49 protein-coding genes and 1 pseudogene are annotated in these 47785 nt (G+C 66.7%); 19 read left to right on the forward strand and 31 right to left on the reverse strand.

Annotation, left to right across the window (positions count from 1 at the left end; translation table 11 throughout):
* From AQY21_RS28035 to scpA, 5 genes and pseudogenes are all read right to left on the reverse strand, one after another.
* Window positions 1-238 (reverse strand): annotated as a pseudogene (locus AQY21_RS28035) (transposase); the annotation flags it as partial.
* 49 nt (window positions 239-287) lie between these two features.
* Complete coding sequence (locus AQY21_RS19560) at window positions 288-1604, reverse strand: homoserine dehydrogenase (protein WP_058099279.1); 1317 nt, start codon at window positions 1602-1604, stop codon at window positions 288-290.
* A gap of 65 nt (window positions 1605-1669) precedes the next feature.
* Window positions 1670-2203: a hypothetical protein gene (locus AQY21_RS19565; RefSeq protein ID WP_058099280.1), complete on the reverse strand. Its 534-nt coding sequence runs from the start codon at window positions 2201-2203 to the stop codon at window positions 1670-1672.
* 304 nt (window positions 2204-2507) lie between these two features.
* Window positions 2508-2993, reverse strand: coding sequence for a GNAT family N-acetyltransferase (locus AQY21_RS19575; RefSeq protein WP_058099321.1), 486 nt, complete (start codon window positions 2991-2993; stop codon window positions 2508-2510).
* 107 nt (window positions 2994-3100) lie between these two features.
* On the reverse strand, window positions 3101-5245 hold the full coding sequence (gene scpA, locus AQY21_RS19580) for a methylmalonyl-CoA mutase (RefSeq protein WP_058099282.1): 2145 nt from the start codon (window positions 5243-5245) through the stop codon (window positions 3101-3103).
* Between the two features lie 57 nt (window positions 5246-5302).
* Between scpA and AQY21_RS19585 the strand changes: the two genes are divergently transcribed.
* Both AQY21_RS19585 and AQY21_RS19590 read left to right on the forward strand, forming a co-directional pair.
* Window positions 5303-5827, forward strand: a complete 525-nt coding sequence (locus tag AQY21_RS19585; RefSeq protein ID WP_058099283.1) for a DUF4174 domain-containing protein — start codon at window positions 5303-5305, stop codon at window positions 5825-5827.
* Between the two features lie 168 nt (window positions 5828-5995).
* The gene (locus tag AQY21_RS19590; protein ID WP_058099284.1) at window positions 5996-6181 is read left to right on the forward strand and encodes a hypothetical protein; all 186 of its coding nucleotides are present in this window, start codon (window positions 5996-5998) and stop codon (window positions 6179-6181) included.
* On the opposite strand, the gene AQY21_RS19595 is transcribed toward AQY21_RS19590, so the two are convergent.
* From AQY21_RS19595 to AQY21_RS19625, 8 genes are all read right to left on the reverse strand, one after another.
* Window positions 6147-6809, reverse strand: a complete 663-nt coding sequence (locus AQY21_RS19595; RefSeq protein ID WP_058099285.1) for a hypothetical protein — start codon at window positions 6807-6809, stop codon at window positions 6147-6149. The two genes, AQY21_RS19590 and AQY21_RS19595, sit on opposite strands and share 35 nt — an antisense overlap.
* 49 nt (window positions 6810-6858) lie before the next feature.
* Entirely contained in the window at window positions 6859-8916 is a 2058-nt protein-coding gene (locus AQY21_RS19600; protein WP_058099286.1) for an acetyl/propionyl/methylcrotonyl-CoA carboxylase subunit alpha, read from the reverse strand.
* 117 nt (window positions 8917-9033) lie between these two features.
* Window positions 9034-9246, reverse strand: coding sequence for a hypothetical protein (locus AQY21_RS19605; RefSeq protein ID WP_058099287.1), 213 nt, complete (start codon window positions 9244-9246; stop codon window positions 9034-9036).
* 66 nt (window positions 9247-9312) lie between these two features.
* The gene (locus tag AQY21_RS19610) at window positions 9313-9558 is read right to left on the reverse strand and encodes a hypothetical protein (RefSeq protein ID WP_011749921.1); all 246 of its coding nucleotides are present in this window, start codon (window positions 9556-9558) and stop codon (window positions 9313-9315) included.
* Window positions 9559-9703: 145 nt separating this feature from the next.
* A complete protein-coding gene (locus tag AQY21_RS19615) occupies window positions 9704-10117 on the reverse strand; it encodes a hypothetical protein (protein ID WP_058099288.1) in 414 nt (137 codons plus the stop codon).
* 93 nt (window positions 10118-10210) lie between these two features.
* Window positions 10211-10342 (reverse strand): hypothetical protein, encoded by a 132-nt coding sequence (locus AQY21_RS30040; protein WP_255374814.1) that lies wholly within the window; start codon window positions 10340-10342, stop codon window positions 10211-10213.
* A 184-nt stretch (window positions 10343-10526) separates the two neighbouring features.
* The gene (locus AQY21_RS19620) at window positions 10527-11180 is read right to left on the reverse strand and encodes a DUF6497 family protein (protein WP_058099289.1); all 654 of its coding nucleotides are present in this window, start codon (window positions 11178-11180) and stop codon (window positions 10527-10529) included.
* Window positions 11181-11204: 24 nt separating this feature from the next.
* The gene (locus AQY21_RS19625; protein ID WP_058099290.1) at window positions 11205-12737 is read right to left on the reverse strand and encodes an acyl-CoA carboxylase subunit beta; all 1533 of its coding nucleotides are present in this window, start codon (window positions 12735-12737) and stop codon (window positions 11205-11207) included.
* A 158-nt stretch (window positions 12738-12895) separates the two neighbouring features.
* Here AQY21_RS19625 and alr point away from each other — a divergent pair, with 158 nt between their 5' ends.
* The 6 genes from alr to AQY21_RS19655 all read left to right on the forward strand — a co-directional run bounded on the left by alr (window position 12896) and on the right by AQY21_RS19655 (window position 18078).
* Window positions 12896-13915: an alanine racemase gene (gene alr / locus AQY21_RS19630; protein WP_058099291.1), complete on the forward strand. Its 1020-nt coding sequence runs from the start codon at window positions 12896-12898 to the stop codon at window positions 13913-13915.
* Window positions 13912-14670: an ABC transporter permease gene (locus AQY21_RS19635; RefSeq protein ID WP_058099292.1), complete on the forward strand. Its 759-nt coding sequence runs from the start codon at window positions 13912-13914 to the stop codon at window positions 14668-14670. Before alr ends, AQY21_RS19635 begins: the two co-directional genes overlap by 4 nt.
* Entirely contained in the window at window positions 14670-15407 is a 738-nt protein-coding gene (locus tag AQY21_RS19640; protein ID WP_058099293.1) for an ABC transporter ATP-binding protein, read from the forward strand. The genes AQY21_RS19635 and AQY21_RS19640 overlap by 1 nt, the downstream gene beginning before the upstream one ends.
* A 115-nt stretch (window positions 15408-15522) precedes the next feature.
* Complete coding sequence (locus AQY21_RS19645; protein WP_058099294.1) at window positions 15523-16635, forward strand: PhoH family protein; 1113 nt, start codon at window positions 15523-15525, stop codon at window positions 16633-16635.
* Complete coding sequence (gene ybeY / locus AQY21_RS19650; RefSeq protein ID WP_082658187.1) at window positions 16628-17152, forward strand: rRNA maturation RNase YbeY; 525 nt, start codon at window positions 16628-16630, stop codon at window positions 17150-17152. The genes AQY21_RS19645 and ybeY overlap by 8 nt, the downstream gene beginning before the upstream one ends.
* On the forward strand, window positions 17149-18078 hold the full coding sequence (locus AQY21_RS19655; RefSeq protein ID WP_058099295.1) for a CBS domain-containing protein: 930 nt from the start codon (window positions 17149-17151) through the stop codon (window positions 18076-18078). The genes ybeY and AQY21_RS19655 overlap by 4 nt, the downstream gene beginning before the upstream one ends.
* 6 nt (window positions 18079-18084) lie before the next feature.
* On the opposite strand, the gene AQY21_RS19660 is transcribed toward AQY21_RS19655, so the two are convergent.
* The 3 genes from AQY21_RS19660 to AQY21_RS19670 form a co-directional block, all read right to left on the reverse strand.
* Entirely contained in the window at window positions 18085-18894 is an 810-nt protein-coding gene (locus tag AQY21_RS19660; RefSeq protein WP_058099296.1) for a GNAT family N-acetyltransferase, read from the reverse strand.
* Window positions 18895-19120: 226 nt separating this feature from the next.
* Window positions 19121-20680, reverse strand: a complete 1560-nt coding sequence (gene guaA / locus AQY21_RS19665; protein ID WP_058099297.1) for a glutamine-hydrolyzing GMP synthase — start codon at window positions 20678-20680, stop codon at window positions 19121-19123.
* Between the two features lie 190 nt (window positions 20681-20870).
* Window positions 20871-21482, reverse strand: coding sequence for a thiamine phosphate synthase (locus AQY21_RS19670; protein ID WP_058099298.1), 612 nt, complete (start codon window positions 21480-21482; stop codon window positions 20871-20873).
* A gap of 74 nt (window positions 21483-21556) precedes the next feature.
* Between AQY21_RS19670 and AQY21_RS19675 the strand changes: the two genes are divergently transcribed.
* The 4 genes from AQY21_RS19675 (at window position 21557) to miaB (ending at window position 26417) form a co-directional block, all read left to right on the forward strand.
* Window positions 21557-22297 carry an RNA methyltransferase gene (locus AQY21_RS19675; protein WP_058099299.1) on the forward strand — a complete coding sequence of 247 codons (741 nt, stop codon included), beginning with the start codon at window positions 21557-21559 and terminating at the stop codon, window positions 22295-22297.
* Between the two features lie 55 nt (window positions 22298-22352).
* A complete protein-coding gene (gene ctaA, locus AQY21_RS19680) occupies window positions 22353-23498 on the forward strand; it encodes a heme A synthase (protein ID WP_058099300.1) in 1146 nt (381 codons plus the stop codon).
* Entirely contained in the window at window positions 23495-24967 is a 1473-nt protein-coding gene (locus AQY21_RS19685) for a carboxypeptidase M32 (RefSeq protein WP_058099301.1), read from the forward strand. Before ctaA ends, AQY21_RS19685 begins: the two co-directional genes overlap by 4 nt.
* 112 nt (window positions 24968-25079) lie before the next feature.
* On the forward strand, window positions 25080-26417 hold the full coding sequence (gene miaB, locus AQY21_RS19690) for a tRNA (N6-isopentenyl adenosine(37)-C2)-methylthiotransferase MiaB (RefSeq protein ID WP_058099302.1): 1338 nt from the start codon (window positions 25080-25082) through the stop codon (window positions 26415-26417).
* A 46-nt stretch (window positions 26418-26463) separates the two neighbouring features.
* Here miaB and AQY21_RS19695 read toward each other — a convergent pair whose 3' ends face one another.
* From AQY21_RS19695 to secG, 11 genes are all read right to left on the reverse strand, one after another.
* Entirely contained in the window at window positions 26464-27795 is a 1332-nt protein-coding gene (locus tag AQY21_RS19695; RefSeq protein WP_058099303.1) for a glutamine synthetase family protein, read from the reverse strand.
* A 3-nt stretch (window positions 27796-27798) separates the two neighbouring features.
* The gene (locus AQY21_RS19700; protein ID WP_058099304.1) at window positions 27799-28626 is read right to left on the reverse strand and encodes an ABC transporter permease; all 828 of its coding nucleotides are present in this window, start codon (window positions 28624-28626) and stop codon (window positions 27799-27801) included.
* Window positions 28623-29501, reverse strand: coding sequence for an ABC transporter permease (locus tag AQY21_RS19705; protein ID WP_058099305.1), 879 nt, complete (start codon window positions 29499-29501; stop codon window positions 28623-28625). The genes AQY21_RS19700 and AQY21_RS19705 overlap by 4 nt, the downstream gene beginning before the upstream one ends.
* Window positions 29502-29548: 47 nt before the next feature.
* Entirely contained in the window at window positions 29549-30271 is a 723-nt protein-coding gene (locus tag AQY21_RS19710) for a transporter substrate-binding domain-containing protein (RefSeq protein WP_058099306.1), read from the reverse strand.
* Between the two features lie 23 nt (window positions 30272-30294).
* On the reverse strand, window positions 30295-31116 hold the full coding sequence (locus AQY21_RS19715) for an ABC transporter ATP-binding protein (protein ID WP_058099307.1): 822 nt from the start codon (window positions 31114-31116) through the stop codon (window positions 30295-30297).
* A 124-nt stretch (window positions 31117-31240) separates the two neighbouring features.
* A complete protein-coding gene (locus AQY21_RS19720) occupies window positions 31241-31702 on the reverse strand; it encodes a TerB family tellurite resistance protein (RefSeq protein WP_058099308.1) in 462 nt (153 codons plus the stop codon).
* Between the two features lie 52 nt (window positions 31703-31754).
* Entirely contained in the window at window positions 31755-32051 is a 297-nt protein-coding gene (locus AQY21_RS19725) for a DUF1330 domain-containing protein (protein ID WP_058099309.1), read from the reverse strand.
* Between the two features lie 70 nt (window positions 32052-32121).
* On the reverse strand, window positions 32122-33030 hold the full coding sequence (gene ppk2 / locus AQY21_RS19730; protein ID WP_058099310.1) for a polyphosphate kinase 2: 909 nt from the start codon (window positions 33028-33030) through the stop codon (window positions 32122-32124).
* A gap of 61 nt (window positions 33031-33091) precedes the next feature.
* Window positions 33092-33547, reverse strand: coding sequence for a hypothetical protein (locus tag AQY21_RS19735; protein ID WP_058099311.1), 456 nt, complete (start codon window positions 33545-33547; stop codon window positions 33092-33094).
* A gap of 47 nt (window positions 33548-33594) precedes the next feature.
* Entirely contained in the window at window positions 33595-35238 is a 1644-nt protein-coding gene (locus AQY21_RS19740) for a CTP synthase (RefSeq protein WP_058099312.1), read from the reverse strand.
* 146 nt (window positions 35239-35384) lie between these two features.
* Window positions 35385-35918, reverse strand: coding sequence for a preprotein translocase subunit SecG (gene secG, locus AQY21_RS19745; RefSeq protein ID WP_152988284.1), 534 nt, complete (start codon window positions 35916-35918; stop codon window positions 35385-35387).
* 54 nt (window positions 35919-35972) lie between these two features.
* On the opposite strand from secG, the gene AQY21_RS19750 reads away from it, so the two are divergent.
* Complete coding sequence (locus AQY21_RS19750) at window positions 35973-37406, forward strand: cobyric acid synthase (RefSeq protein WP_058099313.1); 1434 nt, start codon at window positions 35973-35975, stop codon at window positions 37404-37406.
* Here AQY21_RS19750 and AQY21_RS19755 read toward each other — a convergent pair.
* The 4 genes from AQY21_RS19755 to gltX form a co-directional block, all read right to left on the reverse strand.
* Complete coding sequence (locus AQY21_RS19755) at window positions 37403-38056, reverse strand: SDR family oxidoreductase (RefSeq protein ID WP_058099324.1); 654 nt, start codon at window positions 38054-38056, stop codon at window positions 37403-37405. The genes AQY21_RS19750 and AQY21_RS19755 overlap by 4 nt on opposite strands.
* 226 nt (window positions 38057-38282) lie before the next feature.
* Complete coding sequence (locus AQY21_RS19760; RefSeq protein ID WP_082658188.1) at window positions 38283-38663, reverse strand: DUF1284 domain-containing protein; 381 nt, start codon at window positions 38661-38663, stop codon at window positions 38283-38285.
* Between the two features lie 68 nt (window positions 38664-38731).
* Complete coding sequence (gene gltA / locus AQY21_RS19765; protein ID WP_058099314.1) at window positions 38732-40024, reverse strand: citrate synthase; 1293 nt, start codon at window positions 40022-40024, stop codon at window positions 38732-38734.
* A 54-nt stretch (window positions 40025-40078) separates the two neighbouring features.
* Window positions 40079-41485 carry a glutamate--tRNA ligase gene (gltX, locus tag AQY21_RS19770; protein ID WP_058099315.1) on the reverse strand — a complete coding sequence of 469 codons (1407 nt, stop codon included), beginning with the start codon at window positions 41483-41485 and terminating at the stop codon, window positions 40079-40081.
* A 122-nt stretch (window positions 41486-41607) separates the two neighbouring features.
* On the opposite strand from gltX, the gene AQY21_RS19775 reads away from it, so the two are divergent.
* The 6 genes from AQY21_RS19775 to AQY21_RS19800 all read left to right on the forward strand — a co-directional run.
* Entirely contained in the window at window positions 41608-43791 is a 2184-nt protein-coding gene (locus AQY21_RS19775; protein ID WP_369807810.1) for a ComEC/Rec2 family competence protein, read from the forward strand.
* Window positions 43792-43828: 37 nt separating this feature from the next.
* Window positions 43829-44398 (forward strand): heme NO-binding domain-containing protein, encoded by a 570-nt coding sequence (locus tag AQY21_RS19780; protein WP_058099317.1) that lies wholly within the window; start codon window positions 43829-43831, stop codon window positions 44396-44398.
* Complete coding sequence (locus AQY21_RS19785; protein ID WP_058099318.1) at window positions 44395-45375, forward strand: diguanylate cyclase; 981 nt, start codon at window positions 44395-44397, stop codon at window positions 45373-45375. Before AQY21_RS19780 ends, AQY21_RS19785 begins: the two co-directional genes overlap by 4 nt.
* Before the next feature lie 31 nt (window positions 45376-45406).
* Window positions 45407-45787 carry a hypothetical protein gene (locus AQY21_RS19790; protein WP_152988285.1) on the forward strand — a complete coding sequence of 127 codons (381 nt, stop codon included), beginning with the start codon at window positions 45407-45409 and terminating at the stop codon, window positions 45785-45787.
* A gap of 320 nt (window positions 45788-46107) precedes the next feature.
* Window positions 46108-46983 (forward strand): hypothetical protein, encoded by an 876-nt coding sequence (locus tag AQY21_RS19795; RefSeq protein ID WP_058099320.1) that lies wholly within the window; start codon window positions 46108-46110, stop codon window positions 46981-46983.
* Between the two features lie 588 nt (window positions 46984-47571).
* On the forward strand, window positions 47572-47785 hold a 214-nt coding region (locus tag AQY21_RS19800; RefSeq protein ID WP_203416577.1), incomplete at its 3' end, for a transposase.

A 47785-nucleotide genomic window follows, 5' to 3' on the forward strand; every position in this document is an offset into this window, starting at 1 on the left:
AGCGCGGCACCAATAAAATGATGAAGTTGGTCATAACCAATCCCGGGCGAACGCATCGCCATGGGCTGCACGCTCTTGCGATCGCCAGGACCAATCAGCCCCTCAACGTAAGCCGGACACATCCGCGCCCGGCGACGGTTGCCCAATGTTGCCACAAAGGGACGAAGCCACTCCGTCAGATCGTCCCGCCAATCATCCGCCATCGCCAGCCTCCACAAGCTGGCACTCCGTGAATCACCGCAAGTGACCCTTGGGAATCCTGAAAATGCACTTCCGCCAAAGTAGTGCTATACTTCTTCGATCCGCAACTCGACCGGCTCACCGGCGATGACTCCGGTGCGGGGCAGGGCCTCGATGGCGTGGTCTATGGCCTCGGGCGTGGTCTTGTGGGTGACGATCAGCACCGGCGCGACGCCCTCGCTGCGGGAATGGCCGTATTGCCGCATCCGGTCGATCGAAATGCCGGCATCGCCCAGCACGGTCGCCACCTTGGCCAGCGCCCCCGGCTTGTCGGTCAGTTGCAGGCGGATGTAATAGGCCGCCGGCACCGCAGTCCGCGCCGGCTGCGGCGAAGCCAGCGTCGCCGCCGGCTGGCCGAAACTCGGCATGCGCACGCCGCGCGCGATCTCGACCACGTCGGACATCACCGCGCTGGCAGTCGGACCTTCGCCGGCGCCGGCGCCGCGCAGCACGATCTGGCCGACCGAGTCGCCTTCGATCACCACCATGTTGGTGCCACCCTGCAACTGCCCCAGGGGGCTGTCGGCGGGCACCAGACAGGGCGACATGCGCTGCTCCAGTCCGCGCCCGGTCATCTGCGCCACGCCCAAGAGCTTGATGCGATAGCCCATATCGGCGGCCCGGCGGATATCGTCGATGCTGACCCGCTCGATGCCCTCGATCTCGACCGTGTCGAAGCTCGGCTTCGTGCCGAAGGCGATGGCGGCCAGGATCGCCAGCTTGTGGCTGGCATCGATGCCGCCAACGTCCAGCGTCGGATCGGCCTCCAGGTAACCCAGCTGCCGCGCCTCCTCGAACACCGTCTCATAGGGCAGGCCGGCGCTTTCCATCCGGGTCAGAATATAGTTGCAGGTGCCGTTCATCACCCCCATGACGCGGCGGATCTCGTTGCCCGAAAGCGACTCGGTCATCGCCTTGATGACCGGGATGCCGCCCGCAACGGCCGCCTCGAAGCGGATCACCCGGCCATTAGCCTCGGCCAGTTCCGCCAGTTCCTGGCCGTGGATGGCGAGCAGCGCCTTGTTGGCCGTCACCACGTCCTTGCCGGCGCGCAGCGCGGCGGTCACCGCCTCGCGGGCGATGCCCTCGTCGCCGCCGATCAGCTCGACCAGGACATCCACATCCTCGCGCAGCGCCAGGGCGCGGGCGTCGTCTTCCCAAGCATAGCCGGACAGGTCCACATCGCGGTTCTTCATCCGGTCGCGGGCGCTGACGGCGGTGATGGCGATGGGCCGGCCGGCGCGCAGGCCCAGCAGGGCGGCATGTTTCTGGATGATCTTGACGGTGCCGGTGCCGACCGTCCCGAGACCAGCGATGCCGAGACGAAGCGGAGAGGCGTTTTGCCCCTGGTTCTGGGCGGACATATGAAACTCTTATCTATGGACGATGCGGTGTTAGCGGATGGCGCGGCACGTTGCAACGCGCATGCTCAAGCCTCGTCGTCGCCCGCCCAATAGCCCTGCACCCCGGTCGCCCGCATCACCCGCAGCACCCGGGTGCCGATCTCGACCGTCTCCTCGCGGATACGATCCAGATCGGCGATGGCCAGCGGATGGCGCTGAACCTCGCCCTTGGTGTTGACGAAGGCCGGATGCCAGCGCGCCTTGTCCTCCGTCGGTCGCCAGGAGGCATGGCAAAGCAGGTTGCGGTGCAATCGGATCTCATAGAGCCGGTCGGTGATCCGGTTGCGGTCGCGCAACCCGGGATAGCGGCGCATGGCGGCATCGAGAAGCTCGATCAGCGTGCCCATGGAATCATCGGCGATCGAGACCATGCGGGTCAGCCAGCTTTGCAGCTCTTCCTCGGTCAGGTCGTCGGCCAGGCGCGCGCGGTCGAGCGCATAGATGGTGCGCTTGATGATTTCCTCGAGCCAGCCGAAATTCGCCACGCATTGCCCCAGCGCGGCGGCAAAATCCGGCGGCAGGGTGTAATGCGTCTCGGGCGGCGCGCCTATCCTTGCCATGAGGCACCGATGCAGGCGACGGGATACAGGCCATGGCACAGGCTCGCGCGCCACCGCCCGCCGAATGCCGCCCGCCAGGGATCGAGCGGCGCGCTCCGGCGCAGCGGGATCGCATCGGGCGGCAACGGCGCTATCGTCTCTCGGGAGCCATGCGCCCCGCGGGAGCGGTTCAGGAAAATGTTTGCCCGGCCGAATCTCGCCTTGCCTGCGATGCCGGTGATCTGCCCGCCCCTGCCGTCGTTCATCCTGTCCCCGCGCTTCCGGGGACGAGTTTTCCATGGCACCCGGCGGTAGGCAAGCCGGGTCAGAGGATCTTTTGCAGCAACACCAGGTCCAGCCAGCGGCCGAACTTGCGTCCTGCCTGCGGCAAGCGCCCGACCGCCACATAGCCGATGGCGCGGTGAAAGGCGATGCCGGCGGCGTTTTCGCCCGAAACGGCGGCGATCATGCTGTGCGCGCCACGGGCGCGGGCATGGTCCTCGATCGCCGTCATCAGCGCCCGGCCCAATCCGCGGCCACGGGCGGCGGGAGACAGGATCACGGTATGCTCCATGCAATGGGCATAGCCATTGCCGCCGCGGAACTGGTCATAGCTCGCCAGCCCCAGCACTGCGCCGGCTCGCTCGGCGACCAGGAATGCCCGCCCCGCCGCCCGGCGCGCGGCGATCATCCGCGCCAGCCCCTCGGCGGTCTTCTCCTCGCTGGAGAAGGTGATCGCGGTCTCGCGGATCAGCGGGTTCCAGAAGCCGAGGATCGCCGGAATATCCCCGTCGCCCGCAGGACGCAGCATCATTCTCCCGCCTTTCTCCGCGGCGCCGGCCCTTCGAAACGGCCCGGCTTCTTCGTTGCCCAAATACCCATGCGGCCGCGACGCTGGGCGCCCCGGCCGCACCCCTGTCACGCCGCCCGCGCCGCGCGGATCAGGCTCAGGATGTCGCGCGCGGCCGAGGGAATATTGGTCCCCGGCCCGAAGATCGCCTTCACCCCGGCCTTCTTCAGGAAGTCGTAATCCTGCTGCGGGATGACGCCGCCGCAGATCACGATGATGTCGCCGGCGCCCTGGTCCTTCAGCGCCGCGATCAGCTTGGGCGCCAGGGTCTTGTGCCCGGCGGCCTGCGAGGAAATCCCCACCACATGCACGTCGTTGTCGATGGCGTCCTGTGCGGCTTCCTCGGGGGTCTGGAACAGCGGCCCCACATCGACGTCGAAGCCGATATCGGCAAAGGCGGTGGCGATCACCTTGGCACCGCGGTCATGGCCGTCCTGGCCCATCTTGACCACCAGCATGCGCGGGCGGCGGCCCTCTTCCTCGGCGAAGGTCTCGACGTCGCGCTGGATCTGCGCGAAATCGTCGTCGCCCTCATAGGCGGCGCCATAGACGCCGGCCAGGGTCTTGACCTCGGCCCGGTGGCGGCCGAATTCCTTCTCCATCGCCATGCTGATCTCTCCCACGCTGGCCCGGGCGCGCGCGGCCTCGACCGCCGCCTCGAGCAGGTTGCCGCCTTCCTTCGCCCGACGCGTCAACTCGTCCAGCGCCGCCTGGCATTGCGCTTCGTCCCGCGTCGCGCGGATCCGGTTCAGCCGCGCGATCTGGGCCTCGCGCACCTTCATGTTGTCGATGTCGAGGATGTCGATCGGGTCTTCCTTCGCCAGGCGATACTTGTTCACCCCGACGATGACCTCCTCGCCGCGGTCGATCATGGCCTGGCGGCGAGCGGCGCTTTCCTCGATGCGCAGCTTGGGCATGCCCGAGGCGACGGCCTTGGTCATGCCGCCCATGGCCTCGACCTCCTCGATCAGCGCCCAGGCCTTTTCGGCCAGTTCATGGGTCAGGCTCTCGACGTAATAGCTGCCGGCCAGCGGATCGACGACATGGGTAATGCCGGTCTCCTCTTGCAGGATCAGCTGAGTGTTGCGGGCGATCCGGGCGCTGAACTCGGTCGGCAGCGCGATGGCTTCGTCCAGCGCGTTGGTATGCAGCGATTGCGTGCCGCCAAGCGCCGCCGCCATCGCCTCGTAGGCGGTGCGCACCACGTTGTTGTAGGGGTCCTGTTCCTGCAAGCTGACGCCCGAGGTCTGGCAATGCGTGCGCAGCATCAAGGAGCCCGGCTTCTTCGGGTTGAACTCCTTCATGATGCGCGTCCACAGCAGCCGCGCCGCGCGCAGCTTGGCCGCCTCCATGAAGAAATTCATGCCGATGGCAAAGAAGAAGGACAGCCGCCCGGCGAACTGGTCCACGTCCATGCCGGCCTTCAGCGCCGCCCGGACATATTCGCGCCCGTCGGCCAGGGTATAGGCCAGCTCCTGCACCAGGTTCGCCCCGGCCTCCTGCATGTGATAGCCGGAGATCGAGATCGAGTTGAACCTGGGCATCTCGTTCGAGGTGTATTCGATGATGTCCGCGATGATCCGCATCGAGGGCTCGGGCGGATAGATATAGGTGTTGCGGACCATGAACTCCTTGAGGATGTCGTTCTGGATGGTGCCCGACAGCACGGCGCGGGAATGGCCCTGTTCCTCGCCGGTGACAATGAAATTGGCCAGGACCGGGATCACCGCGCCGTTCATGGTCATGGACACGGAAACTTTATCCAGCGGGATGCCGTCGAACAGGATCTTCATGTCCTCGACGCTGTCGATGGCGACGCCCGCCTTGCCGACATCGCCCTCGACGCGCGAATGGTCGCTGTCATAGCCGCGATGCGTGGCCAGGTCGAAGGCGACCGAGACGCCCTGCTGCCCGGCGGCCAGCGCCTTGCGATAGAAGGCGTTCGATTCCTCGGCGGTGGAAAACCCCGCATATTGCCGGATGGTCCAGGGCCGGCCGGCATACATGGTGGCGCGCGGGCCGCGGGTATAGGGCTCGATCCCGGGCAGGCTGCCCAGATGCGGCAGGCCCTTGACGTCCTCCTCGGTATAGAGCGGCTTGACCTCGATTCCTTCGAGCGTGTGCCAGGTCAGGCTGTCGGGTTCGGCGCCTTTCAGCTCCTTGCTGGCGAGCCGGCGCCATTCTTCCAGAGCGGCTTTCGTGCTTTCGGTCATCTTGCATCCTTTCCCATGGCCCCTCGGCTCTTATATGAAGAGAGAGTAGAGGGGGCGATGAAACTGAAACGGTTGATTTTGCTGGCGATGGTGCCGCTTGTGGCGGCGATGGGGCCCAAGCCCGAAGGCGAGGCGGACGGCCATCGCCCGTATGTCCGCGGCGAAGTGCCCGCCGCGCGCAGCGAAGGCACGGCCGCGCCGGGCGGAACGCCCGCACACGAGCTGACCGTGCTGCCGGCGGCCGAGGCCGATCCGGCGGAGTTCATGTGGCAGGCACGGCCGGTGGTGATCTTTGCCAATACAGCCGCCGATCCGGCCTTCATCGAGCAACTGGCCGCCTTGCAGCGCGATCCCGCGCCGCTGATCGCCCGCGACGTGGTGGTGGTCACCGATACCGACCCTGCGGCGGCGAGCATCTGGCGCCGGCAATTGCGCCCCGAGGGCTTCTCGCTGGTGCTGATGGACAAGGACGGCCAGGTCAAGCAGCGCAAGCCCGTGCCCTGGTCGGTGCGCGAGATCACCCGCGCCATCGACAAGTTTCCGTTGCGCTTGCAGGAAATCGGACGTGCCGGCCTGCCGTGACGCTGTGCCGTGCATGACGGGGCCGGGCGCGCGTTGCGCGGGGCGACATGATATGCGTTGTGCGACGGAACACGGCGCAGGCAGCACGACGGGATATTGCGAAAATCGCAATTCGTGACTACCTTTGTGGCACAGGCGGTTTTCTGTCCGCCATGAAAGGAGCGGCTCATGAGCAAGTCGAATCTGCTGCGCAAGCGCGACACGCGGCCCGAACCCAAGCCGCGCCCCGAGCCTGTGCCGGTGAACGACAGCTTCGTCGCCCGGCTGGCCAAGGCCCGCACGGCCAATGAAATGACCAGTCTGATCGGCTTGAAACCCATCAAAGGCCGCTCCGGTCCGAAGATCGCTTATTAAGCCGCGCCCGCAGTTCGGCCAGTTCCGCGGGCAGGCTGGACGCGATCCGGTCCAGCCGCTCGCGCGCATCGCTTTCATACAGTTCCAGAATCGTCGCATCGCCGCCATGCAGGCTGGCGAGCAGGATGCGAATCGCCTCATACCCGGCTTCCCGCGCCACCTCGCTGAGTTCCAGATAGTCGAGGAACATCTCGGCCGCCCGGTCGCGATTGCGGCGCGCCAGCCTGGGCAGCTCCGTCTCGAAAGAGCGCATCAGCGCGATCTGCCGGTAATAGGTGACGACCGGGTCGATGACCAGCGCGGGCAGGATATGCACCTCGGTAATCAGGGCTGAAAAGATGCGGTCGTTGGAATTGTCCGGCAGCATCTGGATGAAGCCCTCGTCGCGGATGCGCCGGACGGTGTCGGGGATCTCCCTGATGTCGAGGCGCTGGTTTTCCAGGCTGACGACATGGGCGCGGATCTCGGCCAGCAGCGCGCGCTGCATGTCCGCCACCCGCTCGGCGCGCAGCTTGGCGTCGCGCCGGCGGTTCTGGAGGGCGACGACCCACCAACCCGTGGCGATGAACAGCCCGGCGATCAACGCCTGCTGTGCATGGGGGCTGAGATAATCGTCGAAAGGCGGCATGATCCCCGATCCCTGTGCCGGGTGCTGGCGCGCGCCCGGCGGTTGCCCGTCACTCGAACTCGATGATCACGTCATCGACCTTGAGGCTTTCGCCTGGCTTGGCATTGACGGATTTCACCACGGACTTCTTCTCGGCGCGCAGGATGTTTTCCATCTTCATCGCCTCGACGGTGGCCAGCGCCTGGCCCTCCTGCACCTCGTCCCCGGCCTCGACATTGATCCTGACCACCAGGCCCGGCATCGGGCAGAGCAGGAATTTCGAGGTGTCGGGCGGCAACTTCTCGGGCATCAGCCGCGCCAACTCGGCGGCGCGCGGGCGGCGGATATAGGTTTTCAGGTCCGCGCCCCGCACCCGCAGCCGGAAGCCCGAGGGCAGGCGGTCGACCTTCATCACCAGCGGCGCGCCATCGACGGTCAGCCGCGCCAGAGATTGCCCGGGCAGCCAGTCACTTTCGACGCGCAGTTTCCGGCCGTCGATCTCGACCGTCGAGCCCTGCTTGTCGGCGGTGATGCGCACCGGGATTTCCTTGCCGGCGGTGAACACGACCCAATGCTCGCCGACATGGCGCTCATGGTTGTCCAGCCGGCCCGAGATGCGGGTGCGCCGGATTTCCGCCACGCGATGCATGGCCGCGGCCGAGGCGGCGATGCGGGTGATCTCGGCCTCCGGCAGGGTCGCGCCCAGGAAGCCGTCGGGATATTCCTCGGCGATGAAGGCGGTCGAGATGTCGCCCGAAACGAATTTCGGGTGGTCCATCACCGCCGAGAGGAAGGGCAGGTTGTGGCCGATGCCCTCGACCTCGAACTCGTCCAGCGCCAGGCGCATCTGCTCGATGGCCGCCTCGCGGGTCGGCGCCCAGGTGCAGAGCTTGGCGATCATCGGGTCGTAATACATGCTGATCTCGCCGCCCTCATAGACGCCGGTATCGTTGCGTACCCCGGTCGCGGCCGCGGGCGGATGGTCGCCGGGATGGGCGGGCACCCAGGTATCCGCAGCCTGCATCGGTCCGGCGGCGGTCTCGGCCGGCGGGCGATAGCGGGTCAGCCGGCCGATCGAGGGCAGGAAGTTGCGATAGGGATCCTCGGCGTAAAGCCGGCTTTCGATGGCCCAGCCGTTGATCTTCAGATCCGCTTGCGCGAAGGGCAGGGGCTCGCCGGCCGCGACGCGGATCATCTGCTCGACCAGGTCGATGCCGGTGATCAACTCGGTCACCGGATGCTCGACCTGCAAGCGGGTGTTCATTTCCAGGAAATAGAAATTCTTCTGCGCATCGACGATGAACTCCACCGTGCCGGCCGAGGTGTAGCCCACTGCCTTGGCCAGCGCCACGGCCTGCTCGCCCATGGCCTTGCGGGTCGCCTCGTCCAGGAAGGGCGAAGGCGCCTCCTCGATCACCTTCTGGTTGCGGCGCTGGATCGAGCATTCGCGCTCATGCACATAGACGCAATTGCCGTGCTTGTCGGCCAGAACCTGGATCTCGATATGCCGGGGCTGGGTGACGAATTTCTCGATGAAGATCCGGTCGTCGCCGAAGCTGTTCGCCGCCTCGTTCTTGGAGGATTCGAAGCCCTCGCGCGCCTCCTGCTCGGTCCAGGCGATGCGCATGCCCTTGCCGCCGCCGCCGGCGGATGCCTTGATCATCACCGGAAAGCCGATTTCCTTCGAGATCTTCACGGCTTCGTCGGCATCGGCGATCAGGCCCATATAGCCGGGAACCGTGCTGACCCCGGCCTCCTGCGCCAGTTTCTTCGAGGTGATCTTGTCGCCCATCGCCTCGATGGCGGGCGAGGGTGGGCCGATGAAGGTGACGCCTTCCTTCTCCAGCGCCTCGGCGAATTTCATGTTCTCGGACAGGAAGCCATAGCCGGGATGCACCGCCTCGGCGCCGGTCTGGCGGATCGCCTCCATGATCCTGTCGATCACGATATAAGATTGGTTGGCCGGGGGCGGGCCGATATGCACGGCCTCGTCCGCCATCTTGACATGCAGCGCATTGCGGTCGGCGTCGGAATAGACGGCGACGGTCTGGATGCCCATCTTCTTGGCGGTCTTGATGACCCGGCAGGCGATCTCGCCCCGGTTGGCGATCAGGATTTTCTTGAACATGTTTCTTTCCCTTGGGGCAGATCCCGAACGTGAAAAAGCCGTCCCGGCACGAGACCGGAACGGCTGGAAAAAAGCCTGGGCGGCGCGCCGGGGCGTGCCGTCAGCTTGGCGAAGGTGTTATTGGCACAGACGCACGTCGTCGCACAGCGCACCGGCGACAGCGCCGATCGCCGCGCCCTTGGCGACGTCGTGGCCGCCCAGATGGGCAGCGGTGGCGCCGACACCGGCACCGATGATGCCGCGGTCCATGTCGGTTGGATTGATGCCTTGGGTGCAGCCGGCCAGGCCAAACAGGCCCAGCCCAAGCACGAGAGCGAGTTTCTTGGACATCTCGTTTGCTCCGGGATGCGGGCGGCAGCGCGGGCCGTCAGTCCTGCGCCTTCCGCCCTGTTGAAATCAGTAGCGGCGCTGGCAGACGCCGGCGTCGTCGCAAAGCGCGCCGCCAGCCGCGCCGATGAGCGCGCCCGTGGCCACGTCACCGTCGATGATCTTTGCCACCGCCGCACCGGCGAGCGCACCGCCAGCCGCGCGCTGCGCGTCGGGGGAAAGGGTCGAGCCGCCGCCATAGCCCTGTTCGCAGGCGGCAAGGCCGGCGACCAGCAGGACCGCGCCGGAAAGACGGAGGATGACGGATTTTTGCATAGCTTTTTGCCTGTATTATGGACCCGCTTCCGGGCCGTTGGTGATAGAGGTGCGCACAATATTGCACGCGCCATTTCGGGAAGAAACTGACAACGGTGTGAAAAGACGTCACTACGCGGCAATCCGCCCATCCCCTGGCCGGTCATCAGCGTTCGTCCTCGTCGTCCCAGTCCTCGTCGTCCCAATCGGCATCGTCCCAGTCGAACTCCGGGGCGTCCTCGGCGAAAAGCTCGGGAAAGCTGACCTCGGCGCGTTTCATGTCAACGCGCAGAAGCTGGTCGTAATCGGTGGGATCAAGCTTGCCGACCGCGATCACCTCGCGGCCAAGCAGCCAGGACAACCGTCCGGCGTCGAGATTGCCGCGCGGAAAGGGCTCCTCGCCGAAATGCTCGATCAAGGCCGCCAGAAAGGCGGTATCGGCGCGGCGGTCGGCCGGCTTGCGGTCGCGATAGCGCTCGCGCCGGACCAGCGGCGTTGCGCCCTTCTTGTTGGCGCGGCGGATGGTGAACTGGAAATCGGTGCCCGGAAGGCGGCCGGGAAAGCCGCGATGCTTCAGCATGTCTTGCCCCCTTGGAGAATTGCGCGAAGGCGCGGGGGCTGGGCGGGACGCGGATGGCGCGGGCCGCCTTGCAGCCCGCGCGCGGCCAATGGCTCAGTTGGCGCCGTATTTGCCTTGGAAGACCGGCTCGGGCTGGACCGGAACCGGGGCGACTTCGGGCTCTTTCGGGGCGCAGGCCGCGGCGAGGCCGACCAGAACGAGGGCGAGTGCAAGCTTTTTCGACATATCGTCGTGCTCCTGTGTTGCGGGATCGTTAGGTCCCGACTGCTCGGTTGAGATTCGGCCGCCTCATGCGACCGCGCGGGCATGATAGCCAGCGCCGCGCAGCGCCGACAGGCACCCCGCGGGCAGGCGGGCGCGGGTGCGGGCGGCTGTGGCAGGCTTGCATCAGGCGTCAGGGAAAGACACATCACCACGGCTCCCATTCGCAGGCATCGCGGTCGGGCGGCAGGCGAAAGGCCTCGAAGATCTGCACCGCCTCGGGATCGAAGGTGCCGAAGGGCATCTCGCGGTCCGCCAGGCTGATGATGATCTGGCTGGGCCGCGCTGTCAGCGCGGCGATGCGGGGCAGGGCCCAGTTTTCGCACAGCCAGACGATATCGTCATGCACCGGATCCTGCGCCAGCACATCGGGCGCGGCGGGCAGCACGGGCTGGCCGATCAGCGCATCGGCCTCCTCCTCCTCGGCCTCGGAGGGGATGTCCGCCTCGGCCAGATCCTCCAGCGCGGCGGGGTCGATCAGCCCGTCATCAGCCTCGGCGCCCGAAATCTCGCCGCTTTCGGTGTCGATCTCGATCGGGCCGCGCGCCCCGTCCTCCACGAAGTCCGAGGCCGGGCCGCTGGTCGCCGGCACGCGCTGCGCCAGGTCGGGCATGACGAAGCGAAAACGATAGGTCAGGCCGAATCCGCCGGCATCATCGTGGCGCGTCTCTTGCCAGCGCACCACGGCACCCGAAGGCAGGGCGATGTCGGCCCCGGCATCCTGCGCAAGCGCAGGTCCGGCGACCCCGGCCAGAACGGCCGAAGGCACCAGCGCAAGGCCGATCACCGCAACTCCCGGCATGATTCCTCCCTCCGTATCCCGCCGTTACAGCGGGATGTTGTCGTGCTTTTTCCAGGGATTCGACAGCTTCTTGCCGCGCAGGCTGGCAAAGGCGCGCGCGACGCGGCGGCGGGTCGAATGCGGCTGGATCACCTCGTCGATGAAGCCTTTCTCGGCAGCGACGAAGGGGTTGGCAAAGCGGTCCTCGTAATCCTTGGTGCGGCCGGCGATCTTTTCGGCATCGCCCAGCTCGCTGCGATACAGGATCTCGACCGCGCCCTTGGCGCCCATCACGGCGATCTCGGCGGTGGGCCAGGCATAGTTGAAATCGCCGCGCAGGTGCTTGGAGGCCATGACGTCATAGGCGCCGCCATAAGCCTTGCGGGTGATGACCGTGACCTTTGGCACGGTGGCCTCGCCATAGGCGAAGAGCAGCTTCGCGCCGTGCTTGATGACGCCGCCATATTCCTGTCCGGTGCCCGGCAGGAAGCCTGGCACGTCGACGAAGGTCAGGATCGGGATCTCGAAGGCGTCGCAGAAGCGCACAAAGCGCGCCGCCTTGCGCGAGCTGTCGATGTCGAGGCAGCCGGCCAGCACCATCGGCTGGTTGGCGACGACGCCGACGGTCTGGCCCTCGATGCGGATGAAGCCGGTGATGATGTTGGCGGCGAAATCCTTCTGGATCTCGTAGAAATCGCCCTCGTCCGCGACCTTCAGGATCAGTTCCTTCATGTCGTAGGGCTGGTTCGGGTTGTCGGGGATCAGCGTGTCGAGGCTGGGCTCGACCCGGGCCGGATCGTCGAAGAAGGGCCGGGTCGGCGCCTTTTCGCGGTTGTTGAGCGGCAGCAGATCGACCAGCCGGCGGATTTCCGACATGGCCTCGACGTCGTTCTCGAAAGCGCCGTCGGCGACCGAACTTTTCTTGGTATGGGTCGAGGCGCCGCCCAGTTGCTCGGCCGTCACCACTTCGTTCGTCACCGTCTTGACCACGTCCGGACCGGTCACGAACATGTAGGAGGTGTCCTTGACCATGAAGATGAAGTCGGTCATCGCCGGCGAATAGACCGCGCCGCCGGCGCAGGGGCCCATGATGACGCTGATCTGCGGCACCACGCCCGAGGCCATGATATTGCGCTGGAACACGTCGGCATAGCCGGCGAGGCTGGCGACCCCTTCTTGAATCCGTGCGCCGCCGGAATCGTTCAGCCCGATCACCGGGGCGCCGTTCTGCACCGCCATGTCCATGATCTTGCAGATCTTCTGCGCATGGGTTTCCGACAGCGAGCCGCCGAAGACGGTGAAGTCCTGGCTGAACACATAGACCATGCGGCCGTTGATCGTGCCCCAGCCGGTGACCACGCCGTCGCCATAGGGGCGGTCCTCCTCCATGCCGAAATCGGTCGAGCGGTGGCGGACGAACATGTCGAATTCCTCGAACGACCCCTCGTCCAGCAACAGTTCGAGCCGCTCGCGCGCGGTCAGCTTGCCGCGGGCGTGCTGGGCGTCGATGCGTCGCTGTCCACCACCCAGCCGCGCATCGCGGCGGCGCGATTCCAGTTCGCCGAGGATGTCCTTCATGAGCCGTCTCCCTTTGGGTTTGGCGCAAACTACCGGCTTGGCGCAGATGCGGAAAGCGGAAAGGCGAATATTTGCAAAATATGCTAGCCAATTGCGCTGCAAATAGCAAAAATGCTAAAACCCTTGACGCCGCGCATGGCAAGAGCCATGCCGCTGCCATGGGACTCGTCATTGATCTTGCGGCCGTCGTGGCCAATTGGAAGGCGCTTGCGGCCAAGGCCCCGGGCGCGCGGACAGCGGCCGTGGTCAAGGCCGATGCCTATGGGCTGGGTGCGGATCGCGTGGCGCCGGCGCTTTACGGCGCGGGGGCACGGGATTTCTTCGTCGCGCTGGCCTCCGAAGGGCGGGCGATCCGGCCGCTTCTGCCCGAGGATGCGCGGATCTTCGTGCTGTCCGGCCATATGGAAGGCGCGGATCTGGCCGGGTTGATCCCGTTGCTGAACAGTCCCGAGCAGTTCTTCCGCGACCGGGCGCTGCGTCCGCGCGGTCCTTTCGGCATCCAGCTCGACAGCGGCATGAATCGGCTGGGCATCGAGCCCGGCGAATGGGCCGCCATCCGGGCCGAGGCGCTGGCCGGCGTGCCGGCGCTGATCATGTCGCATCTGGCCTGCGCGGATGAGCCGGACCATACGGCCAATGCCCAGCAGCTCGCCGCTTTCCGCGCGATGACCGAGGGCGTGGCTGCGCCGCGCTCGCTGGCGGCGACGGGCGGCATCCTGCTGGGACCGGATTACCATTTCGACCTGGTGCGGCCGGGCATCGGGCTTTATGGCGGCGAGCCCTTTGCTGATGCGCAGCCCGTGGTGACGCTGGCGCTGCCGGTGATCCAGGTGCGCGAGGTGAAGCCCGGCGAATCCGTGGGCTACGGCTATGCCTGGACCGCCGAGCGCCCGTCGCGGGTGGCGACGGTTGCGGCGGGCTATGCCGACGGGCTGGCGCGGGCGCTGGCACGGGACGGCAGGCTGGTGCTTTGGGCCGGCGAGCGCGCCTGCCCGGTGATCGGCCGCATCTCGATGGACCTGATCACCGTCGACGTGACCGACCTGCCCGACGTGCCGGCGGCGCTGGAGATCCTGAACGCACGGCAGGGTGTCGACGATCTGGCGGCGCTGTCGGGCACCATCGGCTATGAGATCCTGACCTCGCTGGGGCGGCGATACGAGCGGACCTGGCTTTGAACCCGATCCGGCTGACCGGCAGGGCGGCGATCGGCCTGGCCCGGATGACCGGGCGGGTGACGATCTTTGCCGCACGCGGTCTGGCTCGGATAGGGCAGCATCCGGCGGAACTGGCGCGGCAGGTCATGCAGATCGGCTGGCTCTCGCTGCCGGTGGTCGGGCTGACCGCGCTGTTCACCGGCGCGGCGCTGGCCTTGCAGATCCATTCCGGGGGCGAGCGGTTCCAGGCCGGCGACGTGGTGCCGGCCATCGTCGCCATCGGCATGGCGCGCGAGCTGGGCCCGGTCTTAGGCGGGCTGATGGTCGCGGCCCGCGTCGCCAGCGCCATCGCCGCGGAACTGGGCACCATGCGGGTGACCGAGCAGATCGACGCGCTGGTGACGCTTTCGACCGATCCCATGGGCTGGCTGGTCTCGCCCCGGCTGTGGGCGGCGCTGCTCTGCGTGCCGGTGCTGGTGGGCATCGGCGATGTGATCGGCATCATGGGCGGCTGGCTGATCGGGGTGAACGCGCTGGGGTTCAACTCGGCGCTCTACCTGTCCAATTCCTGGGCCTACCTGGAAAGCTGGGACGTGGTCTCGGGCCTGCTGAAGGGCGCGGTGTTCGGGCTGATCGTGGCGCTGTCGGGCTGCTGGTTCGGCATGATGGCGGCCGGGGGTGCGGCGGGCGTCGGGCGGGCAACGACGAATGCCGTGGTTGCGGCCTCGGTCGGCATCCTGGCCGCCAATTTCGCGCTGACGGGGTTGTTCTTCTGATGCTGGCGGTGCGCGGCCTTTCCAAGAGCTTCGGCGCCAAGCGGGTGCTGGACGGCGCGGATCTGGACCTGGCTATGGGCGAAAGCCTGGTGGTGATCGGTGGCTCGGGCACCGGCAAATCGGTGCTCTTGCGCTGCATCCTGGGGCTGGAGACGCCCGATGCGGGCGAGATCCTGTGGCGGGGCCGTCCGCTCGCCGGGCAGCGGGCTGCGTTCATGGATCATTTCGGCATGCTGTTCCAGAATGCGGCGCTGTTCGACAGCCTGCCGGTCTGGCGCAACGTGGCGTTTCGTCTGCTGCGGACCCAGCCCAAGGCGCGCGCGCGCGCCATCGCCATCGAAAAGCTGGCTCGCGTCGGGCTCGGCCCCGAGGTGGCGGACCTTTACCCGGCCGAACTCTCGGGGGGGATGCGCAAGCGCGCCGGGCTGGCCCGCGCCATCGCCGCCGATCCGAAGGTGATCTTCTTCGACGAGCCGACGACCGGCCTCGACCCGATCCGTGCGGCAACGATCAACACCCTGATCCGCGGCATCGTCGATGAGACCGGCGCCACCGCCATCACCATCACCCATGACATGTCCTCGGCCCGCAGCATTGCCGACCGGGTGGCGCTCCTGGATCGCGGCCGGCTACGCTGGCAGGGCAGCGTGGCCGAAATGGATGCCGCAGAGGACGATTATCTGCGTGATTTCGTCACAGGCCGGGCCCGGCCCATGGCGCGGGGACCGCAAGGGTGATGGCCGTTTTTCCGCTCAATCCCGTGCAAATCCAAAACTGCGGGCCCGTCCCCCTTGTGCGAATCCCGCGCAGTTGCAACCATGAGTTACTGAGAACCCCACCTCGGAGACGAATTTGGGTCTGACCCCTACGCATCCCGCGACCGCGACCCCCGGCGAAACCCTGCTGGAATTTCACGACAACCGGCTGCTGATCGACCTCTGCGGCCCGCATGACCGCTACCTCGCGCGGATCGAGGAAGCGCTGAAGGTGCATATCCTGCGACGGGGCAACCTGCTCTCCGTGGTCGGCCCGGTCGAGGCCCAGGCCGAGGCGGCGCAGGTGCTGCGCGCGCTTTACGCAAGGCTGGAGCAGGGCCGCCCGGTCGAGTTGGCCGAGGTCGAGGCGGCGTTGCGCATGGGCAGCGAGACGGTGACCGAGGGACCGAGCCCGGCCGAACAACTGGAGATGTTCCAGACCGGCCCGATCGAGCTGCGCACCCGCAAGAAGACCGTCGAGCCGCGCACCGACGCGCAAAAGGACTATGTCCGCGCGCTTTTCGCCAATGAGCTGGCCTTCGGCATCGGCCCCGCCGGCACCGGCAAGACCTATCTCGCGGTGGCGGTGGGCGTGACCATGCTGATCGGCGGTCATGTCGATCGCATCATCCTGTCGCGCCCGGCCGTCGAGGCGGGCGAGCGGCTGGGCTTCCTGCCCGGCGACATGAAGGAGAAGGTCGATCCCTACATGCAGCCGCTCTATGATGCGCTGAACGATTTCCTGCCGTCTAAGCAGATGCAGAAGCTGATGGAGGAAAAGCGCATCGAGATCGCGCCCCTGGCCTTCATGCGCGGCCGCACGCTGTCGAACAGCTTCGTGGTGCTGGACGAGGCGCAGAACGCCACCACCATGCAGATGAAGATGTTCCTGACCCGTCTGGGCGAGGGCTCGCGCATGGTCGTGACCGGCGACCGCACGCAGATCGACCTGCCGCGCGGCGTGCATTCCGGCCTGGTCGATGCCGAAAAGATCCTCAAGGACATCAAGGGCATCAGCTTCAGCTATTTCACCGCCAAGGACGTGGTGCGCCATTCGCTGGTCGCCCGAATCATCGAGGCCTATGATGCCGAGGCCGAGGCGGCTCTGGCGCGGGGCGAGATCTTCGACGAACGCGGCCAGCGCATTCCGCGCCGCGAGCCGCGGCTGGCGAGCGGGGGAACGGCAAGCGGGGGGGCGGGCGATGCCTGACAGCGCCGATGCGCCCGAGGAGGCGCTGGAGATCGTCGATATCGTGCTGGAGGACGACCGCTGGGAGGATGCCGGCCTACCCGCCATGGCCGAGCGGGCCGCCCATGCGGTGGGTGAATGGCTGGACCTGGGGGCGTTCCAGATCGTGGTCATGGGCTGCGACGATGCCCGCATCGCCGCGCTGAACGCCGAGTTTCGCGGCAAGCCCAAGCCGACCAACGTGCTGAGCTGGCCGGCCGTCGAGTTCGAGTCGCGCTCCCCCGGCGCCCATCCCGAGCCGCCCGGGATCGAGGAACTGGGTGACATCGCCATTTCCTACGATACCTGCCAGCGCGAGGCCGAGGCGCAGGGTAAGCCCTTCGCCGATCACGCCACGCATCTTCTTGTCCATGCCATGCTGCATCTTGCAGGATATGACCATATCGACGACGAGGATGCCGAAACCATGGAGGATGCCGAACGCTCGATCCTGGGCAAGTTGGGCATCCCCGACCCTTACCTGGAACATGAGACATGAGTAACGACCGAAGTCCCGACACGCCCGTCTCCGCCGAACCCGCCTCATGGGCGGATGGCACAGGCGGGGACGGGCGTGACCTGCCGCAATCACGCGGCTTTCTGGGGCGCATCCTAGGCGCCTTCGGCGCCGGCGAGGCCGAGCCGGACAGCGCCGAGGCCCGCGACAAGGGGCCGGCCGCCGCCACGGCGGGCGTTCCCGGGATGGTCAACCTGCGGCGGATGCGCGTGGACGACGTGGCCGTGCCCAAGGCCGAGATCGTCGCCGCGCCGGTGACCGCCACCCTGCCGGAACTGGTCGAGATGTTCCGCGAACACGGCTTTTCCCGCATCCCGGTGTTTCGCGGCACGCTGGACAGTCCGCTGGGGCTGATCCACCTGAAGGATCTGGCGCTGAAATACGGCTTCGGCGCCAAGGTGCCCGTCAAGTTCGCCCTGCGCCCGATGCTGCGGCCGCTGCTTTACGTGCCGCCCTCGATGCCCATCGGCGTGCTTTTGCAGCAGATGCAGCAGAAGCGGATCCACATGGCGCTGGTGATCGACGAATATGGCGGCGTGGACGGGCTGGTCACCATCGAGGACCTGATCGAGCAGGTCATCGGCGAGATCGAGGACGAGCATGACGAGATCGAGGGCGGGCTGGTCATCCAGGAAAAGCCCGGCCAATGGCTGATCCAGGCCCGCGCCGCGCTGGAGGATGTCGAGGCCGAGACCGGATTGCGCCTGGCCACCGACGAGGAGGAGGAGGAGATCGACACGCTGGGCGGGTTGATCTTCATGCTGACCGGCCGGGTGCCGGTGCGCGGCGAGGTAATCCCGCATGAAAGCGGCGCCGAGTTCGAGATCATCGACGCCGATCCGCGCCGGGTCAAGCGGGTGCGCCTCCGCCTGCCGCAGCGCGAGGCGCCGCTGGAGGCCGGAGGCTAGGGCCCATCAGAGCCTGGCAAAGGCCGGGGCATGGGCGATGCGGCTGCCGGCGGGCAGCCGCGGCCCCAGCGCCATCAGATGCGGCCCGGCATAGGGCGAATCGAGATCGGCCGGCACGAAGCCGAAGCGGCCATAATAGGTCGGGTCGCCCAGAACGACGATGGTGTGGTCCTCGAAACCGGCAAGGGCGGCGCGGGTCAGCGCCTCACCGATACCGCGCAACTGCACGGCGGGATGCACGGCCAGCGGCGCCAGCGCCAGCGCCGGTCCCTGGGCCCTGAGTGGCGACAGGGCGACATGGCCGATCACCGTGCCCTCGGCCTCGGCCACCAGCGACAGCGCCAGGTCGCCCGCGGCGCGCAGCGCATCGACCAGCCGCGCCTCGGCAGGGCCATCGAAGGCACGGGTCAGCAGTTCGGCGACGGGCTGATGATCGTGGCGCAGCTCGGCGCGGATGCGGGGCATGACGTCCTTGCGCTCCAGCGCGCGGTCGATGCCGCGACTTTCGCGCCCCCAGCGGCTGTCCCTCAGCCGGTCGCGATGGGCCTGGAAGGCCGCCTCGTCGGCGTAAAGTTCGCTCAGCTCCCAGACCAGCGGGTCCTCGGCCTGGGCAAGGTCGAAGCGCAGATTGCCCGGTTCGGCGCGGCTCAGCTCGGCATGTTCTGTCAGTAGGTCCAGAGCCAGCAGCATCTGAGCGGCATCCTTGCAGATCAGCTGGCCGGCAATCGCGACCAGCGGCCGGTCCAGCCGGATCTCCTCGCCGGCGGCGACGATGGGTGGGGAATGATTGTGATGATGTCCGCAGGCGCAACTCATGGCGAATTCCTCGGTTGAATGTGGCGCAGCGACGGAGGATCCGGATGTGGCGATCGGCAGCGCCAAGCGCATGCATCCCGTTCCCGAACCCGTTAGCTGCGATAACCTATCGGGCGACATCGGGCGGGCTTTGTCAATTTGCGCGGTGCATATTGTTGCGGCGAGACGGGATTTCCCGCACCGCGTTCGGCAAATGAAAAGGGCGGCGCATCGGCCGCCCCATGGGTCATTCCCACTCGATGGTGCCCGGTGGCTTCGAGGTGATGTCATAGGTGCAGCGGTTGATGCCCTTTACCTCGTTGATGATCCGCGTCGCGGTCTCGCCCAGGAACTCATGGCTGAACGGATAGTAATCCGCTGTCATGCCATCGACCGAGGTCACGGCGCGCAGCGCGCAGGCATAGTCATAGGTGCGCCCGTCGCCCATCACGCCGACGGTGCGCACCGGCAGGATGGCGACGAAGGCCTGCCAGATCTCGTCATAGAGCCCGTGCCTGCGGATCTGATCGATGAAGACCGCATCGGCCTTGCGCAGGATCTCCAGCTTGTCGCGGGTGATCTCGCCCGGGCAGCGGATGGCAAGGCCCGGACCGGGGAACGGATGGCGACCGATGAATTTTTCCGGCAGGCCGAGTTCGCGGCCCAAGGCGCGGACCTCGTCCTTGAACAGCTCGCGCAGCGGCTCGACCAGCTTCAGCCCCATCTTCTCGGGCAAGCCGCCGACATTGTGGTGGCTCTTGATGGTGACCGAGGGGCCGCCCGAGAAGCTGACCGATTCGATCACGTCCGGGTAAAGCGTGCCCTGCGCCAGGAATTCCGCGCCCTCGATCTCGCTTGCGTATTTCTGGAACACGTCGATGAACAGCTTGCCGATGGTCTTGCGCTTGACCTCGGGGTCGCTGACGCCCTCCAGCGCCGACAGGAACAACTCGCTTTCGTCGGCATGGATCAGCGGGATATTGTAGTTGTCGCGGAACATGGTCACGACTTCCTCGGCCTCATTCAGCCGCAAGAGCCCGTGATCGACGAAGACGCAGGTCAGCTGGTCGCCGATCGCCTCGTGGATCAGCACGGCGGCGACCGAACTGTCGACGCCGCCCGACAGCCCGCAGATCACCCGCTTGGTCCCGACCTGCTCGCGAATCTTGCGGATCGCCTCTTGCCGATAGGAGGCCATGGTCCAGTCGCCGGAAAAGCCCGCCATGCGGACGAAGTTCTCCAGCATCCGGCGGCCGTTCGGGGTGTGATGGACCTCGGGATGGAACTGCACGGCAAAGAACTTGCGCGCCTCGTCCGCGATCATGGCGAAGGGGGCATTGGGCGAAGTGCCGATCACCTCGAAGCCCGGCGCAAGCTGGGTGACGCGGTCGCCATGACTCATCCAGACTTCCTCGCGGCCGGTCTCGAACAGGCCGGAGAAGATGCCGTCGCCCTTGTGCCCTTCGGCCGGGGCGATGAAGGCGCGGCCGTATTCGGCATGATGGCCCGATTCGACGCGGCCGCCCAACTGCTCCATCATCACCTGCTGGCCATAGCAGATGCCGAAGACCGGCACGCCCATGTCGAACAGGCTCTGCGGCGCACGCGGCGAATCCGCCTGGGTGACCGATGCGGGGCCGCCCGACAGGATCACGGCCTGCGGGGCGAAGTCTTTCAGGAAGGCGTCATCGACCGCGTTGAACGGGTGGATTTCGCAATAGACGTTCAGCTCGCGCAGGCGGCGCGCAATCAGCTGCGTGACCTGGGAGCCGAAATCGATGATGAGAAGGCGCTGATGCTGGGTCATGGCAAGGCTTTAGGCTGCGGCATGGCGCTGCGCAAGGGGCAGGTGCGGGTGCCCGCGGCGAGCTCGCATGGGTATTTGGACAACGGAGAAGAGGCGGGTGCCGGCTACCCGGAAGCGAGGATGATAAGGACAAGGTTCCTGGCGACTTCTTCGTTGTCCAAATACCCATGCGGCGGTGCCGCCGAGCCGGTCAGCGCCAGAGAATCCCCAAGGCTTCGACCGGGTCCGGTTCCGACCAGATCTCGGCGCCAAGCGCGATGAAATCGGCGACGGGGGCAAGCTGGCCGATCAGCGCCGGGCTCAGGGCACCCTCGGCGACGACGGGGATCTCGATCATCTCCGACCACCATTGGAACAGCTCCAGCGGCGCGGTCTCGCCATGGCCGAGCACGGTGGCGCCGCAGGGGCCGAAGCTGACGTAATCGGCCCCCGCCTCGGCCGCATTCATGCCGTCATGGCGCGAGGCGCCGCAGAAGGTGCCAACAATGGCGTCCTGGCCCAGCTCCTTGCGGGCATGGCGCACGCCGCGCGCGCCATTGGTCAGATGCACGCCGTCCAGCCCGTGGCGTTGCGCCAGTTGCACATGATCCTCGATCACCACCGCCACGTCTCGGGCATGGGCGATCTCGCGCGCGAGATCAGCGATGCGGCCGAGCTCTTCTTCGGTGCCGGCGCCCGGGATGCGCAGGCAGGCGATGGGAAAGCGGTCCATGACCTCGGCCAGCATCGGCCCCAGCGTCGAGGCGGCCGCGCCGACCGGGGTGATCAGGTAGAGTTGCGGCGAATTGGGCTGGTCTGTCATGGCGCTGTCATCCTCGTGTTCCGCAAGCAGATAGCGCAGCGCCGCGCGCCTTGCCAGTAGGTCTGCGGAAGGTTATGGCCGCGCGCATGGAACCGGCGATCATTCTCGTGCGCCCGCAGATGGGCGAGAACATCGGCGCGGCGGCGCGCGCCATGCTTAACTTCGGCCTGGCCGACATGCGGCTGGTGGCGCCGCGCGACGGCTGGCCGAATCCGCGCGCCGTGGCCATGGCCTCGGGCGCCGCCGGCCGGGTGCTGGACCGGGCGCGGGTCTTTGCCACCCTGGCCGAGGCGATGGCGGATGTGGATTACGCCTATGCCACCACCGCGCGGGGGCGCGAACTGACCAAGCCGGTGCTGGCCCCGGCCACGGCCATGGCCGATGCCCGCGACCGGGTCGCGCAGGGCGGCCGGGTCGCGGTGATCTTCGGCCCCGAGCGCGCCGGGCTGGAGAACGAGGACGTGGCCCGGGCCAATGCCATCATCACCGTGCCGGTCAATCCTGATTTCCCCTCGCTGAACCTGGCGCAGGCGGTGCTGCTGACCGGCTATGAATGGGCGCGGGACAGCCTGCCGCCCCAGCCCGCCCCGCAGGGTCGCCGTCCCGATGGCGAGGTTCTTGCGACGCGGCTCGAGATCGAGCGGCTTGCCGATCATTGGGAGGAGCGGCTGGCCGAGGCCGGCTTCTTCTTCCCGCCCGAGAAGGCGCCGGCGATGCAGCTGACGCTGCGCAATCTCTGGTCGCGCCTGCCGCTGACGCGCGCCGATACGCGCATCTTCCACGGCATGCTGCGGCAATTGATCCGTCGCGGCTGATTGATTTCCGGGCGCGCGCGGGCCAAGGTCGCGCCCGATCGAGAAGGAAGCTGACATGGCAAGACGTCCCGTCTTTCAGGAAGTCACCGAGACGACCCCGCGCAGCACGCCACCCGCTGGCGGCATGATCGATGCCGGCCCCAGGGGCGCGCGCGGCGCGATCCGCATCTGGCTGATCGTGCTGTTCGTCATGGTCGCGGCGATGATCGCGCTTGGCGGCGCGACGCGGCTGACCGGCTCGGGCCTGTCGATCACCGAATGGAAGCCGGTGACCGGGGCGATCCCGCCCATGGACCAGGCCGCCTGGCAGGCCGAGTTCGACAAGTACCGGCAGATCCCGCAGTTCCAGCTGGTCAATTCCGACATGGACCTGGCGAGCTTCAAGCGGATCTACTGGTGGGAATGGTCGCACCGGCTGCTGGGCCGGCTGGTGGGGCTGGCCTGGGCGGCGGGCTTCGTCTTCTTCCTGGCCACCAGGCGCATTCCCGTTGGCTGGACGCCGCGACTGCTGTTGCTGGGCGTGCTGGGCGGCGCGCAGGGCGCCATCGGCTGGTGGATGGTGCATTCGGGACTGTCGGGCGAGATGGTGCGCGTGGCCTCCTATCGGCTGGCGACGCATCTGGGACTGGCCTTTGCCATTCTCGGCCTGATCGCCTGGTACGCTTTGGCGCTGTCGCGGTCCGAGGCGGCGCTGTTGCGCGCCCGCCGGGCGGGCGAGGCGAAGCTTTTCTCGATGACCACCGGGCTCATGCACCTGGCCTTCGTCCAGATCCTGCTGGGGGCGCTGGTCGCGGGGATCGATGCCGGGCGCATGTATACCGGCTGGCCGACCATGGGCGGCGAATGGATTCCGGCCGAGATCTGGGACGCGACGCTGGGTTGGCGCAATTTCTTCGAGAACCCGGCGCTGGTGCAGTTCATCCATCGCATGACCGGCTATCTGCTGGCGGCTTTCGCGGTGGTGGTGTTCCTGCGTGCCCGGCGCTCGCCGCATCCGGTGACGCGTGGTGCCTATGTCGCGATGCTGGCCGCCTTGGCCGTGCAGGTGCTTTTGGGCATCATGAACGTGCTGCATGCCTCGCCGCTGCCTTTGGCACTGGCGCATCAGATCGGTGCCGTGGCACTGTTCACGCTGATCCTGCGCGCGCGCCACCATGCGCGCTATCCTTTTGAAACCTCGGTCCGGGGGACTGTCCGATGAGCGCTTTCGACGATCTTCTCGCCTTCCAGCGCCAGACCGAGGCGTTGTCCTCGGTCGCCGAGCGGCTGGCCTGGGACCAGGAAACCGTGATGCCTCGGGGCGCCGTCGAGCAGCGCGCCGAGGAAATGGCGGCGATGGAATCGGTGCTGCACGAGCGCCGCACCGATCCGCGCCTGGGCGAATGGCTGGACCAGGCCGAGCCCGAGGATGACGAGGATGCCCGCGTCATCGAGCTGATCGCCCGCGACTATCGCCGCGCCTCGCGCATCCCGTCGCGCTTGGCGACGGAACTGGCACGGCAGACCTCGCTGGCGCAGGGCATCTGGGCCGATTCCCGTGCCAAGGACGCGCCCGAGGATTTCCTGCCGGTGCTGAACGACATCCTGATGCTGAAGCGCGAGGAGGCCTCGGCGCTGGCCGATGGCGGCGATCTTTACGACGCGCTGCTGGACGATTACGAGCCCGGCACCACCCAGGCCGAGATCGCGGCGCTGTTCGACGCCATGCGGCCGCGGCTGGTGGCGCTGCGCGAGGACGTGCTGGGCGCCGCGTTCCAGCCCGAGCCGCTGGCCGGGCATTTCCCGCAGGAGACGCAGCTGCGCCTGGCGCGAACCTGCGCCACCGCCTTCGGCTATGACTGGACGCGCGGCCGCATGGACATCGCCGTGCATCCGTTCAGCTCGGGCCGCTGGCAGGACAGCCGCATCACCACGCGGGTGGTGGAGACCGATCCGTTCAACTGCCTCTATTCGACCATCCACGAGGTCGGGCATTCCAGCTATGAGCTGGGCATTGACAGCGACTATGCCTTCACGCCCCTGGGCCGTGGCGTCTCGATGGGCGCACATGAAAGCCAGAGCCGGATCTACGAGAACCAGCTCGGCCGCAGCCGTGCCTTTACCGGCTGGCTTTACCGGCGCATGTCGGATGCCTTCGGCGGGCTGTCGGTGCCCGATGCCGATGCCTTCTACGCCACCGCGAACCGCGTCACCCCCGGCTTCATCCGCACCGAGGCCGACGAGGTGCAATACAATCTGCACATCATGCTGCGCTTCGACCTGGAGCGCGAGCTGATCGCCGGCCGGCTGGATGTCGAGGATCTGGTGGAGGCCTGGAATACCCGCTTCCTGCGCGATTTCGGGGTGGCGGTGGATCGGCCGGCCAATGGCGTCCTGCAGGACGTGCATTGGGCGGTGGGGCTGTTCGGCTATTTCCCGACCTATGCGCTGGGGAACGTCTATGCCGGCTGTCTGCATGCCGCGCTGCGCGCCGCGGTGCCGGACCTGGACGAGGCGCTGGCGCGCGGCGAGGCCGACCCGGCGGTCGAATGGCTGCGCGAGAACATGCAGCGCCATGGCGGGCTTTATCCGCAGCGCCAACTGATCGAACAGGCGACCGGTGCCGATGTCGGCGAAGGGCCGCTTCTCGACTACCTGGAAGAGAAATTCTCGGCCATCTACCGGCTTTGAGGCCGGGGAGTATTTGTGAAACGGTGAAACCGGCGGCCGGGCGCGAGGGCGGCCGGTCTTTCCAAGCCGGGCGTTTTCCTGTATCAGGCGTCGATCCCAAGGACAGCACGGCATGAGTGACCCAGCCAGCAAGCCCGCCCCGGCGGTGAAGAAGCTTTTCATCAAGACCTATGGCTGCCAGATGAACGTCTATGACAGCCAGCGCATGGCCGAGGCCATGGGCGCCGAGGGCTATGTCCTGACCGACAACCAGTCGGACGCCGACATGGTGCTGCTGAACACCTGCCATATCCGGGAAAAGGCGGCCGAGAAGCTTTATTCCGACCTGGGGCGGCTGAAGCCCCTGAAGGCGGACAGGCCGGATCTGAAGATCGGTGTCGCTGGCTGCGTCGCCCAGGCCGAGGGCGAGGAGATCCAGCGCCGCATGCCCATCGTCGATCTGGTGGTGGGGCCGCAGGCCTATCACCGGCTGCCGGCCATGGTGCGCGCGGGCAGGGGCGTCGATACCGAATTCCCGGCCGAGGACAAGTTCGAGCATCTGCCGAAGCCCGCCGCCACGAGGCGCGCGCCGGCGGCCTTCCTGACCGTGCAGGAGGGCTGCGACAAGTTCTGCGCCTTTTGCGTCGTGCCCTATACGCGGGGGGCCGAGGTGTCGCGCCCGGTCTCGCGCATCCTGGCCGAGGCGCGCGACCTGGTCGCGCGGGGCGTGCGCGAGATCACGCTTCTGGGTCAGAACGTCAACGGTTGGCATGGAGAGGGGCCGGAGGGGGCCGAATGGGGCTTCGGCCGGCTGATCCGGGCGATCGCGGAAATCGACGGGCTGGACCGCATCCGCTATACCACCAGCCACCCGAACGACATGGCCGACGACCTGATCGCGGCGCATCGCGACGAGCCGAAGCTGATGCCCTATCTGCACCTGCCGGTGCAGTCGGGTTCGAACCGGATCCTCAAGGCGATGAACCGCAAGCATACGGTGGACCAGTATCTGCGGCTGATCGGGCGCATCCGCGAGGCGCGGCCCGACATCATGCTGACCAGCGATTTCATCGTCGGCTTCCCCGGTGAGACCGACCGGGACCATCAGGATACGCTGGATCTGGTGCGCGCGGTGAATTTCGGCACCGCCTTCAGCTTCAAGTATTCGCCGCGCCCGGGCACCCCGGCCTATGAGCGGCCGGAGGTCGAGGGCGCCGTGGCTGATGCGCGCCTGCAGGAATTGCAGGCGTTACTGACCAGCCAGCAGAAGGCGGCGCAGGAGGGCATGGTCGGGCGCGAGCTGGGCGTGCTGTTCGAAAAGCCCGGCCGCAATCCCGGCCAGATGGTCGGCAAGTCGGACTATCTGCACGCGGTCTTTGTCGAGGCGCCGCAGGCCAAGGTCGGCGATCTGGTGCGCGTGCGCATCACCCATAGCGCGCCGAACTCGCTGGCTGGAGTGCTGGCGGCCTGAAGGCCGGAGCCGGCGCTGGCGCCGGCTGGCGAGGGCGCTGCGGCGGTCAGACCGTGTCGAGGTAAAGCTCGACGGTTTCCTCGTCCGAAAGCTCGGCCATGTAGTGCAGTTCCTGCCGCTTGGTCATCACGAAATTCTCGATCAGATGCGCGGGGAAGATGCGCTTGATCTCGGGCGAGGCCTCGAAGGCGCCGATGGCCGCGCCCCAGCTGCCGGGAAGCTGTTCCAGCCCCAGCTCATAGGCATTGCCCTTGATCGGCGGCGGCGGTTCGGCCCGATCCTCGATGCCGTTCAGCGCCGCGCCCAGCACCGCCGCGACCGTCAGATAGGGGTTCACGTCGCCGCCCGCCACGCGATGCTCGATCCGTCGCGCCTTGGGGCCGGAGGAGGGGATGCGGATGGCCGAGGTGCGGTTCTCATAGGCCCAGCCGATGCCGGTCGGCGCATGGGCGTTCGGCACCAGCCGGTCATAGCTGTTCTCATGCGGCGCAAACAGCAGGGTCGAGCCGGGCATGGCGGCAAGGCAGCCGGCCACGGCATGGCGCAGCACCTCGGACCCTTCCTCGCCGCCATTGTCGAAGACGTTGCGGCCCTGCCGGTCCAGCACCGAGAAATGCATGTGCATGCCCGAGCCGTTCCATTCCTCATAGGGCTTGGCCATGAAGGAACCGGCAAAGCCGTAGCGCCGCGCCAGCCCCTTGACCAGCAGTTTGAACAGCCAGGCGTCGTCAGCGGCCTTCAGCGGATCGGCCTGATGCATCAGGTTGATCTCGAACTGGCCGGGCGCCGCCTCCGAGATGGCGGTATCGGCGGGAATGTCCATCGCCTCGCAGGCGTCGTAGAGCGCGGTGAAGAAGCGGTCGAAGGCGTCGAGCGCGCGCAGGGACAGCGTTTCCGCCCCCGTGCGGCGCTTGCCGGAGCGTGGGCTGGGCGGCACCCGCAACTGACCGCCCGAATCGTCGATCAGGAAGAACTCTAGTTCGGTCGCGACAACCGGGGTCAGGCCCGCGGCCTGGTAGCGTTCGACCACCCGGGCCAGCGCCTGGCGCGGATCTCCCTCATAGGGGCGGCCGTCCAGATGGAACATCCAGATCGGCAGAAGGCCGGTGGGCGCCTCCAGCCAAGGCATGGGCATGAAGCCGCGTTCGGTCGGCAGAAGCAGCCCGTCAGGGTCGCCGGCCTGAAAGACCAGCGGGCTGTCCTCGATATCCTCGCCCCAGATGTCCATGTTCAGCACCGAGAACGGGAATTTCGTGCCCTCGGTCAGGATCTTGTCGGCAAAGCGTGCCGGAACCCGCTTGCCGCGCGCGACGCCGTTGAGGTCGGCGGCTGCGATGCGGATGGTCTTGACGTCGGGATGCTCGCGCAGCCAGTCCATGGATCACCTGATGAGATTGGGCCTGTATCGGATCTTCTTCGCCGCGCCGGGAAGGTGGCGGTTCAGCCGGCGGTTCACCATGCCGAACAGCGCGATCAGGCAGATGGTCAGCAGCACGAAATAGCCCGCCACGATCGGATAGGCGATGAAGGGGTTGAAGGTCTTGTCGGCGAAGTAATTGGCGTAATAGAGTGCGTCGCCCCGCTGCTGAAAGGCCGGAAAACCGGAAAAGAACACCAGCGTGGTGGCGTGGAACAGGAAGATCGCCTCATTGGTATAGGCGGGCCAGGCGAGCCGCATCGCGGTTGGCCAGACCACGCGGCGATAGCGGGTCCAGCCGGCCATGCCATAGGCATCGGCGGCCTCGAGCTCGCCCTTGGGCAGATTGCGCAGCGCGCCATAGAAGATCTCGGCCGAATAGGCGGCGGTGTTCAGCACCAGCACCAGCAGCGCGCCGGCCCAGGCCCGGGTCATCCAGCTGGTCTGCACGGTGATGCCGAATAGGTCGATGCCGGCGCGCGGCAATTGCACCAGCATCTCGTAGGCCAGGAAGAACTGGATGAACAGCGGGCTGCCGCGGAACAGGAAGATGAACCATTCCGCCGGCTTGCGGGCCCAGGGATTGCCGCTGGCCTTGGCCACGGCCAGCAGGTTGGCCAGAAAGAAGCCCAGAAACACCGCCAGCGCCGCGAAATAGACGTTCCAGATTAGGCCCGAGCCGATCAGCGTGAACTGCTCGCACAAGGTGAAGCCGCTGCGCGGCAGCAACCGCTCGCCGATGCCGAGGGCGCGCAGCCCGTAATCCTGGATGGTTTGTAGGCATTGGTTCATGGCGCGGCCTTTCGCATCGCCTCGCCGGCGGCGGTGGCCTGGCCGCGCGACAGCCTTGCCCGGATGCGGTCGAAGAACCGCTCGGAGCCCCAGGTCATCAGCAGATAGAAGACCAGGATGGCCAGGAAATAGTAAAGCCGCCAGTCGGGATGCGGATAGGCATAGGCGCGGGTCTTGGCGCCGCCCAGCTCGCGCGCCCAATAGACGATGTCCTCGACCCCCAGCACGAACAGCAGCGGTGTGGCCTTGATGAGGATCATCCACAGATTGGCGAGGCCCGGCAGGGCATAGGTCCACATCTGCGGGATCAGGATGCGCCGGTTCACCTGGCGCGGGCTCATGCCATAGGCCTCGGCTGTTTCCAGCTGGGCGTGCGGCACGGCGTTCATCGCGCCATGCAGCACATTGGCCGCGAAGGCGCCGAAGACCACGGCAAAGGCGATCACCGCCAGGAAGATGCCATAGGCCTGATGCACCCATTCCGGCGAGGTGGAGAGCGGCAGCTTGGCGGCGGCGCAGACGATGAACTCATTGCCCTGCCGCACCGGCACCGAAGGGTCGCAATAGACGCGCGAACGCAGCCATTCGAAAGCCTGGTCCAGCGCGATGGGCACAAACAGGAAGAAGATGATGTCGGGCACGCCGCGCACCATCGAAGTGTAGATGCGGCCGAACCAGCGCACCCCCGCGATGCGCGAGCGGGAGGCCATGGCTCCGCCGAAGCCGAACAGCAGCGCCACCGGCGCGGTGATGGCCAGAAGCAGCAGCACCGTGCCGAAGCTGGCATAGAACAGCATGTGGTTGCCGGTCGTCAGATAGCATGACAACCAGGCAAGCCCGTCCAGGGCAGAGGGGTCGGTGCAATAGGAAAACATCGTGCCGCCGGTTTGGCCGCCGCGGCACTCACCGCGGCGGCATCAGGTCATTCGTAGGTCTGCGCATCCTCGCCGAAATGCTTCTTGATCAGCTCGTTCTGGCTGCCGTCCTGCTTCATCGCGTTGATCGCCGCGTTCAGCTTTTCGCGCAGTTCGTTGTCGGACTGGCGCACGCCGATGCCGATGCCCTCGTCCAGGTGGACCTGCTCGCCGACGAAGATCAGGTCCTCGCTGTCCTCGACGAAGGGGCGCATGACCTCGTGATCGCCGAAGGCCGCATCGGCCTCGCCATTGCGGACGGCGGCGAAGACCTGGTCGATATTCGGGTATTCCAGCATCGTCGCCTGCGTGTCGGCGACATGGGATGCCTGGACCGTCCCGGTCTGGACCGCGACGATGCCGGTTTCCAGGTTCGCCCCCTCTTCGAGCGCCACATAGGAAGAGGGCGCCGGCGGCAGGTAGTCCTCGGTGAAGGCGATGACCTGCTTGCGCTCCTCGTTGATGCTCATCGCCGCCATGATCGCGTCATAGTTCGCCGAGACCAGGTTCGGGATGATCGAATCCCAGTCGTTCTTGACCCAGGTGCATTGCAGTTCGGCCCGCTTGCACAGCTCATTGCCCAGATCGACCTCGAAGCCGGCCACCTGGCCCTGGTCGTTGATGAAATTGTAGGGAGGATAGGCGCCCTCGGTGGCGATGCGCACCGTCTGTGCCATGCCCATGCCCGCGGTCAGCGCGAAAGCTGCGGCGGCAAGCATCAGTTTCTTCATGCTTTTCTCTCCTGTTGGTTTTCTCATTCGGTCATGGTCGCGCTCAGGAACTGGCGCAGCCGTTCGGACCGCGGTGCACCGAAAAGCTGCGCCGGCGGCCCCTCCTCCTCGATGCGGCCCTGATGCAGGAAGACCACGTGGTCGCTGACATCGGCCGCCAGCCGCATGTCATGGGTGACCAGCAGCATGGTGCGGTGTTCGGCGGCCAGGTCCTTGATGACGCGCACCACCTCTTGCTGCAATTCGGGGTCGAGCGCGCTGGTCGGCTCATCCAGCAGCAGCGCCCGGGGCTCCATGCACAGCGCCCGGGCGATGGCGGCGCGCTGCTGCTGGCCGCCGGACAGCTGCGCCGGCCAGGCATCGGCCTTGTCGCCGATGCCGACCTTGGCCAGCAGCTCGCGCGCCCGCGTCTCGACCTGGGCGGGGTTGCGCTTCAGCACATGGACCGGCGCCTCCATGACGTTTTGCAGGATGGTCATGTGCGACCACAGGTTGAACTGCTGGAACACCATGGACAGGTTGGTGCGCAGCCGCGTCACCTGCGCCCGGTCGGCGGGCATACGGGCGAGCCCCGTGCCGCGCCATTTCACCGCCTCGCCCTCGAACAGGATCTCGCCCTGCTGGCTGTCCTCGAGCAGGTTGCAGCAGCGCAGCAGCGTGGACTTGCCCGAGCCGGAGGAGCCGATGAGGCTGATGACATGGCCGCGCGGCGCGGCCAGGCTGACGCCCCGGATGACCTGAAGCGGACCATAGGCCTTGTGCAGCTCTCTGATTTCTATCACCGGCACGCGGGACGGATCGGCGTTCGGATCGGCGGCGGCAAGGGTCGTTTCTGTCTGGCTCATGCGAATATGAGGCGATATTTGCCGGGCGATTGCAACGCTTTCGTCACAGGCTTTCCGGGCAGGGTGCGGCGATGAGACGCCCGGAGGGCGGGCGGCGCAGGCGGGGTTTGGCGGCGTTGCGGGGTCACTTGCCGGACAACCCCAGATCGTCCAGCGCCCTTTGCCGCGCCAGCGCCGAATCGCGGTCGTTCACGCCCAGCAGCCCGGCCACCAGTCGCACCAGCGATTCCTCGTCGGCATTGCGGCTGCCGTCGGCATAGGCGATCTCCCACAGGGCGGCGATGATCTCCTGCCGGTCTTGCAGGTCCACGCGGTCCTTGATGATGCGGGTGAAGCGGACGGTATCGGGGGCCTCGGCCTCGATCATCTCGGCCGCCGCGCGCCGTTCGGCCGCCTCGGCGGCACCAAGCCCCCGGCGTCGGGCCAGCACCTGATCGATGCGCTGCTGCTCGGCCTTGCCGTAGTGATCGTCGGCGCGGGCCAGGCGGACCAGCAGGGATGCGACTGCGACCTCGGCATCCTGCCCGCGCAGGTGCGAGGAATCGGGGGAGTCGATGAAAAGGCGGCTCAGAAGATTGCGGAACATGGCCGGATATTAAGGCATTTTCGCGGCGCAACAATATGCCGGGCGAAATTTGTCAGGCAGGTTCCCAGCCCTCGACGATGGCGAGATCGGCGATCGAGCAGGGCTGCCGCAGCGCCAGCGCCGCCTGATATTCGGGGCTGTGATAGCAGGCGCGGGCGGTCTCCAGATCGACGAATTCGATCACCACGCTGCGCGGGCGGATCTGGCCCTCGACCACCTGCTGCGCCCCGCCGCGCACCAGGAAACGCGCGCCATATTTGGCGAAGGCGACGGCATTGGCCTGGCGATAGGCCTCATAGGCGGCGGGGTCGTCGACCGTGACATGGCCGATCCAATAGGCTTTGGGCATGGCGGTTTCCTTGCGGTTGCTCGGCGCCGATCATGCCGCGCGCAGGCGCCGCCGCAAGCCCGATCCCGCCTTAGTAACGTTGCGGCACGTAAAGCTCGGGCGGCAGGACCTCGCGCTCGTAATCCGGGTTGAAGACCCGGTCGGGCAGGGTGATCTCCTCATGCGGCACTGGCTCATAGGGGACCTGTGTCAGCAGATGCGCCATGCAGTTCAGCCGCGCCCGCTTCTTGTCGTTGCCGGGCACGATATACCAGGGCGCCTCGGGGATGTTGGTACGCTCGAACATCTCCTCCTTGGCCTTGGTGTAATCCTCCCAGCGGATGCGGGATTGCAGGTCCATGGGCGACAGCTTCCACTGTTTCAGCGGGTCGTGGATGCGCATCAGGAAGCGCATCTGCTGTTCCTCGTCGGTGATCGAGAACCAGTATTTCACCAGCCGGATGCCGGAACGCACCAGCATCCGCTCGAATTCCGGCACGTCGTCGAAGAACTGCTGCACCTCCTCCTCGGAGGCGAAGCCCATGACCCGTTCGACCCCGGCGCGGTTGTACCAGCTGCGGTCGAACAGCACGATTTCGCCCCCGGCCGGCAGATGCGGCACGTAGCGCTGGAAATACCATTGCGTCTTTTCGCGGTCCGAGGGCGCGGGCAGGGCGACGACGCGGGCGACGCGGGGATTCAGGCGCTGGGTAATGCGCTTGATCGCGCCGCCCTTGCCGGCACTGTCGCGGCCCTCGAAGATCACCACCACCTTCTCCTTGTGATGGGCTACCCAGTCCTGAAGCTTGATGAGTTCCGCCTGAAGCCGCAGCAGCTCACGGAAATAATCGGCACGCGGCAGCTGGTCGGGATGGGTCTGGCGATAGATGCGGGCGATCTCCTGCGACAGGACCGCATCCTCCATCTCGATCTCGACATCCTCGTCGAGCGTGTCCTGAAGCTCGGCTTCGAGCCAATCCTTGGGCGCTTGGTCCTGCATGGGATCTCCTGCTGTCTTGCCCGCGGTCTAGCCGCGCAATGTGACAATCCCGTGTCGCCTCCTAGAACAGCCCGGCGCAATCGCGGGTGATGCCGAAGGCGAAGCCGCCGCCGCTGGCATCCGCCACGGTGCCGCACCAGCGCCCGTCGCTGGAAAACAGGCTCTTGCTGCCCCTGGGGCGATAGGCGACGCGCTTGCCGGTCACGGTGAACAGGTTCAGCGTCCCCGAGCCGTTCGGGGCGTAATAGCCGACGACCGTGCCGTCCGCGGTGAAGATCACCCGCTTCTCATTGGCCGGGTTGCGCGGCGAATTGGCATAGCTCGACGCGCTGTTGGCCGGGCTGGCCGCCGAATTGGCGGCGGCATGCGGCGAGTTCGAGGTCCTGGCCGGCGCATTCTGCGGCGCGCCAGGCCCAAGGTCGAAGGGCAGGCGGGTCTGGTCGAGCAGGAATAGCGGCGCATCCGCCAGGGCGGGCGCGGCGCAAAGCAGCAGCATCGGGATCAGGGCAAGGCGCATGTCGGAACCGTTCGTCTGGTCCCGACACTATGGCGCGGTGCGGCGCTTCAGACCAGCCGTTCGTTATCCATGGCCGCGCGCACGAAGCCGGCGAACAGCGGCGCGGGCTGGAAGGGCTTGGATTTCAGCTCGGGATGCGATTGCACGCCGATGAACCAGGGATGGTCGCGGTATTCGACCACCTCGGGCAGCCGCCCGTCCGGCGACATGCCCGAGAAGGACAGGCCCGCCGCCTCCAGCTGATCGCGATACCGGGCATCCACCTCGTAGCGGTGGCGGTGGCGGTCCTCGATCTCCAGCGCCCCGCCATAGACCTCGGAGATCTTCGAGCCCGGTGCCAGCACGGCGGTATAGGCGCCCAGCCGCATGGTGCCACCCTTGTCGTCCGTGACCTTGCGCTGCACGGTATAGTTGCCCTGCACCCATTCCTTGAGGTGATAGACCACCGGGGTGAAGCGGGTCTTGCCAGCCTCGTGGTCGAATTCCTCGGAGCCGGCGTCGGGCATGGCGGCCAGATTGCGCGCCGCCTCGATCACCGCCATCTGCATGCCCAGGCAGATGCCCAGATAGGGCACCTTCTTCTCGCGCGCGTATCTCGCGGCGGCGACCATGCCCTCGGTGCCGCGTTCGCCGAACCCGCCGGGCACGATGATGCCGTTATAGCCGTCCAGCAGATGCGCGCCCTCGCCCTCCAGCTTCTCGCTGTCCACCCAATCGGCCTTGACCCTTACGCGATTGGCCATGCCGCCATGGGTCAGCGCCTCGGCGATGGATTTATAGGCGTCTTCCAGCTGGGTGTATTTGCCGACCACGGCGATGCGGACCTGACCCTCGGCATTTTCCAGCCGGTCCATCACGTCCTCCCAGCGCGTCAGGTCGGGGCGCGGGGCGGGGCTGATCTGGAAGGCGTCCAGCACCGCCTGGTCGAGGCCCGCGCGGTGATAGGCCAAGGGCGCCTCGTAGATCGACTTCAGGTCATAGGCCGGGATCACCGCATCCGGGCGGACATTGCAGAACAGCGCGATCTTGGCACGTTCCTTTTCCGGGATCGGCTGCTCGCTGCGGCAGACCAGCACGTCGGGGGCGATGCCGATCGAGCGCAGCTCCTTGACCGAATGCTGGGTCGGCTTGGTCTTCAACTCTCCGCTTGCGGCCAGCCAGGGCAGCAGCGTCAGATGCACGAAGATGCATTGCCCGCGCGCGCGTTCCTGGGCGAATTGCCGGATCGCCTCGAAGAAGGGCAGGCCCTCGATATCGCCGACCGTGCCGCCGATCTCGCAAAGCATGAAATCGACCTCATCCTCGCCCACGGCCAGGAAATCCTTGATCTCGTTGGTGACGTGCGGGATGACCTGGATCGTCTTGCCCAGATAGGCGCCGCGGCGTTCCTTTTCCAGCACGTTGGAATAGATCCGCCCGGACGAGACCGAGTCGGTCTTGCGCGCCGAAACCCCGGTGAAACGCTCGTAATGGCCAAGGTCCAGGTCGGTCTCGGCGCCGTCGTCGGTGACGAAGACCTCGCCATGCTCGAAGGGGCTCATGGTGCCGGGATCGACGTTCAGGTAGGGATCGAGCTTGCGCAGCCGCACCGTGAAGCCGCGCGCCTGCAACAGCGCCCCCAGCGCCGCCGATGCCAGTCCCTTGCCAAGGGAAGAAACCACACCGCCGGTGATGAAGATGTAACGCGCCATCGAGGCCCCCGTGAGTAATCAAATAGACGATCGCGGCCCGAATCTGGGCGGCGTCACGGGACTCGAGTCATATCCGATTTATCCCGTGGCCGCAACGGACCGCAAGTTGTTGTAAGGGGCGCCTGTCGCGCCCCCAAGTTGTGGTGTCAGTTGTTGGCCGGTGCCGGGGTCGGTGCCGGCGTCTCTGCCGGGGCGTCCTGCGCCGGCGCTTCGGCCGGCGGCGGCGTCACCGGCGCGCTGCCCTCGGCGGGCGCGGCGGGGATCTGGGTCGGGGCTTCGGTTGCGGGTGCCGGCGGTGCGACCGGCTGGCCGGCCCCCGGAACCACGGGCTGGCCCGCGCCGGGCGGCGGGACGTAATCGCCGATGCCGGGCAGGCTGGTCGCTGGGGCGGGCTGCGAGCCGCCGAGATTCAACTGGTCCACGATCGAGCCGCTGGAGGCGTTCTGCGCGGCGATCAGCGTCAGCGTCATCGAGGTGATGATGAAGCCGATGGCAAAGATCCAGGTCAGGCGCGACAGCGCGTTCGCCGCCTGGCGGCCGGTCATGACGCCGCTGCCGCCGCCGCTGCCCATGCCAAGGCCGCCACCTTCGGACCGCTGCAGCAGCACCACCCCGATCAGAAGCACGGCGAGGATCAGATGCACGGTAAGAACGACGTTTTCCACCACGGGGCCTTTCATTCAGCGACGCGCCTATCTAGTCACCAAGGCACGGATTGGCAAGCGGGGGCGGGCATGGGCGCGCTGATGATGCAGGGAACCGGGTCGAATGTGGGAAAATCCCTGCTGGTGGCGGGGTTGTGCCGGGCCGCAAGGCGGCGCGGCATCGCCGTGGCGCCCTTCAAGCCGCAGAACATGTCGAACAATGCCGCCGTGACCCCGGACGGGGGCGAGATCGGCCGGGCGCAGGCGCTTCAGGCACGGGCGGCGGGGCTGGCCCCCTCGGTCCACATGAACCCGGTGCTCTTGAAGCCCGAGACCGACCGGGCCGCGCAGGTGGTGGTGCAGGGCCGTGCCGTGACGCGGGCGGCGGCGGCGGATTACGGTGCCTTGAAGGCGCAACTGCTGGGCGCGGTGCTGGACAGTTTCGCCAGGCTGCGTGCCGCATATGATCTGGTGCTGGTCGAGGGGGCCGGCAGCCCGGCCGAGGTCAACCTGCGCGCCCGCGACATCGCCAACATGGGATTCGCCCGCGCTGCCGAGGTGCCGGTGGTGCTGGCCGGCGACATCGACCGCGGCGGCGTGATCGCGCAGATCGTCGGCACGCAGGCGGTGATCGACCCGGCGGACGCGGCGATGATCCGTGGCTTCGTCATCAACCGTTTTCGCGGCGATCCCTCGCTGTTCGATGCCGGGCGTGCCTTCATCGCCGAGCGCACCGGCTGGCCGGATCTCGGCCTTGTGCCATGGTTCCCGGATGCCGCGCTTCTGCCGGCCGAGGATGCGGTGGACTTGCGCCACGCCTCGGGGGGCGGAAGCCTGCATATCGCCTGCCCGATGCTGTCCCGCATCGCCAATTTCGACGATCTCGACCCGCTGGCGGCCGAGCCGGGAGTGCGTCTGACCATGGTTCCGCCTGGACAGGCGCTGCCGGGCGATGTCGATCTGGTGATCCTGCCGGGCACGAAATCGACGCGGGGCGATCTGGCCTTTCTGCGCCAGCAGGGCTGGGACATCGACCTGGCCGCGCATCTGCGGCGCGGCGGCCGGGTGCTGGGCATCTGCGGCGGCTACCAGATGCTGGGGCACTGGGTCCACGACCCCGACGGTCATGACGGCGATCCCGGCAGCACCCCCGGGCTGGGCCTGCTGGATGTCGAGACCCGCATGGCGGCCGAGAAGCGCCTGACCCGCATCGAAGGCACCGCGCTCGGCCAGCCCCTCGAGGGTTACGAGATTCACATGGGCCGCACCGAAGGCCCGGATTGCGCCCGCCCCTTCGCCCATATCCCCGAACCGGACGGTGCCACCAGCCCCGACGGGCGGGTCGCCGGCACCTATCTGCACGGGCTGTTTTCGGGCGACGGTTTCCGCGCCGCCTGGCTTGGGCAGTTCGGCGCGGCCTCGGCGCTGGATTACGGCGCCGGCGTCGAGGCTGTGCTCGACCGGCTGGCCGCGCATCTCGAGGCGCATCTGGACATCGACCGGCTTTTCGCGCTGGCGCGCTAAAGGATTTCCGACAGGATGCGTTCGGCCTCGGCCTGGCAGGGGGTCAGCCGCGCGCGGTCCTCGCCGGGAAAGAAACGCGCCCGCACCGCGGTCGGCATCGGCGCCGGCTCGGCGATGACGACGCGCGGGCCGAGGGTTTCGTTCTCGGTCTGCCAGCTGCGGGCCAGGGCGATCTGCCCGGCCTTGGTGGCGCCGTAGCTGCCGAAGAATTTCTGCCCGGCGCGCTGGTCGTCGAAAAACAGCGCCGTGCCCTTGCGCGCGCGCAGCAGCGGCTCGATCAGCCCGATCAATCCGCGCGTGGTGACGATGTTCAGGTCGACCGATTTCTGGAAATCCTTGGCGTCGATATGGCCGGCCGGCGACAGCGGCGCGGCATGGATTGCCGTATGCGCCCAGAGGTCCAGCCCGCCCCAGCGTCCCGTGACGGCCTCCACCATCTGCATCATGGCCTCAGGCTGGCCGACATCCATCGGCGCTAGCGTGGCCGAGCCCCCGGCCCGGCGGATGCGGTCGTCCAACTCCTCCAACGCGCCGGTTGTGCGGGCGACGGCCAGGATGTGCCAGCCGCGCGCGGCGAGGGTTTCGGCCAAAGCGGCGCCAAGGCCGCGCGAGGCGCCGGTGATCAGCGCGATTTTGTCATGCTCGGTCATGGCGCCGATTTCGCACCGGCCGCGGCCCTGCGCAAGCCCCTTGCACAGGGCAGCAAAGGGGTGCGTCACATTGACTTTTCGTCGGCATCGTCGCTTCGGAAACCGGCGGGCCATTCACTGCCCTGCCGGCTGCGGCGCTGCGGTTGTGCGATCTCGGACGGGGGGGAGGCCAGCGGCAGGATCGCGGCGCCCGCCGCAGTCGCCCGCCATCCCAGGCGCGGCGCCTTCATCCCGTCTGTTGCAGTTTCGCCAGGGCGGTCTGGCAAAGGCCGAGGTCCAGCCATTGGCAACCATTGCAGATCCGGCCCAGATCCTCGGGCTGCAACCGGGCGGCGGCGCGGGCCTGCGCCTCGGCCCAGGTCATGCGCTGACCCGAGCGGATGCCCAGCGCCGCGGCATGGCGCCTGTCCAGCCGGCCGATCCGGTCGTCCGCGGTGCAGCCCATGCCGCGCCGCGAGGGGCAGGGGCCGCAGATCGAATCGGCCATGACGGTAAAGACCACCGGCGTCTGCGGATCGGCGCGCAGCCGGCCATGCACGATGGCGTTCATGTTCTCGGTGAACTCCGGCGAATAGCCGCGCCCCTGCCAGCCGATCGAGCAAAGCACGTGATGCGGGCGCAGCAGAACGGCCCCGGAGTTTGTCCGGGGCCGGTCCTGTTCCTGTTCGTGACCGCTCAGCGGGCGTCCAGCGGCTTGTAGTCGCGCCGCGGCGAGCCGACATAGAGCTGGCGCGGCCGGCCGATCTTGTTCTGCGGATCGGCGATCATCTCCTTCCACTGCGAGATCCAGCCGACGGTGCGCGACAGCGCGAAGATCGGCGTGAACATCGAGGTCGGGAAGCCCATCGCCTCGAGGATGATGCCGGAATAGAAATCCACGTTCGGATAAAGCTTCTTCGAGACGAAATACTCGTCCTCCAGCGCGATCCGCTCCAGCTCCTTGGCAACTTGCAGCGTCGGGTTGTTGTGCACGCCCAGAAGGTCCAGCACCTCGTCGGCCGATTCCTTCATCACCTTGGCGCGCGGGTCGAAGTTCTTGTAGACGCGATGGCCGAAGCCCATCAGCCGGAACGGGTCGTTCTTGTCCTTGGCGCGGGCGAGGAATTCCGGAATGCGCTCGACCGAGCCGATCTCGCGCAGCATCTCCAGGCAGGCCTGGTTGGCGCCGCCATGCGCCGGGCCCCAGAGGCAGGCGATGCCGGCGGCGATGCAGGCGAAGGGGTTCGCGCCCGAGGAGCCCGCCAGCCGCACGGTCGAGGTCGAGGCGTTCTGCTCGTGATCGGCATGCAGGGTGAAGATGCGGTCCATGGCCCGCGACAGCGCCGGATCGACATGATAGGGCTCGGCCGGGACCGAGAAGCACATGTGCAGGAAATTGCTGGCGTAATCCAGCTCGTTCCGGGGATAGACGAAGGGCTGGCCCAGCGAATACTTATAGGCCATGGCGGCGATGGTCGGCACCTTGGCGATCAGCCGGATCGAGGCGATCTCGCGCTGCACCGGGTCGTTGATGTCGATCGAGTCGTGATAGAAGGCCGACATCGCCCCGACCACGCCGACCATGGTCGCCATCGGGTGGCTGTCGCGGCGGAAGCCGCGGAAGAAATAGTGCATCTGCTCATGCACCATGGTGTGGCGGGTGATGCGGGTCTCGAAATCGACCAGCTGGTCCTTGTTGGGCAGTTCGCCGTAAAGCAGCAGGTAGCAGACCTCGAGATAATGCGATTCCGAGGCCAGCTGCTCGATCGGGTAGCCGCGATACCACAGCTCGCCCTTGTCGCCGTCGATATAGGTGATCGTCGAATCGCAGGACGCCGTCGAGGTGAAGCCGGGGTCATAGGTGAAGACATCCGCCTCGCTGTAAAGCTTGCGAATATCGACCACATCCGGCCCCGCGGTCGGGGACAGGACCGCGAGGTCGTAATCCTTGCCCGCGAGATGCAGCCTTGCGGTTTTTTCTTCTGCCATTCCCAGTTCCTTTCACCTGTCTCCGGCCCGCGGGCCGGGTGATGGGCGCGGGTCTCAGCCCGCTTGATCCTGCATCCGGGCCAGCGTTTCGTCGCGGCCAAGCGCCAACATCATATCGAACACGCTGGGGGTCGAACTGCGCCCCGCGAGGGCCGCACGCAGCGGCGCCGCCACCTTGCCCAGCCCCAGCCCGTGCGACTCGCCAATCCGCTTGGCCGCCGCCTCGAGTTCGTTGCGCTCCCAGCTAGCATTCTGCACCGCGGCAGTCAATTCGTTCAGTATACGACGGGATACAGTATCCAGCGCCGCCGCCGCCTTCTCCTCGACCGCGACCGGCCGGTCGATCAGCGCGAAATGTGCCTGGTCGAGCAGGGCGGGCAGGGTTTTTGCCTTGGTTTTCAAGGCACCCAGCGCCGGGCGCAGCCAGGCGATCTGGCGTTCCGACAAGGGTTCGGCGCCGGTCGCAGCGCGGAAAGCCGCGATCTCGTCCATCAGTTCGGTATCGCTCATCCTGGCGATATGCCAGCCGCTGACATGTTCCAGCTTCTTGAAATCCAGTCGGGCCGGGGCCTTGCCGATTCCGTCCAGATCGAACCAGGCCCTGGCTTGAGCATCGTCGAACAGCTCGTCGTCGCCATGGCTCCAGCCCAGGCGCGCCAGATAGTTGCGCATCGCCGCCGCCGGATAGCCCATGGCGGCATATTCGTGCAGGCCGACCGCGCCATGGCGCTTGGACAGCTTCTTGCCGTCCGGCCCGTGGATCAGCGGGATATGGGCAAAGACCGGGATGTCCCAGCCCATGGCCTGATAGATCTGGATCTGCCGCGCGGCATTGGTCAGGTGATCGTCACCCCGGATCACATGGGTCACGCCCATGTCGTGATCGTCCACCACCACCGCCAGCATATAGGTCGGCGTCCCGTCCGAGCGCAGCAGCACCATGTCGTCGAGCTGCGCATTGCCGAAGGTCACGTCACCCTGCACGGCGTCCCGCACCACGGTCTCGCCGTCGCGCGGCGCTTTCAGCCGGATCGCATAGGGCCCTTCGGGCAGACTGGCCGGATCGGCGTCGCGCCAGGGCGACAGGAACAGGGTCGAGCGCCCCTCGGCCCTGGCCTTTTCGCGGAAGGCCTCGATTTCCTCGGCGGTCGAGAAGCATTTATAGGCGGTGCCGTTTTCCAGCATGGCGCGGGCGACCTCGGCATGGCGGGCGACCCCGGCGAACTGGCTGACCGGCTCGCCGTCCCAGTCCAGGCCCAGCCAGCGCAGGCCCTGCAAGATCGCCTCGGTCGCCTCGGGGGTCGAGCGGGCGCGGTCGGTATCCTCGATCCGCAGCAGGAACTTTCCGCCCCGGCCGCGGGCATAGAGCCAGTTGAACAGGGCCGTCCGCGCGCCCCCGATATGCAGATAGCCGGTGGGCGAGGGCGCGAAGCGGGTCACGACAGGGCGGGAATCAGTCATCGGCGATCCGGTCAGTTTCAGAAAATGGGGTCATTGGCCGCGGCCGTTAATCCTTTCGAAAGGGTCGGCATGCCAATCTTGGCGCCACAGATACGCAAGTGCCACGGCAAGGACAAGTTTTGGTGACGGAATCGGTGAACGCTTTGCGAATGCGCCTGCCGGCCCTGGCCGCCGGCGCCAGGCGGGATGCGCCGGCCTCGCCCCGGCCTTCCGTCAGCATCCGGGCCGGGCTGCTGCCCTGGGTGCCCTTCTGGCTTTCGCTCGGCATCGGCGGCTGGTTCCTGCTGCCACGGGAGCCCGGGCCGGGCCTTTACGCCTTGCTGATTCTGGCCGGCGGATCCTGCCTGCTGCTGGCGACCGCGGCGAGGCGGCTGGCCGAGGGCGGCTGGCTCGGCTGGATCTGGGCGGATCGGCTGCGGCTTGGCGTCCTGGCCCTGTTCCTGGCCGTGCTGGGGGCGGGGCTTGCAGGAGCCCGGGCGCATATGGTCGCCGCGCCGGTGCTGGATTTCCGCTATTACGGCCCGGTCGAGGGGCGGGTGATCGGTATCGATCGCTCGTCGCGCGACCGGATGCGACTGCTGCTCGATCAGGTCGGGCTGCATGAGGTTGCGCCCGGCCGCATGCCGGCCCGGGTGCGGATTTCTCTGCTGACCCCGCAGGAATTGCCGGTGCCGGGCCAGCGCGTGATGCTGACCGCGCATCTGGGTCCGCCCCCCGGCCCGTCCGAGCCGGGCGGTTTCGACTTTCGCCGCATGGCCTGGTTCGAGCGTCTGGGCGCCGTGGGCTATGCCCGCACCCCGGTCCTCACGGTCGAGCCGCCCGCCGCTGGCGGCATGCTGGCCCTGCACCGCCTCCGCATGTCGCTGTCCGGGGCGATGCAGGATCGGATCGGCGGCCAGGCCGGGGCGGTCTCGGCGGCGCTGATGACCGGCGACCGCTCCGGAATCGCCGAAGAGACCAACCAGATCATGCGCGATTCGAATCTCTATCACATCGTGTCGATCTCGGGTTTGCACATGAGCATGCTGGCCGGCTTCGTCTATGCCGCGCTGCGGCTCTCCGGCGTGGTGGCGCAGGGGCTGGGCGGCATCCGGGCGGTGCCGGTCCACAAGCTGGCGGCGGCGGGGGCGCTTTGCGCCTCGGCGCTGTATCTCTGGCTTTCGGGCGGCGGCGTCGCGACCGAGCGTGCCTTCATCATGGTGGCGGTGATGCTGCTGGCGATCATCGCCGACCGGCGCGCCGTGTCGCTACGCACCGTCGCCGTTGCCGCCGGCATCGTGTTGGTGCTGAACCCCGAGGCACTGACCGAGCCCGGCTTCCAGATGAGCTTTGCCGCCACGGTCGCATTGATCCTGATGCAGGAACCCTGGATGAGGCTGTCTCCGCGCTTGCCGTGGTGGGTCCGGCCGGTGCTGATGCTGTTCGTCTCGTCCTTCGTGGCCGGCATGGTGACTGCCCCCATCGCCGCCGCCCATTTCGGGCGGATGACGCAATACGGCCTGCTGGCCAACATGCTGGTCGTGCCGGTCGTCGGGGCGCTGGTGATGCCTGGCGGCGTCTTTGCGGCGCTGCTGGCGCCGCTCGGTCTCGCCCAGCCGGCGCTGTGGCTGATGGGGCTCGGCACCAGCTGGATGCTGGCGGTGGCGCAATGGATATCGGATCTGGATGGGGCGGTGACCCTGTTCCCGGCCGCGCCGCGCGCCGTGCTGCCGCTGATGGCCATCGGTGCGCTGCTGGTCCTGCTGGCGCCGATTCCCGGCAGCGCGACTCGCCCCGTGGCCCTGCTTTTGCGCCGTGGCGCGGGCACGGCCTTGTTGACGGCGGCGGGCCTGCTCTGGCTGGGTGCCCAGCGTCCCGACATCCTGATCTCGGCCCAGGGCGATGCGGCAGCGGTGTTGACCCCGGCGGGCAGGGCGCCCTCGAAGCCGCGGGGCGGCAGTTTCGCGGTGACGAACTGGCTGGAGGCCGATGGTGATGCCGCCGATCAGGCGGAGGCTGCCGCCCGCCCGCTGTGGATCGGGGCGCCTTCAGATCGCTGGGCGGATCTCGAGCGGGCCGGAATCCGGCTTCGGATCCGGCATCTGACCGGCAAGGCGGCAGCGCAGGATGCCGGGGCCTATTGTCGCGAGGGCGGCATTCTGGTCGCGAACGCCCCCTTGTCCCTAAGCGTCGATGCCCGAAAGGAATGCCTGGTCCTGGACCCTGGATATCTGGGGAAACGCGGGGCGGTAGCGATATTCCTGACGGAGGACGGCCCGAATCTCATTTCTGCCGACGAACCGGGCTCCGGCCGACTTTGGCACTGATCGACCCCGACAGCTCATCCGAACAGGCCCCAAGGAAATGCATGGTCTTGTCAATCGTTGTATCGAGGCGTTCCTGCGCAGCACGTATGGAAGCGCGACGTGGCAAAAGATCGCCGCCGAAGTCGATGTCCACCCCGATGGTTTCCTGACCTGGAGCGCCAGCCCGGACAGCGTCACCCATGCCATCGTGATCGCTTCGGCCAGGCGCTTCGACAAATCGCTTGGTGAGCTTCTCGAGGATATCGGCGCATGGCTGAGCCGCCAGGAACAGATCCGCAGGCTGCTGCGGTTCGGCGGCGCGAATTTCGAGGAATTCGTGGAATCGCTGCGCGAATTGCCGGGACGGATCAAGCTGGTGATCCCCGATCTCGAGTTTCCGGGCTTCGTGGTGTTGGCGGACGCGCCCGGGAACTATCGGATAATCGCCGACCCGCACCAGCCGGGGCTGATGCGGGTCCTGGCCGGCATGCTGAGGGTCATGGCGGATGACTATGGCTCGCTCGTCATCATTTCGGTCGTGCGGGACTGCATCGCCATCGAGATCGTCTTGCCCGATTACTCCGGCAAGCGTCGCTTCGACCTGTCTCCGATACGGCTGATGTCTTGAAAGACGCCGTGGTCGATATGCGCGATCTGGCGGATCTGATGCCGATGCATCTCCTGCTGAATCGCGCCGGCGTGATGGTCTCGCAGGGCAGGACGCTTGCCAAGCTGTTGGGCGGCGCGGCCCGTCTGGAAGATGTTTTCATTCCGACCAACAATATCGGCCAACCTATCCGTTTCGACGACCTGTTTTCCCAGCTTGGCGACGGCAAGAGGATATTCTTGCAGCTGCGCCACCATCAGGACGTTTCCTTGCGGGGTCATGGCGTGCAGGTCTTGCCCGAGCTTGCCATGCTCAATCTGGGGTTCGGGATATGTCTTTCCTCGGCTGTGCAGCGGTTCGGACTGAGTGATTCGGATTTTCCTCCATCGGACCTCGCCATGGAGTTTCTGTTCCTGCACGAGGCGAACCGTGCCGCTTTGACTGAGCTGTCCCGCGTCAACACCAGGCTGGCGGAGGCGCGGGAAAGCGCGCAGATCCTGTCCATCACCGATCCGCTGACCGGAGTGCTGAATAGGCGTGGCTTTGACGCCGTATTTTCCAAGGCGTTCGATCAGAGGGACAAGAATCCCTTCGCTCTGGTTCACATGGATCTCGACCGCTTCAAGGAGATCAACGACACATTCGGCCATGCCGCCGGCGATCGGGTTCTGGCCGAGGTGGCCGCGGTATTGGCTTCCGAGGTGCGCTCCGGCGACAGGGTTTGCCGCATGGGAGGGGATGAGTTTCTGATCCTGATCCTTGCCGATCGGCCGGCGGCGGTCGCGCAGAATATCTGCGAAAGAATGATCCGGAAAATCGGGGCTATGGAGGTATGCCCAGGTTCGGAAAAGGTCTCGGCGAGCATGGGCATCGCGGTTTCCGACAGCAAGCGAATCCTTCAGCTTCCGCAGCTGTTCGAGATGGCCGATGCGGCGCTTTACCGTGCAAAAGCCTCTGGCCGGGGCAGGGTGGTTTCGTGGAGCGAGGCGCTCCGCTAGTCCGCGAGGCTTTCCGTCCTTGATATCGGGCATGGCAGGCAAGCCGTGGCCCGCACGCCATCCATTGTCGCGCATGTTCGGTTCGGCCGCGGGGCTAGAAGCCGGCGAGACATTCTTGGCTCAGTTCTCGTTGGGTGTTGCAAGGTCGGTTGAAGAGGAAAAAAACTCATTTGACCCGGAGGTGATCTCTATGGATTCCAATGAGTTTTCACGGTTTCTCGCGCGCGTCGACCTGCTTGATGAGGAACAGCGCTCCACCTTGCGGGACATGCTTTCCCAACCGCAAGCACCGAAGTGCAGAACGGCAGAGTTGCTTGATCAGGCGATGCCGCGCTGTTGCCCTGCCTGCGGCAGCGGGAAGATAGGTGGCGGTCACGTCCGTCACGGTGGTGTAATTTTGCGGATGGCCTGAGGTCATGATCAGGCGGCTTTTGTGGTTATGCTGAGAATGGGATCGCTCTCCTGCTTGTCGATCTGTGCGAAGGCTTCGAGCATCATGGAGCGGCTTGCGGTCTGCCATTCGTCGTTTTGCTCGAAGAACCGGTGCCGTGCGGGCGCTTTGCCCTCGTGTCGTCTTACGATGAAGCTGACTGGAATGCCCGCGGGTCTGGGGGAGTGGCGGGGAACGGTTTACGCTCGGAGGGTCCGGGCAACCGGCTTTCAACCATGAGGTTTTCCCCGCGCCGATTGCCGATTACTGTGCCGCCGAAACGAGTCAGGAGTTGCGGGCGCATGCAGGTCGTCTTTCATTGCGGGGTTCACGGCACGGATCTCTATCGCATGGTCAAGACCCTGTTGCAGAACCGGGACTGGCTGTTGCGCAATGGGGTCGAGCCGGTGACCCCAAACCGGCATCGCGAGGTCTTCAACGAGGCGCTGAGCGCGTTGAAAGGCGGCCCTGCCACGCCGGAAATGGAACAGGTGATGCTGGACGCGATCCTGGACTCGGACGATCCGCGGCGGATCATTTGCAGCACGCCGACCTTTCTTGGCAAGGCAGCGCGCGCGATCTCGCCCGAAGGGCTCTATGCCAGCGCCGGCGAGAAGATGGCGGCGCTGGCCAACCTGTTTCCCAGCGCCGAGGTCGAGTTCTTCTTGGCGCTGAAGAACCCCGCCACGCTGGTCTCCTACATCCTGTCGCAAGAGAGCAACGGCACCTATGCCGAGCTGATGGGCGGGGTCGATCCCGAGGCGCTGCGCTGGGGCCCAGCGATACGGCGGGTCCTGGCCGCCCTGCCGGGCCGGCGCCTGGTGGTCTGGTGTCACGAGGATACCTCGCTGATCTGGCCCGAGGTGGTGCGCCGCATCTCGACCATGCCGGCCGATGTGCCGCTCAAGGCCGGCTTGCAGGTCCTGGGCGATATCCTCCACCCCGACGGCATCCGCATGATCCGCGAGGCGATGGCGCAAGAGGAGCGGCTGACCATCGCCAGCCGCCGCAGGATCTTTGCCGCCGCGCTCGAGAAATACGCTCAGCCCGAACAGATCGAGGTGGAGTTGAACCTGCCCGGCTGGACCCAGCCGATGGTGGACCGCATCACCACCGCCTATGAAGCCGACATGGCCGAGATCGCGGCCTTGCCGGGGATCGAGTTCCTGACCTCCTGAACCAACCGGATCGTTGTCCCGGAGCAGGTCTTTGTCCGTCCAGGACGTCGTCGGCCTGCGGGCAGCCGGCATTTCGGCCGGATACGGTTTTCGAGGATGGGGGCCTCTGGCAATCCGGAGCCTTCGCCAATTCTTCGGGGAGGCCCGGTGGGTTTTCCTTGCCGGTGGGAGTGCGGATCCGCGGCAAGGGATTTGCGCGGGGTATCGACCGGATGCGGCGCGGATCGTGGGGCCGCTGGTTCTGTCCAAGGCTGCCGGGCTTTGGTCGATTTGATCGACGTGAGCTCCCCACTACGAACATGCCAGGGGCGCCGATTCGCTGGGTTTGCGAAGCCATGGATCGGGGATGGACAGGAAGCCGAAGCGCTCGACCGGAGGCATCTCCCGCGGATTTTCAGGGCACGGTTCTCTACCGCCCTAGCTGTCGCGACGGAGCGAAGCATGGCGCAAGGATATCCGCCAATACAATCTTGCCGTGTATCGGCAAGCTGGCGAGACGCGGAGCTTGGAATGAGAAATCGGGACGGGAGAAGAGTAACGGCCCGATTGTTACCGTCTGCCTGAGTTTGGGCTGATGGATTAAGGCACGTGCATAGTGACGTCGTTAATGACGTGTCTTATGCGGGTGTGGGGATGCGGGGCGATATTCTTGGACTGGAGCGGCGGCGGCGGTGGAGCGACGAGGAGAAGCTCGAGATCGTTTTGTCGGTCGGCGTGGACGGGGCGACGGTGACGCAGGTTGCACAGCGGCACGATGTGACGCGGCAGCAAATCTATGCCTGGCGGCACCAACTAAAGAAGA

The sequence above is a fragment of the Paracoccus sp. MKU1 genome, from assembly GCF_001447385.1.
Taxonomy (GTDB): domain Bacteria; phylum Pseudomonadota; class Alphaproteobacteria; order Rhodobacterales; family Rhodobacteraceae; genus Paracoccus.

Coding starts and splice junctions, on each gene's coding strand:
- AQY21_RS19560 (WP_058099279.1), bottom strand. CDS start 1,604: ATGTCCGCCCAGAACCAGGGGCAAAACGCCTCTCCGCTTCGTCTCGGC.
- AQY21_RS19565 (WP_058099280.1), bottom strand. CDS start 2,203: ATGGCAAGGATAGGCGCGCCGCCCGAGACGCATTACACCCTGCCGCCG.
- AQY21_RS19575 (WP_058099321.1), bottom strand. CDS start 2,993: ATGCTGCGTCCTGCGGGCGACGGGGATATTCCGGCGATCCTCGGCTTC.
- scpA (WP_058099282.1), bottom strand. CDS start 5,245: ATGACCGAAAGCACGAAAGCCGCTCTGGAAGAATGGCGCCGGCTCGCC.
- AQY21_RS19585 (WP_058099283.1), top strand. CDS start 5,303: ATGAAACTGAAACGGTTGATTTTGCTGGCGATGGTGCCGCTTGTGGCG.
- AQY21_RS19590 (WP_058099284.1), top strand. CDS start 5,996: ATGAGCAAGTCGAATCTGCTGCGCAAGCGCGACACGCGGCCCGAACCC.
- AQY21_RS19595 (WP_058099285.1), bottom strand. CDS start 6,809: ATGCCGCCTTTCGACGATTATCTCAGCCCCCATGCACAGCAGGCGTTG.
- AQY21_RS19600 (WP_058099286.1), bottom strand. CDS start 8,916: ATGTTCAAGAAAATCCTGATCGCCAACCGGGGCGAGATCGCCTGCCGG.
- AQY21_RS19605 (WP_058099287.1), bottom strand. CDS start 9,246: ATGTCCAAGAAACTCGCTCTCGTGCTTGGGCTGGGCCTGTTTGGCCTG.
- AQY21_RS19610 (WP_011749921.1), bottom strand. CDS start 9,558: ATGCAAAAATCCGTCATCCTCCGTCTTTCCGGCGCGGTCCTGCTGGTC.
- AQY21_RS19615 (WP_058099288.1), bottom strand. CDS start 10,117: ATGCTGAAGCATCGCGGCTTTCCCGGCCGCCTTCCGGGCACCGATTTC.
- AQY21_RS30040 (WP_255374814.1), bottom strand. CDS start 10,342: ATGTCGAAAAAGCTTGCACTCGCCCTCGTTCTGGTCGGCCTCGCCGCG.
- AQY21_RS19620 (WP_058099289.1), bottom strand. CDS start 11,180: ATGCCGGGAGTTGCGGTGATCGGCCTTGCGCTGGTGCCTTCGGCCGTT.
- AQY21_RS19625 (WP_058099290.1), bottom strand. CDS start 12,737: ATGAAGGACATCCTCGGCGAACTGGAATCGCGCCGCCGCGATGCGCGG.
- alr (WP_058099291.1), top strand. CDS start 12,896: ATGGGACTCGTCATTGATCTTGCGGCCGTCGTGGCCAATTGGAAGGCG.
- AQY21_RS19640 (WP_058099293.1), top strand. CDS start 14,670: ATGCTGGCGGTGCGCGGCCTTTCCAAGAGCTTCGGCGCCAAGCGGGTG.
- ybeY (WP_082658187.1), top strand. CDS start 16,628: ATGCCTGACAGCGCCGATGCGCCCGAGGAGGCGCTGGAGATCGTCGAT.
- AQY21_RS19655 (WP_058099295.1), top strand. CDS start 17,149: ATGAGTAACGACCGAAGTCCCGACACGCCCGTCTCCGCCGAACCCGCC.
- AQY21_RS19660 (WP_058099296.1), bottom strand. CDS start 18,894: ATGAGTTGCGCCTGCGGACATCATCACAATCATTCCCCACCCATCGTC.
- guaA (WP_058099297.1), bottom strand. CDS start 20,680: ATGACCCAGCATCAGCGCCTTCTCATCATCGATTTCGGCTCCCAGGTC.
- AQY21_RS19670 (WP_058099298.1), bottom strand. CDS start 21,482: ATGACAGACCAGCCCAATTCGCCGCAACTCTACCTGATCACCCCGGTC.
- AQY21_RS19675 (WP_058099299.1), top strand. CDS start 21,557: ATGGCCGCGCGCATGGAACCGGCGATCATTCTCGTGCGCCCGCAGATG.
- ctaA (WP_058099300.1), top strand. CDS start 22,353: ATGGCAAGACGTCCCGTCTTTCAGGAAGTCACCGAGACGACCCCGCGC.
- AQY21_RS19685 (WP_058099301.1), top strand. CDS start 23,495: ATGAGCGCTTTCGACGATCTTCTCGCCTTCCAGCGCCAGACCGAGGCG.
- miaB (WP_058099302.1), top strand. CDS start 25,080: ATGAGTGACCCAGCCAGCAAGCCCGCCCCGGCGGTGAAGAAGCTTTTC.
- AQY21_RS19695 (WP_058099303.1), bottom strand. CDS start 27,795: ATGGACTGGCTGCGCGAGCATCCCGACGTCAAGACCATCCGCATCGCA.
- AQY21_RS19700 (WP_058099304.1), bottom strand. CDS start 28,626: ATGAACCAATGCCTACAAACCATCCAGGATTACGGGCTGCGCGCCCTC.
- AQY21_RS19705 (WP_058099305.1), bottom strand. CDS start 29,501: ATGTTTTCCTATTGCACCGACCCCTCTGCCCTGGACGGGCTTGCCTGG.
- AQY21_RS19710 (WP_058099306.1), bottom strand. CDS start 30,271: ATGAAGAAACTGATGCTTGCCGCCGCAGCTTTCGCGCTGACCGCGGGC.
- AQY21_RS19715 (WP_058099307.1), bottom strand. CDS start 31,116: ATGAGCCAGACAGAAACGACCCTTGCCGCCGCCGATCCGAACGCCGAT.
- AQY21_RS19720 (WP_058099308.1), bottom strand. CDS start 31,702: ATGTTCCGCAATCTTCTGAGCCGCCTTTTCATCGACTCCCCCGATTCC.
- AQY21_RS19725 (WP_058099309.1), bottom strand. CDS start 32,051: ATGCCCAAAGCCTATTGGATCGGCCATGTCACGGTCGACGACCCCGCC.
- ppk2 (WP_058099310.1), bottom strand. CDS start 33,030: ATGCAGGACCAAGCGCCCAAGGATTGGCTCGAAGCCGAGCTTCAGGAC.
- AQY21_RS19735 (WP_058099311.1), bottom strand. CDS start 33,547: ATGCGCCTTGCCCTGATCCCGATGCTGCTGCTTTGCGCCGCGCCCGCC.
- AQY21_RS19740 (WP_058099312.1), bottom strand. CDS start 35,238: ATGGCGCGTTACATCTTCATCACCGGCGGTGTGGTTTCTTCCCTTGGC.
- secG (WP_152988284.1), bottom strand. CDS start 35,918: ATGAAAGGCCCCGTGGTGGAAAACGTCGTTCTTACCGTGCATCTGATC.
- AQY21_RS19750 (WP_058099313.1), top strand. CDS start 35,973: ATGGGCGCGCTGATGATGCAGGGAACCGGGTCGAATGTGGGAAAATCC.
- AQY21_RS19755 (WP_058099324.1), bottom strand. CDS start 38,056: ATGACCGAGCATGACAAAATCGCGCTGATCACCGGCGCCTCGCGCGGC.
- gltA (WP_058099314.1), bottom strand. CDS start 40,024: ATGGCAGAAGAAAAAACCGCAAGGCTGCATCTCGCGGGCAAGGATTAC.
- gltX (WP_058099315.1), bottom strand. CDS start 41,485: ATGACTGATTCCCGCCCTGTCGTGACCCGCTTCGCGCCCTCGCCCACC.
- AQY21_RS19780 (WP_058099317.1), top strand. CDS start 43,829: ATGCATGGTCTTGTCAATCGTTGTATCGAGGCGTTCCTGCGCAGCACG.
- AQY21_RS19790 (WP_152988285.1), top strand. CDS start 45,407: ATGGCAGGCAAGCCGTGGCCCGCACGCCATCCATTGTCGCGCATGTTC.
- AQY21_RS19795 (WP_058099320.1), top strand. CDS start 46,108: ATGCAGGTCGTCTTTCATTGCGGGGTTCACGGCACGGATCTCTATCGC.